This window comes from Psychrobacter piscatorii (genome assembly GCF_001444505.1).
Classification (GTDB): Bacteria; Pseudomonadota; Gammaproteobacteria; order Pseudomonadales; family Moraxellaceae; genus Psychrobacter; species Psychrobacter piscatorii_B.
Genome location: NZ_LNDJ01000013.1, coordinates 1 through 57,671 on the forward strand (window position 1 = coordinate 1; position 57,671 = coordinate 57,671).

55 protein-coding genes, 1 tRNA gene and 1 pseudogene (1 of these 57 running past the window's edge) are annotated in these 57,671 nt (G+C 44.9%); 34 read left to right on the forward strand and 23 right to left on the reverse strand.

What is annotated here, in order from left to right; translation table 11 throughout:
- The first annotated feature begins 142 nt into the window (after positions 1-142).
- Positions 143-1,537 carry a peptidylprolyl isomerase gene (locus AS194_RS01145; protein WP_058023659.1) on the forward strand — a complete coding sequence of 465 codons (1,395 nt, stop codon included), beginning with the start codon at positions 143-145 and terminating at the stop codon, positions 1,535-1,537.
- A 534-nt stretch (positions 1,538-2,071) separates the two neighbouring features.
- Here the strand turns inward: AS194_RS01145 and AS194_RS01150 are convergent.
- The gene (locus AS194_RS01150; RefSeq protein WP_058023660.1) at positions 2,072-3,202 is read right to left on the reverse strand and encodes an endonuclease/exonuclease/phosphatase family protein; all 1,131 of its coding nucleotides are present in this window, start codon (positions 3,200-3,202) and stop codon (positions 2,072-2,074) included.
- Between the two features lie 503 nt (positions 3,203-3,705).
- Between AS194_RS01150 and asd the strand changes: the two genes are divergently transcribed.
- On the forward strand, positions 3,706-4,839 hold the full coding sequence (gene asd / locus AS194_RS01155) for an aspartate-semialdehyde dehydrogenase (RefSeq protein ID WP_058023661.1): 1,134 nt from the start codon (positions 3,706-3,708) through the stop codon (positions 4,837-4,839).
- Between the two features lie 109 nt (positions 4,840-4,948).
- Here asd and AS194_RS13420 read toward each other — a convergent pair.
- Positions 4,949-5,260: pseudogene (locus AS194_RS13420) on the reverse strand (SOUL family heme-binding protein).
- A 99-nt stretch (positions 5,261-5,359) separates the two neighbouring features.
- Here AS194_RS13420 and tgt point away from each other — a divergent pair.
- Positions 5,360-6,511 carry a tRNA guanosine(34) transglycosylase Tgt gene (gene tgt / locus AS194_RS01165; RefSeq protein ID WP_058023663.1) on the forward strand — a complete coding sequence of 384 codons (1,152 nt, stop codon included), beginning with the start codon at positions 5,360-5,362 and terminating at the stop codon, positions 6,509-6,511.
- 124 nt (positions 6,512-6,635) lie between these two features.
- Here tgt and AS194_RS01170 read toward each other — a convergent pair whose 3' ends face one another.
- From AS194_RS01170 to rimO, 12 genes are all read right to left on the reverse strand, one after another.
- Positions 6,636-7,988, reverse strand: a complete 1,353-nt coding sequence (locus AS194_RS01170) for a sodium-dependent transporter (RefSeq protein ID WP_058023664.1) — start codon at positions 7,986-7,988, stop codon at positions 6,636-6,638.
- Positions 7,989-8,321: 333 nt separating this feature from the next.
- Positions 8,322-9,101: an acyl-ACP--UDP-N-acetylglucosamine O-acyltransferase gene (lpxA, locus tag AS194_RS01175; protein WP_058023715.1), complete on the reverse strand. Its 780-nt coding sequence runs from the start codon at positions 9,099-9,101 to the stop codon at positions 8,322-8,324.
- 173 nt (positions 9,102-9,274) lie between these two features.
- Complete coding sequence (fabZ, locus tag AS194_RS01180; RefSeq protein WP_058023665.1) at positions 9,275-9,811, reverse strand: 3-hydroxyacyl-ACP dehydratase FabZ; 537 nt, start codon at positions 9,809-9,811, stop codon at positions 9,275-9,277.
- A 52-nt stretch (positions 9,812-9,863) separates the two neighbouring features.
- Positions 9,864-10,880 carry a UDP-3-O-(3-hydroxymyristoyl)glucosamine N-acyltransferase gene (gene lpxD, locus AS194_RS01185; protein ID WP_058023666.1) on the reverse strand — a complete coding sequence of 339 codons (1,017 nt, stop codon included), beginning with the start codon at positions 10,878-10,880 and terminating at the stop codon, positions 9,864-9,866.
- A 146-nt stretch (positions 10,881-11,026) separates the two neighbouring features.
- Complete coding sequence (gene bamA, locus AS194_RS01190; protein WP_058023667.1) at positions 11,027-13,447, reverse strand: outer membrane protein assembly factor BamA; 2,421 nt, start codon at positions 13,445-13,447, stop codon at positions 11,027-11,029.
- Positions 13,448-13,710: 263 nt separating this feature from the next.
- Positions 13,711-15,087 (reverse strand): RIP metalloprotease RseP, encoded by a 1,377-nt coding sequence (gene rseP, locus AS194_RS01195; protein ID WP_058023668.1) that lies wholly within the window; start codon positions 15,085-15,087, stop codon positions 13,711-13,713.
- Between the two features lie 117 nt (positions 15,088-15,204).
- On the reverse strand, positions 15,205-16,413 hold the full coding sequence (gene ispC / locus AS194_RS01200; RefSeq protein ID WP_058023669.1) for a 1-deoxy-D-xylulose-5-phosphate reductoisomerase: 1,209 nt from the start codon (positions 16,411-16,413) through the stop codon (positions 15,205-15,207).
- A 189-nt stretch (positions 16,414-16,602) separates the two neighbouring features.
- Positions 16,603-17,412 (reverse strand): phosphatidate cytidylyltransferase, encoded by an 810-nt coding sequence (locus tag AS194_RS01205; protein ID WP_058023670.1) that lies wholly within the window; start codon positions 17,410-17,412, stop codon positions 16,603-16,605.
- A 175-nt stretch (positions 17,413-17,587) separates the two neighbouring features.
- On the reverse strand, positions 17,588-18,346 hold the full coding sequence (gene uppS / locus AS194_RS01210) for a polyprenyl diphosphate synthase (protein WP_058023671.1): 759 nt from the start codon (positions 18,344-18,346) through the stop codon (positions 17,588-17,590).
- 280 nt (positions 18,347-18,626) lie between these two features.
- On the reverse strand, positions 18,627-19,181 hold the full coding sequence (frr, locus tag AS194_RS01215) for a ribosome recycling factor (RefSeq protein ID WP_058023672.1): 555 nt from the start codon (positions 19,179-19,181) through the stop codon (positions 18,627-18,629).
- A gap of 128 nt (positions 19,182-19,309) precedes the next feature.
- Positions 19,310-20,035: a UMP kinase gene (gene pyrH / locus AS194_RS01220; protein ID WP_057759121.1), complete on the reverse strand. Its 726-nt coding sequence runs from the start codon at positions 20,033-20,035 to the stop codon at positions 19,310-19,312.
- Between the two features lie 172 nt (positions 20,036-20,207).
- Positions 20,208-21,803, reverse strand: coding sequence for a 30S ribosomal protein S12 methylthiotransferase RimO (rimO, locus tag AS194_RS01225; protein ID WP_058023673.1), 1,596 nt, complete (start codon positions 21,801-21,803; stop codon positions 20,208-20,210).
- A gap of 135 nt (positions 21,804-21,938) precedes the next feature.
- Here rimO and AS194_RS01230 point away from each other — a divergent pair, with 135 nt between their 5' ends.
- From AS194_RS01230 to AS194_RS01245, 4 genes are all read left to right on the forward strand, one after another.
- Complete coding sequence (locus tag AS194_RS01230) at positions 21,939-23,309, forward strand: two-component system sensor histidine kinase NtrB (protein WP_058023674.1); 1,371 nt, start codon at positions 21,939-21,941, stop codon at positions 23,307-23,309.
- An 82-nt stretch (positions 23,310-23,391) separates the two neighbouring features.
- Positions 23,392-25,152 carry a sigma 54-interacting transcriptional regulator gene (locus AS194_RS01235; RefSeq protein WP_058023675.1) on the forward strand — a complete coding sequence of 587 codons (1,761 nt, stop codon included), beginning with the start codon at positions 23,392-23,394 and terminating at the stop codon, positions 25,150-25,152.
- A gap of 219 nt (positions 25,153-25,371) precedes the next feature.
- Positions 25,372-25,456, forward strand: a tRNA-Leu gene (locus AS194_RS01240).
- Positions 25,457-25,664: 208 nt separating this feature from the next.
- Positions 25,665-26,033 (forward strand): hypothetical protein, encoded by a 369-nt coding sequence (locus AS194_RS01245; RefSeq protein WP_058023676.1) that lies wholly within the window; start codon positions 25,665-25,667, stop codon positions 26,031-26,033.
- Between the two features lie 42 nt (positions 26,034-26,075).
- Here AS194_RS01245 and AS194_RS01250 read toward each other — a convergent pair whose 3' ends face one another.
- From AS194_RS01250 to AS194_RS01290, 9 genes are all read right to left on the reverse strand, one after another.
- Complete coding sequence (locus AS194_RS01250) at positions 26,076-27,215, reverse strand: tyrosine-type recombinase/integrase (protein WP_083499558.1); 1,140 nt, start codon at positions 27,213-27,215, stop codon at positions 26,076-26,078.
- A 359-nt stretch (positions 27,216-27,574) separates the two neighbouring features.
- The gene (locus AS194_RS13425; RefSeq protein ID WP_083499559.1) at positions 27,575-27,775 is read right to left on the reverse strand and encodes a TraR/DksA family transcriptional regulator; all 201 of its coding nucleotides are present in this window, start codon (positions 27,773-27,775) and stop codon (positions 27,575-27,577) included.
- 3 nt (positions 27,776-27,778) lie between these two features.
- The gene (locus AS194_RS01260) at positions 27,779-27,997 is read right to left on the reverse strand and encodes a hypothetical protein (RefSeq protein WP_058023679.1); all 219 of its coding nucleotides are present in this window, start codon (positions 27,995-27,997) and stop codon (positions 27,779-27,781) included.
- Positions 27,981-28,193: a hypothetical protein gene (locus AS194_RS01265; RefSeq protein WP_058023680.1), complete on the reverse strand. Its 213-nt coding sequence runs from the start codon at positions 28,191-28,193 to the stop codon at positions 27,981-27,983. The genes AS194_RS01260 and AS194_RS01265 overlap by 17 nt, the downstream gene beginning before the upstream one ends.
- On the reverse strand, positions 28,190-28,717 hold the full coding sequence (locus AS194_RS01270; RefSeq protein WP_058023681.1) for a hypothetical protein: 528 nt from the start codon (positions 28,715-28,717) through the stop codon (positions 28,190-28,192). The genes AS194_RS01265 and AS194_RS01270 overlap by 4 nt, the downstream gene beginning before the upstream one ends.
- Entirely contained in the window at positions 28,717-29,079 is a 363-nt protein-coding gene (locus AS194_RS01275) for a hypothetical protein (RefSeq protein WP_058023682.1), read from the reverse strand. The genes AS194_RS01270 and AS194_RS01275 overlap by 1 nt, the downstream gene beginning before the upstream one ends.
- Positions 29,072-29,953: a hypothetical protein gene (locus tag AS194_RS01280; RefSeq protein ID WP_058023683.1), complete on the reverse strand. Its 882-nt coding sequence runs from the start codon at positions 29,951-29,953 to the stop codon at positions 29,072-29,074. Before AS194_RS01280 ends, AS194_RS01275 begins: the two co-directional genes overlap by 8 nt.
- A complete protein-coding gene (locus AS194_RS01285; RefSeq protein ID WP_058023684.1) occupies positions 29,950-30,174 on the reverse strand; it encodes a hypothetical protein in 225 nt (74 codons plus the stop codon). The genes AS194_RS01280 and AS194_RS01285 overlap by 4 nt, the downstream gene beginning before the upstream one ends.
- A gap of 159 nt (positions 30,175-30,333) precedes the next feature.
- Entirely contained in the window at positions 30,334-31,080 is a 747-nt protein-coding gene (locus AS194_RS01290) for an XRE family transcriptional regulator (protein ID WP_058023685.1), read from the reverse strand.
- Positions 31,081-31,206: 126 nt separating this feature from the next.
- On the opposite strand from AS194_RS01290, the gene AS194_RS01295 reads away from it, so the two are divergent.
- The 27 genes from AS194_RS01295 to AS194_RS01435 form a co-directional block, all read left to right on the forward strand.
- Positions 31,207-31,479 carry a transcriptional regulator gene (locus AS194_RS01295; RefSeq protein WP_058023686.1) on the forward strand — a complete coding sequence of 91 codons (273 nt, stop codon included), beginning with the start codon at positions 31,207-31,209 and terminating at the stop codon, positions 31,477-31,479.
- 41 nt (positions 31,480-31,520) lie between these two features.
- A complete protein-coding gene (locus AS194_RS01300; protein ID WP_058023687.1) occupies positions 31,521-32,018 on the forward strand; it encodes a phage regulatory CII family protein in 498 nt (165 codons plus the stop codon).
- The gene (locus AS194_RS01305; protein ID WP_058023688.1) at positions 32,011-34,026 is read left to right on the forward strand and encodes a primase-helicase family protein; all 2,016 of its coding nucleotides are present in this window, start codon (positions 32,011-32,013) and stop codon (positions 34,024-34,026) included. The genes AS194_RS01300 and AS194_RS01305 overlap by 8 nt, the downstream gene beginning before the upstream one ends.
- A gap of 260 nt (positions 34,027-34,286) precedes the next feature.
- Positions 34,287-34,691: a hypothetical protein gene (locus AS194_RS01315; protein WP_058023690.1), complete on the forward strand. Its 405-nt coding sequence runs from the start codon at positions 34,287-34,289 to the stop codon at positions 34,689-34,691.
- A gap of 116 nt (positions 34,692-34,807) precedes the next feature.
- A complete protein-coding gene (locus AS194_RS01320; protein WP_058023691.1) occupies positions 34,808-35,251 on the forward strand; it encodes an HNH endonuclease in 444 nt (147 codons plus the stop codon).
- Positions 35,252-35,355: 104 nt separating this feature from the next.
- Positions 35,356-35,832 carry a phage terminase small subunit P27 family gene (locus AS194_RS01325; RefSeq protein ID WP_058023692.1) on the forward strand — a complete coding sequence of 159 codons (477 nt, stop codon included), beginning with the start codon at positions 35,356-35,358 and terminating at the stop codon, positions 35,830-35,832.
- A gap of 6 nt (positions 35,833-35,838) precedes the next feature.
- Complete coding sequence (locus AS194_RS01330; RefSeq protein WP_058023693.1) at positions 35,839-37,584, forward strand: terminase large subunit; 1,746 nt, start codon at positions 35,839-35,841, stop codon at positions 37,582-37,584.
- Position 37,585: 1 nt separating this feature from the next.
- Positions 37,586-38,821 (forward strand): phage portal protein, encoded by a 1,236-nt coding sequence (locus AS194_RS01335; protein WP_058023694.1) that lies wholly within the window; start codon positions 37,586-37,588, stop codon positions 38,819-38,821.
- Positions 38,814-39,560: an HK97 family phage prohead protease gene (locus AS194_RS01340; protein WP_083499560.1), complete on the forward strand. Its 747-nt coding sequence runs from the start codon at positions 38,814-38,816 to the stop codon at positions 39,558-39,560. The genes AS194_RS01335 and AS194_RS01340 overlap by 8 nt, the downstream gene beginning before the upstream one ends.
- 78 nt (positions 39,561-39,638) lie before the next feature.
- Complete coding sequence (locus AS194_RS01345) at positions 39,639-40,886, forward strand: phage major capsid protein (protein WP_058023695.1); 1,248 nt, start codon at positions 39,639-39,641, stop codon at positions 40,884-40,886.
- Positions 40,887-40,980: 94 nt separating this feature from the next.
- Positions 40,981-41,289: a head-tail connector protein gene (locus AS194_RS01350; RefSeq protein ID WP_058023696.1), complete on the forward strand. Its 309-nt coding sequence runs from the start codon at positions 40,981-40,983 to the stop codon at positions 41,287-41,289.
- Position 41,290: 1 nt separating this feature from the next.
- The gene (locus AS194_RS01355) at positions 41,291-41,623 is read left to right on the forward strand and encodes a phage head closure protein (protein WP_058023697.1); all 333 of its coding nucleotides are present in this window, start codon (positions 41,291-41,293) and stop codon (positions 41,621-41,623) included.
- Positions 41,616-42,032 carry an HK97-gp10 family putative phage morphogenesis protein gene (locus AS194_RS01360; RefSeq protein ID WP_058023698.1) on the forward strand — a complete coding sequence of 139 codons (417 nt, stop codon included), beginning with the start codon at positions 41,616-41,618 and terminating at the stop codon, positions 42,030-42,032. The genes AS194_RS01355 and AS194_RS01360 overlap by 8 nt, the downstream gene beginning before the upstream one ends.
- 17 nt (positions 42,033-42,049) lie before the next feature.
- Positions 42,050-42,409, forward strand: a complete 360-nt coding sequence (locus tag AS194_RS01365; RefSeq protein ID WP_058023699.1) for a tail completion protein gp17 — start codon at positions 42,050-42,052, stop codon at positions 42,407-42,409.
- 21 nt (positions 42,410-42,430) lie between these two features.
- Positions 42,431-42,853 (forward strand): hypothetical protein, encoded by a 423-nt coding sequence (locus tag AS194_RS01370; protein ID WP_058023700.1) that lies wholly within the window; start codon positions 42,431-42,433, stop codon positions 42,851-42,853.
- Between the two features lie 71 nt (positions 42,854-42,924).
- The gene (locus tag AS194_RS01375) at positions 42,925-43,290 is read left to right on the forward strand and encodes a hypothetical protein (protein WP_058023701.1); all 366 of its coding nucleotides are present in this window, start codon (positions 42,925-42,927) and stop codon (positions 43,288-43,290) included.
- A gap of 47 nt (positions 43,291-43,337) precedes the next feature.
- Complete coding sequence (locus AS194_RS01380) at positions 43,338-43,619, forward strand: hypothetical protein (RefSeq protein ID WP_058023702.1); 282 nt, start codon at positions 43,338-43,340, stop codon at positions 43,617-43,619.
- 44 nt (positions 43,620-43,663) lie between these two features.
- A complete protein-coding gene (locus AS194_RS01385; protein ID WP_058023703.1) occupies positions 43,664-46,954 on the forward strand; it encodes a transglycosylase SLT domain-containing protein in 3,291 nt (1,096 codons plus the stop codon).
- Positions 46,955-47,012: 58 nt separating this feature from the next.
- Positions 47,013-47,408: a hypothetical protein gene (locus AS194_RS01390; RefSeq protein ID WP_058023704.1), complete on the forward strand. Its 396-nt coding sequence runs from the start codon at positions 47,013-47,015 to the stop codon at positions 47,406-47,408.
- A 56-nt stretch (positions 47,409-47,464) separates the two neighbouring features.
- Positions 47,465-47,803, forward strand: a complete 339-nt coding sequence (locus AS194_RS01395; protein WP_083499561.1) for a phage tail protein — start codon at positions 47,465-47,467, stop codon at positions 47,801-47,803.
- Positions 47,804-47,812: 9 nt separating this feature from the next.
- Positions 47,813-48,688 carry a hypothetical protein gene (locus AS194_RS01400; RefSeq protein WP_058023705.1) on the forward strand — a complete coding sequence of 292 codons (876 nt, stop codon included), beginning with the start codon at positions 47,813-47,815 and terminating at the stop codon, positions 48,686-48,688.
- 9 nt (positions 48,689-48,697) lie between these two features.
- A complete protein-coding gene (locus AS194_RS01405; protein ID WP_058023706.1) occupies positions 48,698-49,510 on the forward strand; it encodes a phage minor tail protein L in 813 nt (270 codons plus the stop codon).
- 9 nt (positions 49,511-49,519) lie between these two features.
- Positions 49,520-50,269, forward strand: a complete 750-nt coding sequence (locus AS194_RS01410; RefSeq protein ID WP_058023707.1) for a C40 family peptidase — start codon at positions 49,520-49,522, stop codon at positions 50,267-50,269.
- A gap of 7 nt (positions 50,270-50,276) precedes the next feature.
- Positions 50,277-50,846 carry a tail assembly protein gene (locus tag AS194_RS01415; RefSeq protein WP_058023708.1) on the forward strand — a complete coding sequence of 190 codons (570 nt, stop codon included), beginning with the start codon at positions 50,277-50,279 and terminating at the stop codon, positions 50,844-50,846.
- A complete protein-coding gene (locus tag AS194_RS01420) occupies positions 50,846-56,488 on the forward strand; it encodes a phage tail protein (protein WP_058023709.1) in 5,643 nt (1,880 codons plus the stop codon). The genes AS194_RS01415 and AS194_RS01420 overlap by 1 nt, the downstream gene beginning before the upstream one ends.
- Before the next feature lie 288 nt (positions 56,489-56,776).
- A complete protein-coding gene (locus tag AS194_RS01430; RefSeq protein ID WP_058023711.1) occupies positions 56,777-57,427 on the forward strand; it encodes a hypothetical protein in 651 nt (216 codons plus the stop codon).
- Positions 57,428-57,523: 96 nt separating this feature from the next.
- Positions 57,524-57,671, forward strand: partial view of a hypothetical protein gene (locus AS194_RS01435; protein WP_152978578.1) — the 5' portion only. The gene runs 86 nt beyond the window's last position; 148 of the gene's 234 nt are visible here — the first part of the coding sequence; its start codon is at positions 57,524-57,526; its stop codon lies beyond the right edge, outside the window.

The window sequence follows — 57,671 nt, forward strand, 5'->3', positions numbered from 1 at the left end:
TGAACTAGTTATCTAGGACAGCCCCTTTATAAGATATTATCTATAACCCTACTATAGGCCACGCTGTCAAATATTTGATTATTAAGTATTGGATTGCGTTGACCGACTACCATCCGATGCGATGACATTGATGAGGAGCATCATGAGATTTTTTTCTTTACGTCAAACCAGCCGCGCTGTATTGCTATCTATGAGTGCCAGTCTTGCACTGATATTAAGTGCTCAAGCAGCGCCTGTGAAACCTGCCACAGCACAAGCCTCGACTACTGCTAATCAGAATGCAGTAAGTCGCTTGACACCTGCCAATAGCACCGATGGTATTGTCGCTTTAGTCAATGAAAACGCTATCCTAAAAAGTGAATTGGTCGATGCCATTACACAAACCCAAGCCCGCGCACGAGCAGCAGGAGAACCTATTGCAAACTCAGCGCAACTGCAGTCAGAGGTACTAAACGCGCTTATCTTGCGTGAATTGCAACTATCAATGGTAAAACGTGTCGGCCTATCTCCTGATGAGACCGAGATCAATCAACGCCTTGCTCAAATTGCTCAATCTCAAGGGCTTAATAGCATCTCAGCATTACAGCAACGCTTAGATGCCGCGCGTCCTGGTAGTTATGCCGCATTACGTGCTCAACTGATCGAAGATGCTGCTATTCAAGAGCTGCAGCAGCGTCAAATCAGTCGCCGAGTACGCATTAGCGAGCAAGATATTGATGCATTTTTGGCGTCGCCTGAAGCAAAACGTTTGAACCAAAGTGAATACCAAACTGTGCATGTACGCGTTCCTTATATAGATGACTACAGCCGTCTGTCAGCAGCTCAACGTGAGGAAGCGCTAAAAGTTGCACAGGAGTTGCGTACTCGTTTACTTGAACCAAATGTCAATGTCTCTGAAGCTGTTGCTGCAAGCCAAGGTAGCTATCCTATCCCTATTCAAGGTGGCGATATGGGCTTTCACAAAGCGGCCTCCCTACCGACAGAGCTATCAAGCAAAATTACCAACCTCGATATTGGTGCAGTTAGTGAGCCGTTACTAACGCCTGAAGGTATCGATATCGTTAAGCTGGCTGATAAAAAAGCCAGTGATACCATGCTAATTCCGCAGTGGCACACTCGTCATATCTTAGTAAAAGTCGATGAGTTACAGACAGATGCACTGGCTGAACAGAAAATTAATGATTTGTATGAGCAACTGCGTAATGGCGCTGATTTTGCTGCCTTAGCATCAACCTATTCAGACGATCCAGGATCGGCTGGACGCGGTGGTGATCTTGATTGGGTCAGTGAAGAAGATATGGTGGCTCCATTTGAAGCCACAATGAAAAACACAGCCGTTGGTGACTACTCTGCTCCATTCAAAACTCAATTCGGCTGGCATATCCTAAAAGTTGACGGTAAGCGTCAGCAGGATGTGAGCGAGCAATATCGTCGCAATATGGCACGCCAAGCTTTGTATCAACGCCTAGCGCCTCAAGCACAAGAAGACTGGTTGCAAGAATTGCGTGCAGGTGCTTACATCCAAGTACTCGGTTAAAGACTTACGTTCAACTGCTTGGTCATAAGTTAATACACTGAACGCTAATAATACTAATTAGCTTGCACAGAAAAAGGGTATATGCCAATGCATATACCCTTTTTTTATTTAGAAATTGACTGCCAGTTAATTAGAATAATGGATAGCAAACCGCCTAAGTACAATTAACTTAACAGACGGTTAAACCAATCTATTCAGCTATGTATGGCAGGAATATTACAAACCGATAAAGGATGCACAAAGAAAAGCCCCGAACCTAGGGCGATTGGTTCGGGGCTTCAGTGCTTCATGTTATTGTTATTATCTCTCTTCCATGTTGACTCATCCTAAGTCATAAACAGTAACGTATAAGACAGCGGGCTGACCTGTTCTTTTATTGATACCGTCTCAACACTGCATCCTTGCGTATCCTTGTGTTGATGAATGTATTATAGGACAATCAATTTGGTACGAATAGAAGCTAAAGACCTTATTTGACGTAAGCATATGCTTACGTTATAAGAGTAAACCTTAACCTATACGTCACACTTCTTATCAACTAAAACTGCCTTGCGCTTCTTTGCGTTCATCTGACATTTTCTTGCCTTCTTTTTTACCTTCTTCAATCTTGCTATCTGCTTCTGCTACATCTTCTGCTTCTGCAGTAGGCGCATTGCCTTCTTGCTTGCTCGTTTCTTCTGGCTCATATTGTAAAATCGTCATGACAGGAAAATGATCAGACCCTATAGACGGCATACGTCTGATATCAACTACTGTAAAGCAAGCGCTATGGAAAATATGATCCAATGCCCAACGCAGAAAAGGATATTTGACATGAAAGGTGTTGATAAAATGTCGACCAATACGAGGATCTAGCAGCCCAGAAATACGCTGAAAGCGGCGCGTGGTTTTTGACCATGCCACATCGTTGAGATCACCAGCCAATATCGCGGTTTGCTCATTTTCTTTGATGTGTTTGCCAACCATCAGCAATTCGGCATCACGCGTGGTAGATTTATCAGCCTCAGTTGGACTTGGAGGCATAGGATGCAAGCAGTATAGCCAAATCACTCGACCACCTTGCAAGCGTAACTGCGTATGAATAGAAGGTATGTCATCAATTATTAGGTACTTCACTTCAGGATCTATGAGCTCAAGCTTAGAGTACAGGTGCATACCATATAGATTGTCCAGCGGAACCTTCACCGTATATGGATAATCAGACTCAATTTGTTGTAAGGCTTTCTCCCATTTTTTATCAGTTTCAAGCGTAATTAAAATATCGGGCTGTCTATGCTTGACCAAATCAACCAATTTTTGTGTTTCATCATTGGGTGTTAACACATTTGAGACCATGATTTTTAATTGATGTACTTGCCCTTCTGGTTTGTCCTTTGCTTTTTGAACTTCTTTTTTCCATAGCTTGGTATACGGCAATACCATTCTTAACTGGAACGCTAACGTGATACTAAGCACTATAAATAACAACCATTGTCCCAGTTGCCACTCTGAGAAAAACATGATCATGCCAATCCAAGCAATAATGCCCAGTACCATTATCTGAATGCGTGGGAATTCGACGCCACGTACCCACCAATTATCCAGTGGCACCCAACCCCAGATCGTTACAAATGCGATGAATCCTGCGAGCCATTGTAAGCTGTAATATAATAGTGAGAGATCCATAGTATGTGATAACCGTTTATTGAGATGATAATGGGGCCAATAATGACATGTGCTGTGCCATTCATTCCATGACAATGCACATCATTATCTTAACTGAACTGAGTTTTAAATGAACTGAGTTTTAAATGAACTGAGTTTTAAATGAACTGAGTTCTAACTGAACTGACGTCAAGTATGAATGCTAGAAGCTTACTTTAGCATTTCATGAGATTTTCGCCTATATATGAGTCGTGATTCTGCAACAACTGCCATAAAAATTTACAATACCTGCCCAATCAAAATATTAACTATTTTATCGAGAGCCTTATTCTTTATAGGGAACCAAATATATTTTGCCAATACCTAAGCGCGACTCTAATAATAACGTAAAGTTATAGTACACATAGTTAATAGTGTATGGAAAACGAGTAAATAATAGCCAAAACGCCTTGCTTTTTTGTACCATTCACGGCATTGTTATCGGTTGGTGATGCAACAAATAATTGTAAATAGGACTGAATTTCATGAGTAATTTAACAGTAGGCTTGGTAGGCTGGCGCGGCATGGTAGGATCAGTATTGATTCAACGTATGCAAGAAGAAAATGACTTTAACGGTATTACGCCTGTCTTCTTTTCAACCAGTAATGCTGGTGGTGATGCGCCAAAATTCGACGGTATTAAAACTGGCCAACTAAAAGACGCTCATGATATTGAAGCACTCGCTGCCTGTGATGTGATTATTACTTGCCAAGGTGGTGATTATACGTCAAAAGTTCACCAACCACTACGTGATAGCGGCTGGACTGGCTATTGGGTTGATGCGGCAAGTACGCTACGCATGCGAGACGATAGCATCATCATTCTTGATCCAGTCAATCGCAGCGTCATTGATGACGCCCTAGCCAGTGGCAAAAAAGACTTTATCGGTGGTAACTGTACCGTATCTTTGATGCTGATGGCTATTGGTGAGCTGTTTAATAAAGATTGGGTCGAATGGGTCAGCGCGATGACCTATCAGGCGGCTAGTGGCTCTGGTGCCAATAACATGCGTGAGCTTATCTCAGGTATGGGTGTTTTGCATGACGCTGTACAAGATGAGCTGGCCAACCCTGCTAGCGCCATTCTTGATATTGATAAGAAAATCGCTCAGACACAGCGTTCAGCAGACTTCCCTACACAGTACTTTGGTGTGCCGCTTGCCGGTAGCTTGATTCCTTATATCGATGTACAGTTAGAAAATAAGCAGTCAAAAGAGGAATGGAAAGGCGGCGTTGAGACTAATAAGATTCTTGGTAATGACGAAGCTAGCACGATTCCTATCGATGGTATGTGTGTCCGTGTCGGGGCAATGCGTTGCCATGCGCAAGGTCTAACCATCAAGCTCAAAAAAGATATCCCTCTAGAAGAGATTGAAGCCGCCCTAAAAAATAGCGGCAACGAGTGGTTAGACTTGGTCGAAGACGACAAAGAAGCCACTATGAATCGCTTAACGCCAGTCGCAGTGACTGGTACATTAACAGTTGCATTAGGCCGCTTACGTAAGCTCAAAATGGGCCCTGAGTATTTAGGTGCCTTTACCGTTGGTGATCAGCTACTGTGGGGCGCAGCCGAGCCATTGCGCCGTATGCTGAATATCATTCGTGAGCAAAACAACTAAATCGAATAACCAAAATATCAGATAAAAAAGACAGCAAGTGCTGTCTTTTTTGTGCGGTCAATAACCTAAATGGCTAAGAACAATGACTATATACCCTAGTATCCTTGTATTACTTTTGCTCATACGCAATCATTACCTCGTTACGACGTAAAAATGGCAATGCCCATGGCTCATCGTAACGTGCCAATTCTGGCTCAGCTGTAGGCGTTAAATGTTTGCTTTGCATCCAATTTCGCAGTTCTTATGTCCTTTTATCTACTTTATCACTTCCAGTAAATCCTGAGAATTTGATAATGTCATAATTTTGAGCTCGTACTTCGACGATTTCCACTTCTGGGTTATTTGGTTTTGGTGACGTCTCCATCGTATATTTACTGGGCATCGCGAATTGTACGCGCCACTTTCCGTCATCTTGCTGCATACTGACTGACTATATTGACAGAATGAATATCAATATCCAAAAAATCCCTAACAATGCTATAATTAGCGCCATTTTCATAGCTCATATATCGGTTAACATATGCAATTTGTCTTACATAAAACAGCCAGCGGTGCAACGCGTGCACGCCGCGGCACCGTTCATCTCAATCATGGCGACGTGCAGACGCCTGCCTTTATGCCTGTTGGGACTTATGGTACGGTCAAAGGTATGCTGCCACGTGATATCGAAGCCATTGGTGCTGATATCATTTTAGGCAACACTTTTCACCTCTGGTTACGCCCAGGCACGGAAGTGATTGATAAATTTGGCGGCTTGCATAAGTTCATGCATTGGGACAAGCCTATTTTGACGGATTCAGGCGGCTTCCAAGTATTCAGTCTGGGGGCCATGCGTAAAATTACCGAAGAAGGTGTTAACTTCAAATCGCCTATCGATGGCGCCAAAGTATTTCTTTCTCCTGAAAAATCCATGCAAATCCAGTACAGCTTGAACTCAGACATTGTCATGCAGTTCGATGAATGCACCCCTTATCCAGCGACTCATGATGAAGCAAAGAAATCTCTAGAGCTATCACTACGCTGGGGACAACGCTGCGTTGATGAGCACAATAGACTGGGTAGCACCAACGCATTATTCGGTATCGTACAAGGCAGTATGTATCCCGATTTGCGCCAGCAATCACTCGAAGGTTTGCTAGATATCGGCTTTGATGGTTATGCTATCGGCGGTCTTTCGGTTGGTGAGCCAAAAGAAGAGATGATAGACGTCCTAGACTACCTGCCTGATGATATGCCAGCAGATAAGCCGCGCTATCTAATGGGCGTTGGTAAGCCTGAGGATTTAGTTGAAGGCGTACGCCGCGGTGTGGACATGTTCGATTGTGTGATGCCAACTCGTAACGCGCGTAATGGCCATTACTTTGTGACGGGCGATGCAGACAATGCTGGTGTGGTACGTATCCGTAATAGCCAGTATCGTAACGACGAAGGCCCATTAGATCCTGAATGTGACTGCTACACTTGCCAAAACTTTAGCCGTGCTTATTTGTATCATCTTAATAAATGTAAAGAGATGCTGGGTGCTCAGCTAGCCACCATTCACAACTTACGCTATTACCAACGTTTGATGCAAGGGATCAGAGACGCCATTGAGCAAGATCAGTTTGATGAATTCGTTAGCGAATTTTATAATAAGCGTGGACAAACCATTCCTGAGTTAAACTTGCGTTAATCCATTTTAGTATTTATTGATATTATTAGACATAAAAAGGGCTTAAGATAATTCTTAAGCCCTTTTTATGTGTACTGCTTTTATCACTCAATGATTTACATGTCTAAATCATTGTAAATAACTATTAGCCCATCAGTGAGGTAACAAATACCACGATCACAGCGATTGGCGCGATGAATTTTGCAACAATTTGCCAAAGCTGCCATGTCGCATTAGATAAACCAAGCTCTTGCTGAATACTACGCTGATCCATTTTCCAACCAACAAATACGATAGCCGCAAGACCTGTTAAAGGTAACAGTAACTTACTGGTAATCTTGTCTAGTGCATCAAAGATACCGTTACCCATGATAGTAAATTCAGACCATAGGTTAAACGATAGCAATGCGGCAATGCCTAATAGCCAAATCACAGTACTGGCAACGATAGTCGATACGGTACGGCTCATCGACGTACGCTCTTCTAGCAGCTCAACCGTTGGCTCTAGTAATGAGATAGATGAGGTGACAGCTGCAAAGGTAATAAGCAAAAAGAACAATGCACCAATGATAATACCCGCACTCATGCTACCAAAAGCAATCGGTAAGCTGACGAAGATCAGACCAGGACCTGACGCAGGATCTAGACCGTTACTAAAGATAATTGGGAAAATGGCTAAACCAGCCGCCAAAGCGATAACCGTATCCAAAATAACAACGGTACGTGCAGTTTTTAGCAAGTTCACTTCGCGGCCCAAATACGAACCATAAGCAACCATGATGCCCATACCAATCGATAGCGTGAAGAAGGCATGACCTAATGCTGCAAGCATAACGTCAGCCGTCAGCTTGCTCATGTCTGGCGTGAACAAATAAGCAACTGCCTCACCAAAACCGCCATTCATTATGTTATAACCAACGATAACGAAAAGGATCACACCCAATAGTGGCATCAAAATCTTGGCTGCTTTTTCGATACCACTCGTTACACCAATACCAACGATAACGGCCGTTAAAATCATGAATACGGTGTGCCAAATCGTCAATGTACCGGCTGATGCTAGCATCGCATCAAAGGTCGCAGCCACAGAATCACTATCTTGACCTGTAAAGCTGCCTGACGCCACTTTGGTGATATAGTTAAGTGCCCAACCACCGATCACACTATAGAAGGATAGAATTAAAAAGCCACCCAAAATACCAGTAGCACCAACGATGGTCCAGCTACGAGATTTACCTTCGCTAGCAGCCACATCCGCAAACGTGTTGACTGGGTTTTTTTGTCCACGGCGACCAATGAGCCATTCAGCAACTAATATTGGAAAACCGACTAGCGCGATACAGAATAAATAAGCGATAACGAAAGCTGAACCACCGCTCTCACCCACCATATATGGAAACTTCCATATATTTCCCAAACCTACTGCTGAACCTACTGCTGCTAACACGAAGCCAAAACTTGAGCTCCATTGTGCATGTTCTTGTTTATTGATAGCCATTTTTTGCGTCCTCGTACTTCAAATAACGCTACTGACAATCCTCCTTGATCATCATAAATAGTGACTACTACTATCAAACTATTTAGTGAACACTTCGATGTGAAGTGCCTTCGATGTGAAGTGCCCCGTAACATTAAGAAAGAATTGTTTACAATATCATAAACGCTCAGTTTCTGCTAAGCGACCAAAAAAGTCAAGCACTCATAAATATAAAAAGCCATAACAATTGGTTATGGCTTTTAGCAATATTATCTTTTATTAATAAAATTTAGGCAGATTAAAACTGTAAAAAACGACTATCTAGCCTAGCTTCTATCGTAGCTCAATATGCGTTTAACGTACCACCCCGCGACGACTTTTTTGTAGTGAATCAATCAACAATTGAACTTTTGGCTCTTGAGATAGTAGCTCACCTTGCAGAACCTCTAAAGCTTGCGCTGTCGTCAAACCGGATCTAAAAATAGTACGATACGCTTGGCGTAGGACATCAATGGTTTCTTTCGACCAATCTTTTCGGCGCATGCCTTCGATATTTAGACCATGAGCTTTTGCTGGATTACCAGACACCATCGTAAACGCTGCGACGTCTTTTAAAATCAAACTAGCACCGCCGATTAAGCTGTAATCATCTACTGTACAAAACTGATGAATACCTGAATTGCCACCGATGATTGTATGGCTGCCGATAGTCACATGACCTGCAACACCCACATTATTTGCCAGCACATTATGATCGCCAATCACACAATCATGCGCCACATGAGTATTGACCATCAACAAGTTATGACTACCTATCTTGGTTAGCTCACTATCTTGTGCAGTACCGCGATGTAGGCTACAAGCTTCGCGAATCGTATTGTGATCGCCAATCTCAAGCCAAGTACGCTCACCTGCATACTTTAGATCCTGAGGATCCTCTCCAACACTCGCAAACTGATAAAACTGGTTATACGCACCAATACGAGTCAACCTAGTTACAACGACATGCCTATGCAACACAGTATGTGGTCCAATTGACACTTCATCACCAATGATACAGTAGGGACCAATGATGGCAGTCTCATCAATCTGTGCAGATGGTGAGATGAGTGCTGTAGGGTGAATCTGACTCATGATGTGGGCCCTTGTATCATTTAATGCAAATAAATAGTCAGCCAAATACAGCCAGTTTGGCTTCATGAATGAGGCCAATATCCGCTGCTTTGTTAAATATCAATATAATAGCTCATTATAATTGTGAAGATCGATTCGATATAGCGCTTTATGAATGCTAACTTATTACAAACTTAGGCACTTTTACTGTCTTTGATTTTTTGCTGCTCTTGACGCGCAATCATGATTTGAGCACTCGCAGCGAGTTCGTCTTCGACATGCACCGTACAATCAAACTTATAAATACCATGGCGCTGCATCACTGTCTTGGCACGAATGGTGAGTTGATCACCAGGAATGACTCGGCGCTTAAAACGCACTTTATCCACACCAGCAAACAAATACAGATAGCCATCTTCTGAAGTCAGACCTGCGGTAATGAACCCAAGTATGCCTGAAACCTGTGCCATTGCCTCTACCATCAATACCCCTGGCATGATTGGCTCGTCAGGAAAATGCCCATTAAAAAACTCTTCATTAATGGTCACATTTTTGATACCCGTAATGCACTCTCCTGGTGTACAAGCGACCACTCTATCGACCAACATAAAAGGATAACGATGTGGTAAATAATGCTTAATCGTATGATACGTTAGTGGCAGGGTAAGACCTTGCTCAGCCAAGCTTTTGATGTCTTCATCAGTTGGGATATCTATATGGTCATTGCTCATAATGAGGCTTCCTTGCTATGTTTTGGATGTTTATTGTTTGTATGTGTTCGCATTAATCACGACCAAGCTGACGAAAGCGTACCGCTGCACGGCGCCAATTAGCAGTTGGCATAGCAGCAGTTCCAGAAGAGTAAGAACCAGCAGTTTTTATAGATTTGGTAACCATGGTCATACCTGATAAAACCACATCATCTGTAATTTCGATATGCCCTGTGATACCGACAGCACCGCCAATAATGCAGCGTTTACCTATCGTCGTACTACCGGCAATACCCGTTTGGGAGGCAATGGCAGTACCGTCACCAATACGTACGTTATGAGCAACTTGAACCAAATTATCAATGATAACATGATTGCCAATAACCGTATCATCAATGGCGCCGCGATCGACACAGGTGTGACTACCAATGCGTACATGATCACCAATAATCACACGGCCTAGCTGAGCGATCCGCTCCCAGCCTGAAACACTAGGGTTGTTGGTAGGCGCAAAGCCAAACCCTTCGGCACCAATACTCGCACCCACATGCAATCTTGCGTAGTTACCAATGACACAATCATGGCCAATAACCACTTGCGATTTGATAACACTGTCAGTACCGATCTCAGAATGCGCCTCGATCACTACATGGGCATCAAGTGAGCTACGCGCTCCTATCTGCACATAGTCGCCAATGACACAAAAAGGACCAATATTAACCTCATCACCAATCACAGCGCTATCAGAGATCACAGCACTAGGATGGATTCCAGCAGATAGTGACTGACGGGCAAATAGTTGGCTAGCGCTGGCATAAGCTAGGTATGGGTCAGAGACAACCAACGCCAAGGCCGACTCAGGTACTTGGTCACGATACGCTTGGGTGACCAATACTGCACCTGCTTGGCTACCGGACAAACTAGAGATATAGTGAGGGTCTGCCAAAAAGCTTAGCTGCTTTTGGTCAGCAGTAGTTAAACTTCCAACACTGTTAAATGGGTGACGTAACTGCTCAGCACTAATATCAGCCTTATTGATAATGGGCTGACGCTGCTCAATCCGAGTGATAAGTTGCTCAATCGTTATCATAATGACTATTAATAGACTATTGTTATATATAAAACGGTCGTCAAAATAACAATGTGTTTTGACGACCTACTGGAAACTAATGACATTCTAACTTACTTAGACAAATATTTGAGAACGATTAGATATATTTAGATAATATTGGCGATCTAGAATGTATTACCGATCTGGAATTGGACTTTTTCAGTTTCGTCCCCTTCTTTATCACCAAAAGGTACGGCATAACTGAGTGAAATTGGACCAATTGGTGTATACCAAGTCACACCTGCACCTGCACTAAAGCGGAAATTATTGTCTTGGGTCAATAGTGGTACATCTGTATCCTCACCAGTGCTAGGATTAACGAAGGTACGGTCTTCTTTGTCACTTGTATCGAATACCTGACCACCTTCAGCAAATAGTACTGGACGCACTTGATCTGCCCAATCGCCTTTAAACGGCATTGGTAGAATTAGCTCGGTACCAAAACTAACTAACGCATTACCACCAACCTCTTCTGTACTATACGTCTGATTAGCGGGATCGTTAATAGCATCATAATAAGCTTGTGACTTAGGTCCTAACGTTGAAGACTCATAACCACGTACTGAACCATAACCACCCGCGTAGAAGTTTTCATAGAATGGCAAATCATTACCATAGCCAAGTTTGGTATAACCGCGCGCGATCCAATCTTTATAAAGCGGATAATACACGTTGCCGCGATAAACGAGTTTCTGATAGCTAGAATCGCCAAGGCCAATGGTAGCATCAACAGTGTGGCTCATACCTTTGGTCGGAAACACTGGGCGATCTAGTGTGCTGTAGTCCCAGCCCAATAGTAAGTTGTAAGTCTGATAATCATTTTTAAAGCCAGTACGACCTTCGAAATCTCCAGTGAAGTCTTCAACAGTACCGCCGTCATCGATGATTTCTTGTGCGTTTGATATGCCGAGGAAACGGCCACCACGTACTGTCGTGTTGTCGACATTTAGACCAGCACTGACACGCTTGGTCTCATCCACAGGATAGCTATAATTTAGCGTAGCACCGTAGGCATCAGTGACATAATTACTGACGTTTCTATCATCGTATTTGGTTTCGCGATAGTAAGCACTGATGCCCTGCGAGACGCCATTTTCTGTAAAGTATGGATCGGTATATCCTAAGCTATACGAATCACGTGTCTCTGAACGTGATAGTGCGGCTTTAACGCGGTTACCAGTGCCCATAAAGTTATTTTGGGTCAAATCCAACTGAAAAGTAACACCGCCGCTCTGCGAGTAACCTGCTGCAATCGTTGAACTACCAGAAGGTTGCTCTTCTACGGTATAGTTGACATCTACTTGATCTGGCTGATTGGGTACTGGTTTTACATCAACGTTAACAGCTTTGAAGAAACCGGTACGCATAAGACGTGTACGTGAAAGCTGGATTTTTTCGCTAGAGGCAAGAGAGCCTTCTAACTGACGCATCTCACGGCGCAATACTTCATCTTGAGTTTTTAGATTGCCTGTGAAGTTGATACGGCGAACATAAATAGGACGTGCAGGATCGATATAATAATCCACGTCAACCATTTTGGTGTCGTCATTAATGCGTGGTACGGGTCTAACTTGAGCTAAATAATACCCTTCGTTACCATAGCGTCTTTTGAGCGCAGCTGTGGTGTCATCCAGTTTGGCCTGTGAATATTTTTCATTAGGCGCAAAAGTAACCAACTCTTTTAGTTCGTCGTTATTAAAAGTAGGCTTACCTAAGAAATTGACGTCACCAAACTGATACTGCTCACCTTCACTCAAACTGACTTCGATGAACACACTACGTTTATCTTCACTAATATTGAGTACCGCGTTATCTACTGCGAAACGCACATAACCATCGTTTTGATACAATGCTTTTAAATTGTCTAAACTGGCGGCCAGTTTTTCTTGTGCATATCGATCAGATTTTGATAGCAAGCGTGTCCATGATGATTCTTTTACAGCAAAGACATCTTTGATCTCTTCATCACTAAAGTGTTTGTTACCAATCACATTGATATCAACCACTTTGGCAGGCTTACCTTCGATAAAGCGCACATCAAGCTTGACGCGGTTACCATCAAGTACCGTCTGATCTACTTCAATATTACTGTTGTAGTAACCTTGGCTGATATACTGCTGTTGCAGCTCATTAGCAACGCCTTGCAGGGTCGATTGCTTCAGTACATTACCGACAGACAGTCCAGCATTCCCAAGGCCTTGCTCAAGCCCTTCTTTAGGAATGAGCTTGTTACCTTCAAAATTCACTTCGGCAATGGTTGGACGTTCAATAACATCAAACCTTAGATTGCCACCTTCGACACGGCTTTGAATATCAGCAAAGTTTTCAGTCGCATACAGTGCCTTGATACTGGCCGCTAAGCTACTGTCATTGACCGTATCTCCTACCGTAATAGGTAGAACCGGATAGAGGCTATCAGGGGTTAGGCGTTGTAAGCCATTGAAACCGATGTCAGTCACTACAAATTCTGCAGCCTGTACCGGCATACTCATCATCGCTACAACTAACGGCAACCCAGCCGCGCTCATAAATAAAGGCGTACGCATAAACACTATCCGTCAATAAAAAACTTGCTAAAGTTAAGGTAAAAAGCACATTTTGTCTAGCCCGTTTTGCGCGAAGTTGTCACTCCACACTCGGCTGACTCAGAACACTTTATATAAAAAGCATCACAAAATAAACTAAAAATTACGATTAGTACAGAGGCGATGACACAAAGCATCTTGCGTATGATACCAACAATCCACACATAAGGGTCTTTAAACCATTAGTATATCGCGCTTTACTGCTTGTATTTGTCATTCAACCATCAAAACAGCCGACTGATGTCATTACCAATTGCTAACACCATGAAACCTGCCAGTAAGAGTAAACCGATATTTAACCCCACCATTTGCACCCCTTCAGAGAGCGGTTTACCGCGAATCAGTTCGATAAAATGATAAACGATATGACCACCATCCAATACTGGAATCGGTAACAGGTTCAATACAGCAAGACTCAGGCTAATCAATGCAGCCGTCGATAATACCATCTGCCAACTGATATCAAAGCTTTGCTTGGCGACTTTGGCAATGGTAATCGGACCTGACAAGTTATCCAGACCAATCATACCTGAGAGCATTTTTCCCATCGAGCTTACCGTCATCACGGCTAGCTGCTCAGTCTTCTCGAACGACTTGACCAATGACTCGCCAGGGCCATAAACCACGGTAGTTTTGTAGGCATCAGGAATAACAATCTCAGTCTGATCAACCATGGCGCCAATTTGACCGTAATCATTACCCAAGTTGTCTTTTTTACCTTGCGGCATAATTTGCAATTGCACCGTTTTGTCATCACGCAATACGGTAAAATCAAGTAACACCTCGGGATTATCACGAATAATACGCGTGGCGCTAATCCAATCGTCAATGTTTTGATTATTGATGGCGGTAATACGATCGCCCACCTGTAGACCTTGACGGCTAGCCGCACCATCAGGCGCCAATTCACCGACAATCGGTGCAATCTGTGGCTGCCACGGTAACATACCAAAGCTGGTCAATGCATCTTTACCTTGTGCATCACCCTGCATAAATTGTGTGACTGGTGCTTGATAGGTTTTGATCGACTGATTGGTTTGAGCATCTGACTGTAGTGTAATACTCACATTGTCTGTCTCACCCATCCGTCCTGCAAGGCGATAATTGATACCTTCCCACGTCTGTACATCGTGCCCATCAATCGCAACAATCTTATCACCGACAGGTAACTGCGCCATCGCAGCTGGAGTATCTGGCAGTACTTGCCCAATTTTGGTAGCCAATTGCTCAGACGGCGTCATAAACAACACCCAAAAGAGCGCAATAGCAATGATGAAATTCATGATAGGCCCAGCGGCGACAATCGCAATCTTCTTGAGCGGATGCTGATAATTAAACGCAAGATGCTGTTCATCTTTTGCGACATTGCCTTCACGCTCATCAAGCATTTTGACGTAGCCGCCGAGTGGCAATGCTGAGATACGATAATCGATGCCACTTTTTTTGCTGGTCCAACCAAATAGTTTAGGGCCAAAACCGATAGAGTATGTTAATACTTTGACGCCGCACATCCGTGCCACGATATAGTGCCCCCACTCATGTAAGGCAATGAGTGGACCTAAGACAAATATTGCCGCAAGAAGCGTTAATAAAAACGTCATGATCTTTTCTCAGTATTGTTGCTTAGCATCTTTTATCAACATCAACATCTTCACTGATATCGTTTATTAGTACCATTTTTTAACCAAGAGGCTATTTATGGCTAATGATTGCTACGATTATGCCAATTTTGCCACAAGCTTATCAGTAAGGTGACGCGTTATCTTGTCAATGGCTAATATATCTTCTATGTCAGCCGTTTCGTTTAATGGTGGCAGCTGTATATCGTTTAAGGCACGCTCATTGATATCAGCAATGTCAGTTAAACGAATTTGTCCATCCAAAAACGCCGCCACTGCGATTTCGTTGGCTGCATTTAGTACAATAGTCGCCTGCGTACCTGCTTGCATTGCTTGACGAGCAAGGCGTAGACAGGCAAATTTTTGCAGATCAGGCTCAATGAACTCCAAACAACTAAGTGCATATAAATCTAATGGCTGCGAACCGCTATCAATACGGCTCGGGTAACTGAGCGCATGGGCAATTGGGGTTTTCATATCTGGACTGCCAAGCTGTGCCAAAAAGCTACCATCGCTATATTCTACCATTGAGTGAATGATACTTTGTGGATGAATGACCACATTTATCTTATTTTCAGGCAAATCAAACAAATGACAAGCCTCGATCAACTCAAGCCCTTTATTCATCATTGTGGCTGAGTCGACAGATATCTTCTGGCCCATTGACCAGTTAGGGTGCTTGACTGCCTCTGCGACAGTTGCTTGCTGCATCTGCTCAAAAGACTGCTGCAAAAATGGGCCACCTGAAGCCGTCAACCACAGTTTGCGTACACCATGATTTGGCTGATGAATTTGGGTATTGTCTTGCTGAATAGCGAGTGGTAAGCACTGGAAAATAGCATTGTGCTCAGAGTCGAGGGGTAACAACGTAGCGTTATGCGTTTTGACCGCATTGATCATGACCTGCCCTGCCATCACCAGCGCTTCTTTATTGGCGAGCAAAATACGCTTACCTGCGCGTGCTGCGGCTAAGGTAGAAGGCAGTCCTGCTGCGCCTACGATGGCAGCAACGACAGTATCAGTTTGTGAATCAGTGGCTATATCTACTAGACCTTCCTCGCCCCCTACTACATCACTATCAATCCCTGCTGTTTTAAGCTTTTTGGCAAAATCATCCACAGCGGCTGTTGGCACGCTGACGCGCTTAGGCAAAAACTGCTGACAAAGCGCAAATAGCTTATCTAAACGGTAGTAGCCTGACAATGCGTAAACTTCATAATGTTGCGGTTGCGCCGCTAATATTGCTAACGTGCTATCGCCAATCGAGCCTGTCGCGCCTAGTACGGCGATGCGTTGCGTCATAACCATTAATGCCTATGATATTTAATATTTAGAAAATGAGAAAAGAATAAATGAGGTTTAAAAAATATAAAGGATAATAAGGCTATATAGTAACAAATAAGACCGTTGTAAAAGACTAACCAAAACGGTCACTTCGCTTACCTATCACACCATAAAATCAGCTAAGTGACTTTGTCTTATACCACAATCAAAGTCTTATACCACAATCAAACCTAGCTGCTGTATCGCCCAAAAGCCAAGTGCGAATATCGGAGTTGCAGATAGCAATGAATCAATACGATCAAGTACACCACCATGCCCTGGTAAGATGGTACCAGAGTCTTTGACATCAGCACGGCGCTTGAGCATTGATTCAAAAAGATCACCAAGCACAGAAGCCAGAATCGTTAGTGCCGATAGTGCCACAAAGGCGACTAGCGCTGCGCCCGTCAGTTGTAGCTTAAACACACTGATCGCAACGACTACCAGTAGACCTGTAATCAAACCACCGGCCAATCCTTCCATACTCTTATTGGGTGAGACATTGGGTGCCATTTTTCGGCGGCCAAGCTTGCGACCAACAAAATAAGCACCGCTATCAGCACACCAGACCAATAAAAACACATAAAGTAGCCACCATGCTGATAGCTGCCAGAGGTAAAAAATCGCAGTAATAGAGGCTGTCAAAATAACCACACCCAACAACGCTAGATGTTTTCCGTACCATTTTGTCTGTGTTGGGAATGCACGTACCCAAGACAGTGCCATCAGCCATATGACAAGCGAGGCCGTCCACCAGAATAACCAAGTCACCTTCAACATAAGCGATACGACAGTTATCACTAAAACTAATAGCACAAAGACAATAGGTTGACGCCACTTCGGCATCAACTTCGCCCACTCATGAGCTGCGATAATGACGCCAACGGCTAAAAGCGGTGCGAATAAAATAGGGGTTTGGCTCGCAAACATTGCAATACCAACGATAATAACGAGAACTATTGCCGTTCTAATTCGTTGCCACATACTTATCGAGCCTTATAATAATGAAGAAGGTACAGTCAAAAAAATGCATTATAACAGTTGATAGACCTGTGCCCATTAATAGCATTGACCCTCATTAAAACGGTTTATCATCTCGTAAGCAAGCGGTATTAGCGACCTAGAGAATACTGTCTGAATTTTTATGGCTACTATTGCATCAGCGACTATGCTGCTCTATCCCTACCTGCTCGCTGGTTTTACCAAAACGGCGTTGACGCTGTGCAAACTCAGCCATCATCGAAGCCAGCTCTTCTGGAACAAAATCTGGCCATAAAGTTGGCGTGAAAAACAACTCCGCATAGGCCGCTTGCCATAATAAAAAATTCGATATTCGATAATCACCACCGGTACGAACCAGCATGTCTACTGCTGGAGCGTCTGCCAGTTGTACTTGCTCACCGAGCATTTCTGCACTAATATCTTCAGCCCTCAACTCACCTGCCTGCACTTGTTGTGCCAGCTGTTTTGCTGCATGAGCAATATCCCATTGTCCACCGTAGCTAATCGCAATGACTAATGTCATGGCATCAAAGCTTGCAGTTTCTGCTTCGGCATCCGCCATTAACGCTTGTAATTCTTCACTAAGCTGACTGCAATCACCGATAAAACGTAAGCGAATACAGTATTTTTTCATACGCGGCATTTGCTCATCAATGGTCGATGCCAACAACTGCATTAATAGTGCAACTTCACTAGGTGGTCGCTGCCAATTTTCGCTAGAGAAAGCAAAAACAGTCAGTACTTCAATACCGGTCTCGACACAATATTCTACGATAGGGTCTAAAGCAGTTTTACCAGCTATGTGACCTTGACCTTTACCCAGATTATTGGCTTTGCCATATCTGTTATTACCATCCATGATAATAGCGATATGACGAGGAAGAATGTTAGGAGCCATAACGGCTGAAGTGGACATAGGCAAACTTGCTTATTGTTAAGGTAAAATAATAATAACGTGTGCAGTGGCGATTAAAAGCGCCATGTAAATAATTCACAAATTTATCATAATTTAGCGATCAAAATTTTTATAGCTTACAATATATTTGAGAAATATCAGTAAACTGCACTCACATTAATAAATCATATTATCCATATCATAATAAACAGCCAATAACTACAAGATATTGGCTGCTAAAATGTAGATAATACTCTGAACTAAGTTTTGCCATAAATGATGGATGGCAAAACTGCTCTTATTAAACTTCCATCAAGTCGCTTTCTTTTTTGCTTAGGCGGCTATCGATAGTTTCAATATACTTGTCAGTGATTTTTTGGATGTCATCGTTAGCACGGCGCTCATCATCTTCTGAGATTTCTTTCTCTTTTGCTAGATCTTTGATGTCATTCATCATATCACGGCGAATATTACGGATAGACACACGGCTGCTCTCCGCTTCTCCGCGAGCAAGTTTTTGCATATCGCGGCGGGTGTCTTCGGTCAACGCTGGCATGGGCACACGAATCACATCCGCTGTCATTGGGTTTAAGCCCAAGTCTGCTTCGCGAATGGCTTTGTCTACTGCTTGTACCATCGTACGGTCAAACGGTTGAACCAATAGCGTACGTGAGTCTTCAACGTTCACGCTGGCTACTTGGTTTAGCGGTGTATCAGAACCATAGTAGCTGACCATCACGCCTGACAACATGCCTGGGTGTGCACGTCCAGTACGAACTTTGCTGAAAGTACTCTCAAGCGCTTCCAACGTTTTTTGCATGCGTGCTTCGCCGTCTTGCTTAATCTCTTTAATCATTGTGTGTCCTTATTTGTCGCTATCGACAAATTTTTTATTTGCTATTGGGATATTTGTTATTAGCTACTTTTCATTATTAGCCACTCTCTGAAGTGACCGATCAACGCTACATCAATTCAGGGAATTAATTAATGAAAAACGCGTGTGCCTTCGTTTTCACCCATGATGACATTTAGCAATGCATTAGGTTTGGTCATATCAAACACTTGTAGCGGTACGTTATGCTCGCGGCATAGCGCGATAGCAGTCAAATCCATCACGCCAAGTTTCTGCTCTAACACTTCATCAAAGGTCAGGCCGTCATATTTGACTGCATCATCGTGTAGGCTTGGGTCTTTGTCATAAACGCCGTCGACCTTGGTCGCTTTAAGTATTAAGCCAGCTTCGATTTCGATACCACGCAAACAAGCAGCCGTATCAGTAGTGAAGAATGGGTTGCCTGTTCCGGCAACAAAGATACACACTTCACCATTTTTGAGATAGCGAATCGCATTACGACTGCTATAGCTTTCGGTAACTTCACCAATTGGCAATGCAGACATCAAACGCGTTTTGATATTACGACGCTCAAGCGCATCACGCATCGCCAACCCATTCATGACAGTGGCTAGCATACCCATCTGATCACCCGTCACACGGCCAACCAAACCTTCTTTTTGTAATTGTGCGCCGCGATATAAGTTGCCACCGCCAACCACGATACCAACCTGAACACCTAGTCCACGCAAATGAGCGATAGACAGGCTCATTTTATCGAGCACTTCGGTATCAATACCCATGTCTTTGCTACCAGCCAAGGCTTCACCAGAGAGTTTTAGCAAGATACGGGCGTAACGCGGGTTTTTGTCAGACATGAGGTCACCTTATTATCATGAAATTATAAAGAAAATTATGGGTAAAACACAAATCAAGTTTGCCCGTAACGCTGCACTTAAAGACAAGCATATTAAACAGGCTAAATTGCGCTAATTGTAGCAAAAACTGCCCGCTATTGGGCAATTTTCACTCGTATATCTTGTCGAACACTTAACCTTGATAACTGGCAAATAGATCATATTCGCTGGCATCATCAATCGTCACGTTCAGGAACTGCCCAACTTTGACTTGAGCAGTAATGTCATCAACATAGACATGCCCGTCAATTTCAGGCGCATCAGCATAACTGCGGCAAATAGCGATATTCTCATCACTATCAATCTCATCGACCAATACCATTAAGGTTTTACCGACTTTTTCTTGTAGTTTTTGCGCTGAGATCTCTTGTTGCAGCGCCATCAAGCGCTCGTAGCGAGATTGCTTGACGTCTTCAGGCACATGGTTTGGCAAATCATTGGCGACAGCACCTTCTACTTCTGAATACGTAAATGCCCCCACACGATCAAGTCGCGCTTCTACTAGCCAATCAAGCAAGCACTGAAAATCTTCTTCAGTCTCACCCGGGAAGCCAACCACAAAGGTTGAACGAATCACAATATCAGGGCAGATATCACGCCATGCTTTGATACGAGCCAAGGTGTTTTCGCTGTGCGCAGGACGTTTCATTGCTTTTAGAATACGATGACTGGCGTGCTGAAACGGAATATCGAGATAAGGCAGCAGTTTCTTTTCGCCCATTAGCTCGACGACTTTGTCTACATGCGGATATGGATAGACATAATGCAGGCGTACCCAAATACCCAAATCGTTCAGTGCTTGGCATAAGTCATAGAATTTAGACTTGAGCGGCATGCCATTCCAAAAACTGGTCTTATACTTGAGATCAAGGCCATAGGCTGAAGTGTCTTGAGAGATAATGAGCAGCTCTTTCACACCCGCTTTTTTGAGCGCCAGTGCTTCATTCATCACATTATCGATCGGGCGCGATACCAAATCACCGCGCAAGCTTGGGATAATGCAGAACGTACAACGATGATTACAGCCTTCTGAGATTTTTAGATACGCATAATGACTGGGCGTCAGTTTGACCCCCGCTTCATTGATCAAGTCTATTTTTGGGTCGTAATTGGCATCCAAGCTGCGATTTGGCTTTGGCACGTGCTGTGCAACGGCTGTAATCACTTCATCATAGGCATGCGCGCCTGTCACTGCGAGTACAGCGGGATGCATTTCACGGATTTTGTCCGCTTCTTTGCCTAGGCAACCGGTGACAATTACTTTGCCGTTTTGACTAATTGCTTCGCCGATCGCATCAAGCGACTCTTGCACCGCTGACTCAATAAAGCCGCAGGTGTTGACCACGACCAAGTCCGCACCATCATAGTCGCTTGCGACTTGATAACCATCACGGCTCAGCTCAGTGATAATACGCTCACTATCCACCAAGGCTTTGGGGCAACCTAGTGACACAAACCCAATCTTTGGCGCTGCACTCACTGGCATCGTGGCAGTTGCATTAGCCGTCGAAGCTGAAGTAGCATCGCTGCTTTGAGCAATGCTGCGGTTTTGATTGTGGTTGGCTTTATGATGATAGGGCTGGTCAGTATTTGCTTGACTGATATCTGCCTGACTCTGCTCTTGCGGTATTGATGGCTTTGCAGGATTAAAGATAGTGGCAGTGTCTTTTACGGCTGACGTAGGGGCTGTCGTTGTCGTGTTCACTGACTCGGTAGAAGTTTTGGACATGGCTGACCTTGCTAGAGATAAATTGGCTGAGCGCATTGTACGTTTTTTTTGCAAAAATCACCAGTTTTGCCGCTCTATAGTCTTGATTTATGGTTAAATATTGATTCAAACATCCTATTTTTCTGGGCACTATCCATGACTGCTGATTTTATCACCACCAAAACCACCCCTGATTTAGCATTCGTATCACAGCATCTATTCACCGCTATTTTGTGGGTCAATGATCAGTTATCGATAACCCGTTTAAATGCTCAAGCGGAGCAATTACTGGCTATTAGTAGTGGGAGGTTAATCAACCAGTCTATCTTGACGCTATTGGCACCCGATGAATTAAAACTAAAAGAAAATGCTTCTATCGACAATGTCAGTGATGATAGTGAAAATAAACCTCTGGATGAACCCCTCTATTCTTTGACAGAGCGGTTCAATCAAGCACAAAACTACCAACAGCCTTTCATTGACCATGATCATGTCATCCAGACGCCTTTGAATGGCAACCTACTACTTTCAGTCGATTATAGCGTGACGCCTGTTATCTACGAGCAGCAGTCGTATTTTATTATCGAGATGTGGGGCAAAGACCGCCAAAGTCGTATCTCAGAGGAGCAGCGCCAGCAGCAGCAATATGCGGTTGCTCGTCACATGCTACGGTCGGTCGCGCATGAAATCAAAAACCCACTTGCGGGCATTCGGGGTGCAGCGCAGTTGTTACAGCGACAGTTTATTAAATTCAGTGATGCGAATACGACGGCGGCTAACAGTCACTCTAACGCGCTCAGCATCTCACAGGACACTAGCGCTGGCACAAACGATGATTTGCAAAAAATGAATCAAAAGCTGCGTAACTATACCGATATTATCATCTCAGAAACTGACCGTTTGACACATCTGATTGCTCAACTGCTTGGCTCAAACCAGCTGCCAAACTGGCAAACGCTGAATGTCCATGAACCACTAGAGCATGTTTTGACCTTGGTAGTCAGTCAATACCCACAAGTGACGATACAGAGAGATTATGATTTGTCATTGCCTGAGTTGTGTGCTGACAAAGACCAATTGATTCAGGTATTTTTAAATATTATGAATAATGCCTGTGAGTCTATGACTGAGTTTGAGCAAACGCTACAGCAGAACAAACTCTCTACGTCTAAGGAATTACCATTAACCGATGTGCAGACCGATAGAGAGACTGCTTATCAGCCAACCTTGCACATTCAAACGCGCGTTGCCTTTCAGCATACGATTGTCGGGCAGCAGCACAAGCAAGTGCTACAAATCACTATTACTGACAATGGTTCAGGCATTGATCCGGCACTTATCGGACAAATATTTTTCCCGATGGTGACCAGTCGTGCAGCAGGTACTGGTCTTGGCTTATCTATCGTACAAGATATTATCAGCCATCATCATGGTATGATTGATGTGAGCTCTACAGAGGAGGCGAACGGCAAGCAAACACGCTTTACACTATATCTGCCTTTTACCCAGCCCGTCACTGAATCATAGAACACACGGCGGCATAAAACTGCTAAATTGTAAGACATCCAATCCCAAACCGACAATAACAATTGCTCATTAGGCCCGATACATGACCCAATACAGTGACAACCAAAACCCTAAAAGCGATGCACACTCTCCAATAGTCACCGTCAATAATGCACCCAGCGATCAGCCTGCAACGCTCTGGTTAATCGACGATGATGCAGCGCTGCGTATGGTATTGGCAGATACGTTTGAAGATGCTGGTTTGACCGTTATCAGTTTTACCCAAGCGCAGGCAGCATGGACTCGGCTCAATGATGCACTAAAACAGCAAGCGTCAGCCACACAGCTGCCAGATGTAATATTGACTGATATTCGTATGCCAATGATGGATGGATTATCATTTAGTGACTGGGTACACCAGCACTTTCCGGACATGCCGATTGTCATTATGACAGCGCACTCAGACCTCACCTCTGCGATTAATAGCTATCAGACCGGTGCGTTTGAATACTTGCCAAAGCCCTTTGACCTAGATGATGCTGTTGCCACTATCTATAAAGCGATCAACTACCAGCCAAATATGGCGATAGCCCATTATTCGAACGAATCTGATACCCAAACCACAATTGACGCGCGCGCTGACAGTGATATAACACCTGAAACACCTACCAGTACACACTCTAAACACAGCAAAAATAAAGCTGAGGTGACAACTACCTCTAAAGCTAATAGCAATCCGAGCGGTATCATCGGTCAGTCACAAGCCATGCAAACCGTGTTTCGTGCCATTGGTAGATTGGCGCAGTCCCCTATCTCGGTCTTAATCACCGGAGAGTCAGGAACAGGTAAAGAGTTGGTTGCCAGTGCCTTGCATCAGCACTCACCGCGCAAACAGCAACCATTTATCGCCCTTAATATGGCAGCCATACCACATGATTTGATTGAGTCTGAATTATTTGGTCACGAAAAAGGCGCGTTCACTGGTGCAACGACAACTCGCCAAGGACGTTTTGAGCAGGCTAATGGCGGTACGTTATTTTTGGACGAAATTGGCGACATGCCCTTTAGTACCCAAACACGTCTGTTACGCGTACTGGCCAATGGCGAGTTTTACCGCGTTGGTGGACAGCAGCCGATCCAAGTAGATGTCCGTATCATCGCCGCCACTCATCAAAACCTGGAAGAATTAGTCAAACAAAATCGTTTCCGTGAAGATTTGTTTTATCGTCTCAATGTCATTCGTCTACCGCTGCCACCACTGCGTAAACGCCCCGAAGACATTCCTGCATTAGCGACCTACTTTATGCAGTCGGCAGCTGAGCAAATGAACACAACACCGAAACATTTGCATCCTGCGGCCTTACAGATGATGCAGACCTTTGACTGGCGCGGCAATGTGCGTCAACTTGAGAATGTCTGCCTATGGCTGACAGTGATGGCCACGGGCGACACCGTGATGGCCACAGACTTGCCACCAGAGCTATTAGAGAACACGCCTCTAGACTCAGAGCTAGACCAAGAACACGACTCGTCACCACAAGCAAATGCAGAAAACCCTCAACTGCAAAATAACGATGACTTGAATAATCAAAGCCAAAATAATCAAGTCACTCAAGCTCCTGCCAGTCCAAATTGGCAAAAAGCTCTTGCTATCTGGGCTGAGCAGTCTCTCAATACAGGCGAAACTGATATTCTACAAACGGCCACGCCTGAGTTTGAGCGGGTTTTATTGACAGCAGCACTCAACCATAGTGGTGGCAAAAAGATAGAGGCAGCAAGCTTACTTGGTTGGGGACGCAACACCCTAACCCGCAAATTACAGCAGTTAGACATCTCTGCACCTAGAGTGCCATCCAAGGAGTAATTAAAGCCTGAACGCATCATATTTAAACCCTATTAAAATCAAATATTTATAAAAACACGTAAAAATAAATGCAAAATAACTAAAAATAATCGCAAATAGGGGTTGACCAAAAATTCAAACTCTATATAATAGCCAACCACTGAGACGCACTACCGAATCAGTTAACTGTCTAGATAGCGTTTGAACTTAATCGCTTTTGATGATAGAGTAACGAAAAATGGGGCTGTGGCGGAATTGGTAGACGCACCAGATTTAGGTTCTGGCGCCGCAAGGTGTGAGAGTTCGAGTCTCTCCAGCCCCACCATTTTCGGATAGTGAATAAATTGTCTCAAACCTATACTAAACCTGCCTTCGGGCAGGTTTTTTTATTGCCTAAAATTTGATAAGTAAACAAGATAATCGTCTTTGTCGCATTTTTGGCGCAGTTTCTGCTTTCACTTCACCAACTTACTTGCAACTACATACAAATACCTCGATAATGATTTATATTAAAACTAACAGAGGGACAGATAATGGCTATAGTTGTAGGCCGTTTAATAGCTGAAGATTGTGGTATGGGTGTCAGTACTACAAGTCAAAGCAATTTGCAAATTGGTAGTTTAGAAACTACAAGGTGCGGTATAGGAATGCATATACGCGATGATATAGACAATGCTGATTTAAAGCATTTACTTAATCAAATTAAAGATTTAGAAGCTAACAGTAAAAGCGAGCGTGATTCCACGAAAGAAGCAATTGCTCTTATCAATGCACAGATAGATGCACCTTCTCCTATTAAAGAGTTTTGGGCGTCACTTAGAAACATCGCCGAGGGAGCAGCAGGCTCTATGCTTTATACAACTATTTGTGCATTTGCTGAGCCTTTCGTAAAAACTATGTAACTGCTGTTGGTTCATTCTGTTATATCGATAACCAAATCCAAATCAACCACCATAATCAAGCTTCATCATCTCAGCTTGCATACGCTCTGTATTGATCCACTTCGCATAGATTTTGGTAAACGTGATGATATCATGGCCCATCTGATACGCCGCTGCAGAAACATCGATCATGCTGTTGAGCATTGTCGTTGCATAAGTATGACGGCAATTATAAGCCGGTCGCGCTCTTACACCGATCACTGGTAGCACTTCTTGAAACTTTTCGGACAACTTATCTGGCCGTGTCCATGGCTCATCGGTGTGCAAACTGATAAACAGACGTGACTGGTGGCCAGTGAGCGCCTTGAGTCTATCCAGTACGACCAAAATTTTGTCATTTAGATAGATATTGCGAATCTCATTGGTCTTAGTTGATAGCTGCACTTTGCCGCTGCTTAATGTCTTACTTATTTTTGCCAGTCGATTGGTTATATCTATGTCAGCCCAGTCTATGGCTAGGGACTCACCAGGGCGGCAACCAGTCCAAAACTGCCATACAAAGTATAAATACCAAATCTCTTTATCACCTGTCCAATGGCTTTGCATATAGTTAAGTATGGCCAAACGCTCATTAGGTAAAAAAGGATCTGGCTCATCCTTTTGAGTCTTTTTATTACGTATACGCTTAGTGGGCAACTCTTCAATAATCTCATCAATAAAGGCTAAATCAAACACGCCGCGTAGTGGCGTGAGTGCGTCATTAGCAGTTTTGGTGCTACTAAAGTCATTCTGTGCAATCGCAGCGCGCACCATGGCCGGTGTTATATCTGCAATTGCCATAGACGCAAAAAAAGGCATCCACTTATTTTTGAGGATGCCTTTATATTTACGTCTAGTACCTGTATTACCGCTATCTAAGCTATCAAGATAAAGCTGCGCATAGTCTGCAAAAAGCGGTCTATCATCTGCTGCTGTCTCGTCGGTAATATTACAAGCCAATTCAATATCTGTTACCGTCAGATCCTCCCACTTTCTACGAGCCATTAAACTAGCTCGTAGTTTTCCCGCTTGGGCAATGTTTTTCGGCGTCGCCGTGTACGGGAGGACGAAGTACCTGCGCCCTTCTCCTTTGATTGGGATATTAATTTCGACGCTGTCGTTTCGTACTCTAACGCCTTTTGGATACCCTGCTGGTCCAACCATTCATTCCACCCATTTAGACTAAAGTAAATCTTATTATCAACCCTTTTCCACACCTTGCCTTGTGGCCATTTATCTTTTGCCATGTATAAGCGTTCGTGTGGTAGACCAATAAGTTTACCAAATTGAGGGAGCGTTACCCAGTCTAAAGGAACATTTGATTTGATAATTTCAATAACGTCCATTTTAATCGAACCCCTTTTTTTTAAAAGACCAACTCCAATAAACTATCGACACAAACCAGGTAATGCCGCCGAAGTGGATTAAAAGAATATCGCCATCTGCCCATATTTTTAATAAAACCATACTAGCCATCAACAATACAAAGTACAGAAGTCCAGCAAACAAACCTGTTGTGCTCATCATCGCCCCCTTCTCTCTAATACACTCTGACAATCTACACAGCGTTTTACACCGCCCACTGATTGTCGTTTAGCCGGTATATCTTCGCCACATTCCATGCACTCAGCTAGTGACGGCCCATCAAATTTAGGCGCTCTACTCAAGCAATGAGACATTGTTAAATCAACATAGTCGTTTGCGCGATCTGCATCATCAGCCATAAATTACCCCATTTTCTCAACAGTCGCATTGATAGTCGTGTAGGTTGACCCAGTGCGATATTCAATCTTATTGCCACGGTCAGCCAAGCGACATGCTCGGCCCACCAAATGACGCCCTTCCGCACATGCGCTGACTATTTCCCAACTGCGCATGTTCACGTCTAACCATCTCAAGCCATAATTGTTTGGCGCAAACGTGATTCGTTTAATCTGCTTTGACATTTGCCGCCTCACTCTCTTCAATCTGTTTGCCGACCCAAGCGTGGATCTCTTTTAAGCGTTCCAGTTCAAACTTTTTGACGATGTAATAATCATCACGCTTTGGATCGCGTTGATTTTGACGTTGCAACTTGATAAAAAACTGACCATCTTTGACAAATAGATGCGCTCGACGGCTAAGCGATAATGTTTTACTCATCGTTTCAACTCCCGTAATACCAAGCCTTTAATCGTACCAGCTGCATACAAATGACCATGTTTGCCGTCTATATCTAATACATGATGATTTGTCGTGCCATAGTGTGATTTGACGCATGATAGATATGCATCGTGATGACCCAGCGCCGTGCGCGGCTCTTCATTGGATCTAATAAAGCGCTTGTACACGGTGGTATGACAACTGAGCAATACGCTAAGACTTGGCTTTACGCTATCTTCTTGCCACACCCAAAGCGGTTGCTGAAGACGACGTTTGATAGCAGACGCTGTATAGTGGTGACGGTCTAGCAAGATCACATCTAAGTGCTTGTATTTATCAAGTATGTAGTCGCCTTCAAATTCGACAGCTTCAATACCCCTACGAACATTGATCACTTCGGTACTGATTGCTTGAGCATTCAGGCACATAGCGACACGTTGACACGCAGTTGTCACGCCGATATGTGCTGCGCCATTGATATTGACTAATAAAGGATGTTTTTTTGCTGATTGAGTCAATGACATTACGCCACCTCGCTGTCGTTGGCATCAGTGTTCGCAGCCACGACTGGTACTGGGCGTGGCTCAAAGTTGATGTTGTTGATGATGCCGACATTGAGCGCAGCGTTTAACTTTAGCAATTCAGTCCAAACCAGCGGGTTAATGCGACATATGCGGTTGGTTACTTGTGTCACGATCAAGCTGATGTTGCGATTGATAGCGACCAAATCGGTTTGGTTACGCTCATAGTCATACTTGGCTTGATGCTCTGACCATGTGCTAATAGCGTCAGTTAGCGCTTGACGGCTTACGCTATTGCTCAATTGCGCTTTAGATTGGATAAGCGCAAGCTGTGCAGTGACATTGAAGGATTGAATTTTACGCATAGCAAGCCTCCAACGCCGCACGAAATGCTGGTAGTTCGGCTTCGGTTATTGTCCGCAAAGTTGCAAATGCTTCGCTCTCAGTGTTCCATCCCGCATCTGCCATTGGCCCACCCTCCCTAATGAGCAATAAGTCCGCAACATTAATTTGGTCAGGTCCGCGCATTAAAATCGCGTAAGCACCCAATGGCTCGTAAATCAAAATATCCCATGCTATTAACTTATCCCCGCCAATCGCATAGTCATCCTCACTAAAGCGATCCATGCTATGCATACGCTGGATTAAGACATCAGATAGGTTTTTGATAAAGATAAGCTGCATGTCAGCTTGAGTGATTTGAGGTACTATAGCGCTAAGACAGTTTGAGTTGTGTGAGTAATCGCGTCCCAGTTCATCAATGATGATGTCACTGGCTTCCATGCCTTGTATTTCAGGCACAGTCTCGCTTAGATAATCGACATCGTTGACAGTTTCACGATCAATCTGTATAGGCAAAAAATCACTAGTATCGAATGCGCCATCTATTAGCTCAATCTCATGCTGGTCAAAACAGTTACTTCTCCAAACGCCTTTATGGAAGTAGACGTGTGACGATGGTAAGTTATGTCTAAATGCCCGACCGTCAGAATTTAATGCTGCTGACTTCCACTTCTCATCCTGCCCTTCAAACACCCACTGGCCTAACTGTAAAAGCTCAGACTCAGGTGCATCATTAGCGGCTTCAGCTTGCATAGCAGCAAGCAACCCATCAGCATGACTTTCCTTTTTAGCCAACAGGCCACGCGCTACTTCGTCCAATTTACCTTTTAGCGCTGCTATTTCAGCTTTGGTTTCGTCATCAAAACCGATTTCAAAGCGTGTGATTAGCTTGCTCATGCAGCACCTCCCCAAGACAAAACGACAATCAATAAAACGCAAAAAACCATAAGCAAACGCATAGTTTTATGCGCTTGCTTATGGTTAATCTGTGTGCGAGTGATTATCTGCTCAGCAGCTTGTAGCTGTTGATTGCGCTCGGACAAGATGGTTTGTAGGCGCTCAATTTCTTGTTGAGCGCGAGTCGGTGGGACAGATCCGTTGGTTTGATATTGAGACATGACGTTATACCCGTTTTGTTGATTACGGGTACATAATTACATTTGTAATTCGTTCTGTCAATTACTTTTGTAACTTTTAATAGAAATAAGTATTTTTTATAATTACAATCTACCTATTCTTATCTGATGTTTTTCTGTAAATCTTTGTAGATGGGCAGCTCAATGCTTAGTAAAGGTATGTCTTACTCGTGCCTCTAGCTTAAACTCATAGAATTTATCTTTATCAATGATCTGGTCTGGATATCTACTCTTATCAGTATTGTCAGAAACCAAGGTTACTGTACCGTCTAGGTTTTTGAATGCTCTCTTACATATTGACTCACCGTCAGCATTGAAGACATAAATTTTATTGCTGATGAAATTATCATATTCACTTTCGTTGGTATTGACTAACATGAGTGTGCCATGAGGTATTGTGTAGCCCATGCTGTCACCGCACGCATGCATTAATAGCAACCCTTTGCCGTCAATTGGTAGATCATTCTCCCGCAAAAACTCAACTGTAAATGCAATCATCCCTTTCTGTTCAGGGTGTTCTAGATTGACGTAGCCGCCGCCGCAACTAGCCTTTAAGTCCCTATAAGGTACGTTGACTAGCTTATAATCAGTCTTACCACCAATCACAACGTACTCAGGTTGTTCGACTTGAGCATCCTCAATCTCTTGTATTTTATCGTTATATTTATTACCCGAACCTGACATCAACCATGACAAGTTAACACCCAGAGCTTTCGCTAATGCTTCAGTGTAGCTACTACTTTTACCGTTACGCCGCTCTAAATTACCTATCACTGATGGATCAGCTCCTATCAACTCACCCAATTGAGCTTGAGTAAGCTTTTTTTCTTGTCGCACAAACTTCACACGCTTAGCCAGCGTATCTAATTTCTCTAGTCCCGTTTCCATATATACCTCCTACAATTTAGAACATAGTAATTACAAATGAAATGATGTGCTACTTACAAAAGTAATTGACAATACGACTTACAAATGTAATTATGTCGCTAACTTATAAAGACAAAGGTAATTTTTATGACAGCCATCGATCTTAAACCACCGACACTAATAGCTTTAGAAAAAGCAATCAAACGTGCAGGTGGACAAGCAGAGTTATCAGTAAAAATTGGTCTTGAACGCACATCATCAAATGTAGGTGTCATGGTATCTAGGGATAAAAAGGCATCTGCTAAGTATGTGGCAAAGATTAGTTTGGCAACTGGCGTTCCATGCCACGAACTACGCCCAGATATATTTCCAACTCCAGAACCTGCTAACGATCCAAGTAATCAACAAGAACTAGCATAGCAACACTGCTGAAATAATCACACGACAATAGCGAGATTAATATGTCGAAGAAAAAATATACAGCAGCTGAGCGTGCTGAAAACTGCGTAATAGATCTCGAAGCAGCAGTCTATCAAGCTGCGATGAAGCCACGCGGCACACTTGGCGGTATCTGTGAGACATTTGGTCTGACTTACAACACAGCAGTTTTGCAGGTTAATCCAAAACGCACGTGTCACACACTATCACCCATGCTGATCGAACAAGTCCTTAGTGCGACTCAGTCACCGCTAATCATGGATGCTATCTGCTGCGCACACGGCAATGCGGCGTGGTTTTTGCTGCCCAGTGATGCTGACCAAAGCGATGAAATGACCGATATTGCCTTGCTCGGTCAAAAATTTGCAGACTTGAACAGTACGTCTCTTGATGCTTATGCAGACAAGATCATTGAGCCTGATGAATTTGCTGAAATCCAACGTGACGCTCAGGCTTTGCAGCGTCAGATACAAACGATAGTAGAAAAAGCAAGACGTAACATGGAGAGAAATAATGGCTAAGAAGAAAGCACTCACGCAACAACAGCGGGACGAACTTAGCCAGTTTTGGAACGAATGCCAAGTACTACCATCTGATCATATTTTATATGATCATCATAAATGGGAAGACGGTCGCTTGCGTATGGTTCCAGCCGGTCACACTGTACAAATCGGTCAGCGTAACATTGACCTTGACGGTTATGTTGTCATCCAACTGCACGACTCAACGGGTAATGTCAGTGATTTAGCTCATTTACCTGGTGATGACTATGCATTCGATCCTTTTGCTTCACCAGTCATCTACACCCCTACAGGTTATCCACGTGGGTTTGCTACATTTGGCGATAAGACGCCTAATGCACCTGTGATACTGTGTCGATCGATTGGCGAAGTGTTTGGCATCATGCAAGAAGCCAAGCACCCTGCATTGTATGTCGTTTATTTTGAGCGCAGCAATCTTAAGTATGCAATCGAAGCGTACAAAGGCCGTGCCATCGCTTTACCAGTACATGATGACTTTCGCGAATGGCTGGGCAAGTCCGAGTACAATGCAGACTGGGTTACTGAAATAAATACAACCGTTGACGCACTTGGCGCGCTTGGCTTTACTGATGGCTTTTACACTGAGCTAATCGGCGACCCTATCAATGCATGGCTTAAGAAAAAACAACCCCACGCCCCGCAAAATTTAGTGCAAAACAAACCTAAACATCAGACAAATATTTCAGAGGGTTTTGGTCGTTGGACATTTGATGCGTTGGTTGAGCACGTATACTTGGTCTACGGTACTGATACTGTATGGGACAACCTCAACGAAAAGCGTATGCGTATAGGCCATCTTAGACATGCCGTTGGTAACAATGAGATGTTTAAATTATGGCAAGAAGCCAGCGACCGTAAGACCGTCATGGACTTAGTGTTTGAGCCTTCAGGCAATCTACCGTCCAACACGATCAACTTATTCAAAGGTTTACCTGATCAGCCTTACTATGATGCGAGTCACTGCGAAAAGATACTGGCTCATATTCAGAGACTATGCGGATATAGAGAAGATGAGTATACATGGCTGCTACGTTGGCTTGCTTATCCATTGCAGAATCTAGGCGCAAAGATGGACACGGCTGTGGTTATGTACGGCAATGAAGGCCCTGGTAAGTCCATCTTATTTGAGAAAATTATGACTCGCATATATGGCGAAGGCGATAGCGGTCATCATCGCACGATTGGCCAACAGCAACTTGAGTCTCAATTTAATAGTTGGTTATCTAAAACCTTGTTTGCTCTATGTGAAGAAGTTGTAAGCCGTAGTGAGCGTAACCATTTTAAAGGCCAACTAAAGCATCTTGTAACAGGTAAAAAGTTGTTGATTAATGAGAAGATGCTACCAAGCCATGAAGAGTCAAACCATGCAAACTTTGTATTCCTCTCTAACTCAACAATACCACTTGAGCTAGATCTAGGCGACAGACGATACTTTGTTATAAGAGTTGATGACGTACCGCCACAAGGTTACTTTGATGAACTGTTTGATGAGATTAATAATCATGGTATTGCTGCGTTTTACCATTATCTGATGGCGATAGATATGGGTGAGTTTGACGCTCACAGCAAGCCACCGCTCAACCAAGACAAACAAAAGCTTATTGATGCAAGCTTACCCAGTCCTGTGCTTTTCTACAACGAGTGGGCAGCTGGTGATATCAGAGATGGTGAAACTAATATGCCCTATGGGTGCTGTATTAAATCACAGCTATTCAAAGCATATCGACGTTGGTGCAACGAGCGTAATGAGTTTGCCAAGCGTGACCGTGATTTCAATGCTGAGGTCGATAGGTATATGCATGATGGCCGCAAAGATATCTGCTTCCCTACCCCATCATCTAGGCGCAAAACAACTCGTCTCTGGATAACGAAAGAAGCGCAAATATTATTTGATAAAGGGGCTGACAATGCAGTCGAAGTCGTGCAGAATGAGGCAATCTCATTCAACCAAGCGCTTGGCCGCGCCGTTGATAAGGAAATCCGCTAATGTATCCGACAACACCGACAGCACGTCCGACAGCACGTCCGACAGCAACAAGCCCATACACAGCATACGCTCGACAGATCCGACAGCAACCGACCAATATTATACATGCAGGCGCACGTACACAAATAATATTGATGTCGGACATGTCGGATATGTCGGAAGTAATAGAAAAGCTATATAACTAAAGGGTTTAACTGTCCGACAGGATAACCGACAACAATAAGTAGTTGCTGTCGGATAATAAAATTAGAGGAATGACCATGAGAGAAGAATATTTAAGAGCAGCTGCGGAAGCTTATGCAAGCCTAAATGATATAGAGTCTGACTGTTATCATTATTTAAACGATGGCTTTGATTCAACCATCCAAGCAAGACTGACAGATACCTACTCAACCAAATTGTTGGATAAAGCCGCACCGAAAAAATATATTAATAAGATAGTCTGTACTGCATTAGCTGAGTGTCAGTATCCAATCAACGAAACGATTGGTTATGCTTGGAACGATAGCGAACGCGCAGCATTTTCCTCCATCCCAAAACAAACATGGTCACGACATCAGATGTCTGATTATATTAATTTTATACTAAATGATATAGCCCAAAACGCAGCAGCAGCAAGGGCTAAGATACAATTACAAGTGGTTGGCTATTCAGAGGCTACTTGAATAATGGGACAGATTCGCCTAGTATTTCTCATATTCGAAGTTCCTGCCTAATCAAAAAACAAACATCATAAGAAAGCCCATTGCCCCGCAGCGGGCTTTTTTATTGGACAATCTTTATGCCAATGATGCCAACGACACTTTGTAGCCATTCAGGTTGCAACGCGAGTGCTGGTGCTAACGGCGTTTGCAAGATGCACAAGCCAAAACCTAAGCATCAAAAAGCAAAGCAAATCAAGCAAGCAGAACCTGCCAAGCTCAAACGTATAGATAACAGACCATCATCTGCCCAGCGCGGATACGATACCAGGTGGCGTTCAGCGCGTGAATTATTTTTAGCTGACGAACCATTATGCAGAAATTGCATGTTGCAAAATATCATCAAAGGCGCTGATGTAGTCGATCACATCACACCCCATCGCGGCGACCAGGAACTATTTTGGGATCAGACAAACTGGCAGCCTCTCTGCTACTCATGTCACTCAATCAAAACAACGACAATCGATAATAAATTATCTGATTATGATGTCGCCCAGCTCAAGGCAGGGTGGGGTAAAAAGTAAACACGATTGCCCTCCACGACCACCGCCCCCAAGAGAATCTTCGCATGGTCAAAACTCTGTAGGGGGTATACCCCACCAAACAATAACTATTCTCAGGTGACACTATGTCTCGTCCACGTAAACCGACGCAGCTCAAAGTGTTGCAAGGTAGCCGTGTCCGTAGTGACCGTGAGGCTGCCAGCAATGCTGCACAACCCCAAATAGCCGTACCACCCTGCCCCGACTGGTTAGATGCCAAATCGCGCAAGCAGTGGGACAAAATTGCACCGCAGCTAGTCGCACTCGGATTGCTATCCGTTATCGATGGTGACTTGTTTGGTGCGTATGCCGAGACGTCAGCGCGTTATGGCGATGTATGCGCCAAGCTCGAAGATGTTGATACCTGGATTGGTACAACACCAAACGGGTTCAAAGTACAAACAGCTCTGGTCAGTATCCGCAACACATTACAAAAACAGCTTATATCATTGGGCCGCGAATTTGGTCTATCTCCTGCTGCACGCTCCAGTATCAAAGTCGATGTGACTCAAGGCAGTTTATTTGGCGACGATGAGTTTGGAGAGTTTAATAAACAAGGTTAAAACACTATGTCCGATGCTATTGCCTACGCTAATATCGCGACGCAATACGCAACAGATGTAGTCGATGGCACTATCGATGCGTGCATCTATGTGCGTCAAGCGTGCCAACGCCACCTGACCGATCTCAAACGCGCTGACAATGAATCAGGTTTTGAGTTCGAGTTTAACAGTCAGCTTGCTGCAAAGGCTTGCCGTTTTATAGAGCTACTACCTCACGTCAAAGGCGAACTCGCAAAAAAACGTGAACTAATATTACTTGAACCTTGGCAAATATTCATCGTCGCCAACTTATTTGGCTGGGTAGATTTTGACGGTAAACGCCGCTATCGCTATGCCTATGTTGAAGTACCGCGTAAAAATGCTAAGTCAACATTAGCTGCTGGCATTGGACTTTATCTTTGCTTTGCGGATGGGGAAATGGGGGCTGAAGTTTACTCAGCTGCAACTACTCGCGACCAAGCGCGTATTGTTTTTGAAGTTGCACAAGGCATGGTACGCAAACGCCCTGACATGCAAAAATCAATGGGTATAGAAGTAACGGCCCATGCTGTCAGCTCTATTGGTACTGACTCAGCATTTAAACCGCTTAGTCGTGACTATGGCGGCAACCTTGATGGCAAACATGTACATGGTGCTGTCATTGATGAGCTTCACGCGCACAAATCAAATGATACTTATGAAGTCATGGCTACGGGCATGGGCTCGCGTGAGCAGCCGCTTCTATTCGCTATCACTACAGCCGGTTTTATTTTAGACGGTGTTTGCTACGAGCAACGCACTTTGGTCGCCAAGGTTTTATCTGGGCTTGAATCACATGACCGTTACTTTGGCATTATCTATACGATAGACGATGCTGATGATTGGCGTGACCCTAAGAGTTGGCGCAAAGCAAACCCCAACTACGGTGTTTCGGTTTATAAAGCCGCGCTCGAAGCTGAATATCAACGCGCTGCTGTTAGTCCTGATGCTCAAGCTGACTTTTTAACCAAGCATTTATGCGTTTGGGTTGCTGCTCGCAGCGGTTGGCTCAACATGCAAGACTGGGACGATGCTACCGACAAAACATTGAAACCCGAACAGTTTAAAAACTACCCATGCTTTGGTGGTCTTGATCTGGCATCCAAAGTTGATTTGGCATCGCGCGTTAAATTATTTGTCAAAAAGATAGATGGCGAATCATATTATTACTTGTTTGCAAATTTTTATATCAACCGTGCACAGCTCGACAACCCTAACAATCCCAATCAAAAACGCTTTATTGAATGGGAACGCCAAGGCTGGCTAACTGTTACCGATGGCAATATTACAGACTTTGAGCGCATTGAGCGCGATATTGTTGATGATGCTGCAAATTACGATATGCAAGAAACAGGTTATGACCCTTTTAATGCCACATATTTAGCTATGCGTCTAAATGAGCAAGGTCTCAATATGGTCGAAGTGCCACAGCGCGTCGCTTATTTGAGCGAACCAATGAAACATATTGGTGCGCTGTTACCTGCAAAGCGTGTACTCAACGACGGTAATCCCATATTGCGTTGGTGTATGGGCAACGTCACTGTCAAAAAAGACGCCAATGACAATGTTTTCCCTCGTAAGGAATCAGACGCTAGCAAAATTGACGGCGCTGTTGCTTCAATCATCGCGACCAATCGCGCACAGTACTACGACGAAACAGGCGACTTGCCGAGCCAAGATTTTGAGACACAGCTTGGTGACTACTTAAACGACTTTGTAAGCTTCAGGGGATAACATGGCACTCATACAAACCGTCGCCGCATGGTTTGGTTACGCGCCGCGTGACCCCGTGGACGGCAATCAAAACGCTACTCGTACTGTCACTAAAACAGCAAAACCAGTCACCTTTGATACCGCAATGACCGTCACGGCGGTCTTTGCATCGATCAGATTGCTTGCTGAAACTATTGCTAGTATGCCTATTGATTTATATACCAAAGACAAAGATGGTTATTTAGACACCAAAGCTGATCATGACGTCATGAAACTGCTGAGATATAAACCCAATAAACGTCAAAACCGCATTGAGTTTATGGAACAACTGATGCTCAACTTGGTCAGTGATGGCAATGCATACGTCAGAATTACACGCGTAGGTGATAAGAACTCTCGTATTCTGAGTCTAGATATTATCAACTCATCGAATATGACGGTTATTTTGAAAGATGATGTTCTTACTTACCGCCACCAGGTCACATCAGCTTTCAGCCGTGATTTTAAAGAATCTGATATTTGGCATGTAAAGCTATTTGGCAACGGTATAAAAGGACTCTCACCGCTGCAACACGCTGCCAAAGCCGTCGCTGTGGCAGATGCCTCAGACGATAAAGTAACCTCACTCATGCGCAATGGAGCGAAGCCAACTGGTGCAATAATGACCAAAGGCAATCCCAATGAGGAGCAACGCAACACACTGCGAAAGGAATTAGGTGACTTAGTTAGCGGTGATGAAACTTTTATGCCGGTACTGCCACTCGATATGAAGTTTGAAGCCATTAGTTTAACGCCCAGCGACATTGAATTATTGGCCACACGCAGATTTAGCTTAGAAGAGATTGCGCGTATGTTCGGTGTACCTAGTATTTTAATTAATGACAGCACGCAATCTAGCAACTGGGGCAGCGGCATCTCAGCAATCATTGAAGCGTTTCACAAATTTAACTTGCGGCCCTACCTTGAGCGCCTTGAATTATCAATGCTGACAACACTGATTCCACGTAAAGACTGGGACAACTACCAGTTTGAAATTGATGCGGACGCTATTTTGCGATCAAGTCGCAAAGAACGTGTCGAGATGTATAACACTGAGATCACATCTGGACAGCGAACGCCCAACGAGGTACGCCGCGCTGAAGGATGGAAGCCACAAGAAGGTGGCGACGAACTCTATATGCAGCTGGGCTTTGCGCCTCTTAATGTTGTCGCTAAACAATCTTCACTAGACCAATCAAAGGATACCAGCAATGAATAAACACTCACTGCAAACGCTGCACTGTCGCGATGGTCGCAGTGAGCTACTGCACTCTGTCAGTACACGCCGCATTCCAGTCATCGATACTAAAATACGCTTTGCCGAACCTGATAAAGACGGCGCTGCTACTTATACATTTGAAGGCTATGCGGTTAAGTGGGATAGCATCAACTTGCATGGCGAGAAATTCGCCCGTGGTGCGTTCGCCGATATGATTAGCGCGTTCAACAATCGCGAAAAAACCGTGCATATGTATTACAACCACGGTTGGCGCAACATGTTTGACACCAACGCCGCTATGCGTGTTGGTCGATGGGTAGAGTTTGAAGAGGATGATATCGGCTTACGTGTCAAAGGCGAACTCACTCAAGGTTTACCGCTGGCCACTGCTGTTGCTGCAATGATGCGTCACCTCACGGTTGATGGCTTATCCATTTGTTTTTATAACCCAACTGAAATGGATTATGAAGAGCAAGACGGTCATATTCTGATCAAACGCGCAGATTTATTTGAAATCAGTGTCGTTGATGAGCCAAGTGACCGCAGTGCTCGCATCAACCGCCAAGCAGAAACCATTAACAACTTAGCTGATGAACGCGATGCCTGCGATATGCTGACCAAGCTAGGGCTTGATCAAGCCGATGCGCGCCACTTTATATCCAAACTCGACAGTATCATGGGCACCAGCGCTGGTGATATTACTGAAGTTAAAGATCCTTTTGCGTTTTTAGACAAATAAACCATCTCTTTTAACACCAATCAAACCCTAAACAATGCTACCAATCGGTAGCTATTTTTTTGCCTAAAGGAAAATATTATGCGTGATTTTAAAACTGCTGCAATCGCTGGTGCTATGTCTGGCATGGGTGTTATGACCCGTGACGCTGGTGGCACGTCTAAAGATGAATATGAAAAGCTCGCTGGTCAGCTTAAAGCCCGCTTGGCCACACTCGACAATCTTATCGAAGAGAAGCAAAAGCTACTTTCTGAAAACAAAGATGACAAAGAAACTCGCGATGCTATTACTGAGCTACAAAAAAGTGCTGAGAGCGTCACCGAGCTATCAGCCCGCTTTGAAGAGTTTGAACAAAAGATGGTACGCGGCGTACAAGACGGTGACCTTGATGCCAATAGCATCGGCGGCCTACTCTCTCGCAATGAAGGCTTATCGCAAGAGATCAAAGCAATCAAGCAGTCTCGCGGTAAAGTGCAAATTGATGGCGTCTCAACCCGTAACACAGTAATGCTAGGTAGTATCAATACCGCAGGTGATATCAACGATTCAAAAATGGTCGGAGCTACTGAAAACCCGCTGACCATCGTTAATATGATTAATTGGATACCAACTACTGTACCTCTTATCCCTTATGTCCGCGAAAGCGCTGTTGATTTTATGGCAGATATCGTCGCTGAGGGCGAACTAAAGCCTGAATCAACGCTTGAGTTTGGTCCTGATTCATTAGAAATTGATGTTATCGCGCACTGGATACGTGTCAGTAACCAGGTGCTAGCCGACGCTCCTGCACTGGCTGCGTATATCGAAGGTCGTATGTCTTACGGCTTGCGCTTAAAACTTGAATACTTGGTCATCAACGGTGATACCAAAAGCTTTAAAGGCTTGATGAAAGCTGGTAATAGCTTGACTATTGTCGCCAATGACAACGCTATCGACACTATCAGTACTGCTAAAGCAAAAGCCTACGCTAACTTTTTGCCACCTGAGACCGTCATTCTAAATCCGCAAGACTGGGCAGCCATCGAGCAGGTTAAGGGCGACGACGGTCATTATATCTTTGGTTCGCCAGGCTCTGCGGTACAGCCGATCCTATGGGGGCTCAAAGTTATGCAGTCACCAGCTATGCCAGTCGGAAAATTTTGGTCAGGAAATATCACAATGGCAACTGAAGGCTATATTCGCCAAGACGCCACCGTTGAATTATCTACTGAGGATGGCGACAACTTCCGCAAAAACTTGGTAACTATCCGCGCTGAGATGCGTGCTGCTTTTGGTGTTGTCATGCCTGATGCCGCTGTGACAGGCGACCTAGTTAACGTCGGACCATAAGGTTAGATAATTATTATTTGAAACGCTTCTCCTAGCTGCTGGTAGCACGTCTGCCAGCGGTATTTTTTACCCTAACTCAATATAGGCATCATCTATGATCACTGCATCTATCACGCTTGAACAAGCCAAATCGCACCTGCGTGTCACACATGAGATAGATGATACGTATATTGCGGGGCTTATCCCTACATCATTTCAATTGATTGCAGATGAGCTAGATCGTGAGCTAACAGACGATATCTGCTTAACACCATCTGGCCAATTGTCAGAATCATTAAGACACGCGGCTCTACTTGTCATCGGTGATTTGTACCAAAACCGTGAAGCGCAGCAAACTGAGCAGCTGCATATGAACCACGCGCTCGACAGGCTGCTGAATAAATATCGCAAGATGGGAGTATGACATGGTAAAGATCAGTCGAGGCAAACTAAATACACCCATCGGCATATTAAGAGCGACTACGACTCAAGATGACTACGGCGCTGTAATATCCACCTTCGCTCAAGTCTCTCAAACATTTTGCGAGTGGCTACCCTTATCTGCAAATGCTGTTATTCAGGCACACACAGAGGGTATGACGATCACTGCCAAATTACATGTGGATTTGCAGACAGATATTAACCAGACAGACCAAATAAAAAATCTTAATGATGGCCAGATTTACGAGCTAATCACGGTAATGCCCGTCCCTACTGACAACAAGAAAATCATTATATGTAAGGTATCTCATGTCTAACGATTTAATGAACGTTGAGTTTGAAGTACGTGGGTTAAACGAGTTAGACGATGCTTTGGCAGAATTAACTCTGTCCGCGCAGAAAAAAACGCTCGAAGGCGCTTTGATGAAAGCCGCGCTGCCCATCATGAAGGACGCAAAAAAACGCGCACCCAAAGATGAAGGCGATCTTAAAAAAGCGATTGGACGGCAACGTATTAAAAAAGCCGATATGCCATCGGTTGCTGTGCTTGTCAAAAAGAGCCGTAAAAACCCTTACCCATTCTATTGGTACTTTAAAGAGCACGGAACTAGCAAAATGGTAGCAACTCCTTACTTACGACCAGCATTTGAACAGAATGTTGAGCTTGCTATACAGCTATTTAGCGAAGAGCTAGCCAAACGCATCGATAAACTGACTCAAGACTAATGATATGAGCGATAAACATGGACGCATCCAAACTCATCAGATCAGTGCTAAACCCTTTGGTCGACGGCCGCGTTTACCCATTAAAAGTTCCAGAAGCCGCCGCCGAGACAGTAAAGGGCAAGCCTTACATTGTTTATACACCAATAACTTCTATCGATGTTACTACCAACGAGGGGCACACTGGACACGAGCGTGTGCCTATCCAAATCGACGTGTACGCACCTACTTATGGTGAAGCCGACGACACTATGAAGCTCGCACTAAAGAAAATAAGCGATGAGATAGAAGGCGCGGCTTTTGGTGGCCGTGGCCCATTCCCTGACCCCGACCTGTACCGACAGACTGCTGATATCCGCATCTGGGGCACTATTTTTTAATCAATCACAAGGACCACCGTTATGGCTAAAGAAAACATCGTTGATAGTTTTTACCGATTAAACATGGATTTGACAGGTGATGGCACCGCATTTACCAAAATTCCACTTTTGCTAGAATGCGCACCTCCAACATCTGAGAAAACCAGCGATACAATCACCGCGACAGATGATCAAGAAGAAGTTACTGTCGTTGTAGACTTTAAGAAAAACTCACAGATTGACTTTGAAATCGTCTATGACCCTACTGACCCCACTCACCAAAAGCTTGATGAAATGTGGGAAGACAACAGTTATGCAGCTTTTGAGTACGAGTTTGTCAAGCTTAACCGTACAAAGAACTTTACTGCACAACTTATGAAGTGGGAAGAGGTTACTAATAAAGAGCAAAAATTGCGTATGAAAGGCTCATTAACCGTCTCAAATATCACCACTACTACTGTATAAACATCGATAAATGAAGCTGACAGCGCTGTTGGCTTCACTCTCATCAACTATTGAAAACTTAGGATAATAAAATGTCAAAAAAACTAACTGCTGCCCTTATCACTGCCAGCGTCGCTGAACTACCATCTGGCTATATTACTATGCCCCATCCTCATTTGGATGGTGATATCAATGTCAAAATCCATACCGTCGCTGAACGTGAAGAGTTTGAAAAGAAAGCATACTACTCTGACAGCGAACTTAAGCAATACCCACAGCGCGCCGTTACGTTTGCTTATGCTGTCGTAGATGATAAAGGTGAACGCTTATTTACTGACGAACAGATTCCAGAAATTAGCAAATGGCCAGCTTATATTACGGTACCAGTGCATTTGAAATACAATGAACTCAACAATATTGGTCCCGAAAAAATTGAGGCCGCTACAAAAAACTCTTAAGCCGTCCCAACCGGCGCTTCTTATTTAAACTTGCTTTGCAGCTTGGCATGACAGTAGCTGAGCTATCAGCCAAGCTATCAAACGATGAGCTGGTTGAATGGATGGCTTATTATAGCTTTGACCCGTGGGGTGGCTATCGTAGTGACGTACAGACAGCAAGGCTCGAAGCAGTCGCTGCCGGTTATAAAGGTAGTCTGTCTGAGATACTTGCTTTCAATCCTGACCCCCTGCCACCGGATGAAATAGAACGTCGAGAACGGGCGGCACAAATCGCCAAATTAGAGCGACAAACCGCTCAGATGGCAGCAATGTTTGATCTTGCTGAATAATTGCCCTATCAGAAATGATGGGGCTTTTTTAATGGAGATATAAAATGGCAGTCTTATCCCGTCTTGAAATCATTTTGGCTGCCAACTCTGCCAGTTTTAATCAATCTATCGCCGATGTCCGATCGCAAACTAAAATCGCATTCAGTGATATGCGTGAATACGCGAATAAAATGGGCCCTGCTGTTAGTGCCTCCATTGGTGCCGCAGCCGCAGCGACCACTGCTCTTGTCGTAGAGCAAGTCACACTGGCAAATGAATTACAACATACTGCCAATGTCGCCAATTCATCTATCAAAGAAATTCAGCGCTATACTGTCGGCGCTAAAAAAATGGGTATCGAACAAGATGCACTAGGCGCAATATTTCAAGACACGTCAGACAAGATAGGTGACTTTTTATCAAGTGGCGGCGGCGGTATGGCCGACTTTTTTGAAAACATCGCACCGCAAATCGGTGTCACTGCTGAGCAATTCAGAGAACTATCAGGACCACAAGCACTACAGCTATACTATGACAACCTAGAACGCGCCAATCTCAGTCAAAATGAGATGACTTTTTATATGGAAGCGATGGCTAGTGACGCAACAACCTTAATACCACTACTAGCCGATGGCGGCGCAGGGTTTGACGTTTGGGCAGATGCTGCTGCAAACGCCGGTGCTGTTATGGATGCAGAAACTATAAGGGCGACTAAAGAGTTACAAGCAACAGTTGATCTATTAGAGCTGTCTGTAGATGGCGCTAAAACCCAGTTTGTTGCTGGTTTTATTCCTGTATTGTCAGATGCGGCTGGTGAGCTAGTCGGTACTGCCGATGCTGCTGATGCCGCACGTATTGCAGGACATAATTTTGGTCAGATGCTAAAGTCTGTCTCAAAAATTGGTGTAGGTGCTGTCACTGTATTTGAAACTATTGGCACAGCAATTGGCGGCTTTGCTGCTGGTGTAGCGCAGTTAGGCAATGGCGTTGACTGGGATAGCCCGTTCGCATTTTTTCAGATGGGCCAAAACTTCTTAGAAAACAATCGATCTGCTGCCCAAATCTTTGCAGAGATTCCAGGTGATATATCAAACATCTGGCTAAAATCTGCTGATCAATTAAACCGTATAGATAAGTTAGGTACCGGTACAGCAAGTCAGACAATTAGCTCAGTTGTGCAGTTAAACGAGCGACAGGCTAATCTAAATCGCACACTTGGCATCACAGGTCAGCAGTATCAAGCCCAACAAGAAGCCGCTGAAGCCGCTGCCAAGTCTGCTGAGAAAGCCGCGAATTCAACTGTGAAAAGTATTCAGGCTCAAGCAGTAAATAGCAAAGTGTTGGCCCAAGCAAAACAGTTTAGTTATGGCAACTTAGAGCAACAATACGGCCTACCAACTGGATTGTTATCAGCTGTGAGTATGCAAGAATCACGTGGTAATGCCAATGCTCGTAGCCCAGTTGGTGCATCTGGCGCATTCCAGTTTATGCCAGGCACTGCTGACCGCTTTGGCATAAGAGGTCAAGAGTCAAACGTTGGCAAATCTGCTGAAGCAGCTGCTAAATATCTTAGCTTCTTGATGAATAAGTTCGGCTCTGTTGATCTTGCACTCGCAGGTTACAATGCTGGCGAAGGAAATGTCGCTAAGTATGGCAATAAAATCCCACCATTCAAAGAGACTCAAAACTACGTCAAGAAAGTGAATGCATATCTTGCATTCATGAAAGGTGGCTTGGACGGTAGCGTTAATATAGCTGGAAACATCTCAGCACAAACCTCATTGATGGAACGACAAGCTGCTGAACAATTACGCATCCTTGAGCAGCAAGCTCAACAACGTGAAGCTATTCGCTTAGAGTATGCCAATCAAGCGACGCGCATTGAGATGCAACTTGCTGACAAAATCGAAAAGATTAATTCCAGTGGCTTTAATGAAGATGAACGCATCGCTTTTGTTAAAGACGCTGAGCAACGCGCCGCCATCGACATCGCAAATTACGAAGACACACAGGCTAAAAAGTTAGCTTCTTTTGGTGACTTTGCGAGGTCTGAACGCGAAATCATTGCTCAAAATGCAATGTATCGAGCAACTGAAGTTATCCGTGATACTGAGTTGACAGAGGATGCCCGTAATCAAGCTTTAGCTTTAATCAAACAAAAGGCCCAATACGAACTTAATCAGCTTGAATTAACTCATGATCGCGAGATGCAGTACGCTCAGCAAGCTGAGCAAACTGATGTAGACCGTATCCGTAATCAGTATGCGCTTGAACGCCGCGAAATCCAATTAACAATCAATATGGATGAGCAGTTGCGCAAAGCTAAAATTGATGCACTCAACCAAGCTGAGCAACTGGCACTTGATGAACGTCGCTATGCGTTTGAGCGCGAACTGCGAGACTTAACCAGTATTGGCCAATCAGACTTGGCTGCTTTACGAGCTGATTATGCTGACCAGCGCCGAGAACTCGACCAACGCACGGACATCGATGACGGCCAAAAATCATCATTACGTAACGCAATGGCCGGCGCTCAGATATATGACACCAATCAGCTGCAAACTGCTGCCAGAGATCCATTTGACGCCCAGCAAGCAGATATGAACGGTACAGGCGCAAATTATGCAATCGCTCAACAGTATCAAGCACGCCTTGATATTATCCAAGATGCCGTCAAAGCTGAAGTACTGGCCGTTGAGCAAGCTGAGCAAGCCAAATATGCCGCGCGTCTTGAGTTTGAGACAGCATCAACCCAACTCACGCTATCAAGTGCTGAGCAAACCGCTGCCAGTCTCGCAGGCTCATTCAAAACCATGCTTGGTGAGCAAAATATCGCTTACAAGATTATGTTTGGCGCACAGCAATCGTTTGTGATGGCATCTGCCGGTTTGAATATGTATGAAGCATGGGGCGATGCAATGGCTGAGGGTGCTACGCTCTCTCAAAAAATAGCAGGCGCTGCGACCATCGCTGCTGAGTTTGGACGCATTATTAGCGCAGCATCGTCGATGACATTGGAGTTACCGGGTTATCAAACAGGTGGTTACACTGGGAACGCACCGGAAGACCAAATTGTTGGGTTCGTCCATGGCCGAGAACAGGTTATGGATGCACCCACTACTCGTAAATATCGTCCAGAGCTTGAGGCGATGAGCAATGGCACTTATGAGCGCCAATCTAGCGCTCCAAATGTCAACGTCAACGTAGCTGTCACAATGGATGGCAACTCATCTGTTGAATCAAACAGCGCATACGGTAAGCAAGTCGGACAAGGAATAGCAGCTGTCGTTGTCAGTGAAGTTCGCAAAATGATGCGACCAAATGGCGAGATAGACCGTCGCTATGCAAAAAGGTAATGTTAGACGCCCGCAACAAAAGTCGGTATTATAATATTTTGCCTATATTGAGGATATTATGAAATTACTGATTGGCGCTAGTATTACTATCGCTTTACTAAGCGGCTGCTCAACTAAAGTCGCTACATCAACTAGCACTGTGAGCCCGACTTTGTATGGCACAGCAACTGCTAATAGCGCCTTGATCACAGTCACTCGCGACAGCGGCATCGTGGGCGCGGCTTGCGCTGCTAAACTATCTATCGACAATAAAGTTGTAGCAAAACTTAAACCTTCTGACTCGGTGAAGCTAAATGTACCAAGCGGTCGTCATATTTTGTCATTTGATACGCGTGGCGGGTTATGCCCTTCAGTAAGTGACGCTGTAGAAGTCACCCTAAACAAAGGTGACGATAAAAGATATCGCATACGTGCGGACACTAACGGCAACTTTCAGCTACTACCTACACTCTAATTTCAACCAATCAACCAAAAGCCCACTACCCAGTGGGCTTTTTTGTGGGCAAACCTATGATAAAAACATTCCCGTGGCAGATGGATATGGGCGCAACTGCTGACAAACAGTATCGCGTGAACAAAACACAGTTTGGCGATGGCTATGCGCAGCTGTCATCTATTGGTATTAATAACACGACTAAGAACTGGTCAGGCACTAAGACGGGCGCGCTTGATACCGTTATCAAACCCATCGAAGCGTTTATCGATGAACATGCAGGCGTCAAGCCTTTCTTATGGACCGACCCACACGGCAACACCAAACAATACACCTGCGCTGGGGTATCGATACCGCAGCGCAAGGGCGACTACTGGCAAATCACGCTCAACTTTGAGCAGTTTATGAGTGTTTAGGAGATAACCATGGCAGTACAGATACCAGACCCAGGCACCGGCAACGCTCAAACGGGTGATAACGAGTATGTTTTTCGTAAGAAAGTAAAAGATAACTTTAGTGACCAAACCAATGCGGCTAGTCGATTGCTGGGCGCAGCAGCAGGTCAAGTACCGTTAGCTGAGCATACATATAAAGCGGCGTTCTCGGCTGACATGACGTTAATAAATACAGAGGGCTACGACACGTCCTCACTCCCAATAGGTTCTAGGGTGGTTGTGTCAGGCACTGCGATAGACGGCAATCTACCCTACAATGGCGCGTGGCATATAGATACCATCAGCTCAATACGCGGTGGTTCAGTGCAATTTGCTTATGCCTACCCATCTGCGCTCGGCATGTGCTATCGGGTAAAAGACAGATCCACTGGAGTTTATGCTGCATGGCAGTCTGTTAGCACAAGCGAATTAACATATAAGACAACAACCGCATCAGGGGCTAACGTAGTCGTAGCATCTAACGGCGTATTACAGCGCTCAACATCATCTGAGCGTTACAAAGATATTTTTGCGCCGCTTGAGCTTGACGATGCACGATATGAAGATGCAATGGCGTTAAAGCCTATTGTATATCGCTCAACGGCTGAGGCAGACAATCCTGCTTATCACTATTACTCGTTCAGCGCGGAAGAACTGGGCGCGTATGACCCTGCGTTTACGCTGTGGCGTGAGACAGAAATGGTCACGGATGCAGACGGCAACGTAACAGAGCAGCCGCTTGCTGAGCGCCAAGCTGAGGGTATCAATATTAACGCGCTGCTTGCAATGAGTCATGCTATCGCTATTAAGCAAGATAAAATTATCAAAGCATTAGAAGCCCGCATCGAAATATTAGAAGCGAAATAAGGATCTGTCATGCTCTCATCCGACCTACAAAAACTCAGCGTCACGGGTCTTGTCACACTCTATGAGCTAGATGCCACAAAACTTGGCGCAGGTGTCATGCGGTGGCATGGGCATATGTCACATGAGGACTGGGAGTTTATCTACCGCTATACAGATAAATCACGCTATACCGATATGACGCGGCACACTGACCCAACCGGCACAAAAGACATCATCCGCCGCGATATTATCTGGGCGGGTCGAGAATATAAGCCAGTCGCCATTCAAACCGATGGCTTAGAGATACGAGGTGATGGCAGTCCATCTACGCCCACATTGGTTATTGCTAATAATATTGATGGTATTAATGGTGCCGTCACTGCCATGTGTGCGTTTTACAGTGACTTTGTCGGTGCGGAATTGCGCGTCATCCGTGTATTGGCCAAACATCTTGATGCGGCAAACTTTACCGTGGGCAATCCATCGGCGGACAGCCAGCAATACACTGACCAGTACTGGACCATCAACCAGAAAACGCATGAATCCCTGAGTGAGCAAGACAGCTCAGTGGCGTTTGAGTTATCAACGCCGCTCACCGCCCAGCGCAAGATGATACCCAGTCGCACCATTACCAAATATTGTGATTGGGCGGTCAAAGGTAAGTATCGCGGTGAATCCTGCGGTTATACCGGCACGGCGATGTTTACAGAAGACGGCACACCAACAGACAATCCTGCACTGGATAAATGCGGTGGCTGCTTAAGCGATTGTAAGCTGCGTTTTGGTGAGTTCGAACCACTGCCATTTGGCGGCTTTCCATCCGCATCCATGCTTGGCCGCTAAGGGGTCGATATGTATATTTTAAAAGCCACAGGCGCCGCGATACTCAATCACGCGGCTGCTTGCTATCCGCGTGAGTCTTGCGGCGTTATTGTCAATCGCGCGTATATCGAGTGCGAAAATATTGCTGACAGTGACAATGAGTTTGTCATCAGTCCGCGTGACATTGTCCGCGCTGAAAAGCTGGGCAAAATTGAAGCGATTGTCCACAGCCACCCTGATGGCAGTACCAAGCCCAGCACCTTTGATAAGCTGCAAATGCCACTCCATGAATTGCCCTGGGTGATTGTCAGTTATCCTGAAATTGACATCAAAGTCCATAAATCCAAACCGTACACCGTCCCGCTGATTAACCGCGAATACATTCACGGTGTACTCGACTGCTTTAGTATCGTGCGTGATTACTATGCCCGTGAGCTGGATATTGAGATAGATAACTTTGAGCGGACTGACCGATGGTGGGAAGACGCTGCCAACGCAGACCTTTACGTGAATAACTTTGCCTCACAAGGCTTTGTCCAAGTCGATAATTTGCAGCGTCATGATGTGATTCTATGCCGCGTGCAACCAACCGCCCATGTCAATCATGCGCTTATCTATCTTGGTGATGATGGTCAATTGACTTCAGAGCAATCAGAGGTAGTTATTGGCGATCACCTGGTCTTACATCATCCCTACCGCCGCCGCTCCCGCCGTGAGATTTACGGCAATATTTGGCAAGAGCGCAGCGCTATTATTGTGCGGCATCAATCATTTATGTGAGGTAATCATGCTAAGACGTATCGAGCTACACGGCATCTTAGCCGAGAAATTTGGCAAATCCTTTGACTTTGATGTCGAATCGACACGCGAGGCATGCGAAGCACTGAGCTACCAAGTCGATGGCTTTCGACAATTTATGATGACCGCCCATGAAAGCGGTCTTTTTTTTGCCGTATTTTATGACGATAACGAGCAAAGCATTAGCGCTGATGAAGTGGAGATGAAAACGGGTGCAAAAGTCATCCGTATCGTACCGAAAATCACTGGTGCAGGCGGTGATGCAATGGGCTGGATTCAAGTCATTGCGGGCGCTGCGTTGGTGGGCGTAGGGTTTCTTGTTCCTGGCATGCAGCCTTTAATTGGCGCAGGTGCCGGACTTATGCTTGGGGGCGCTGCCGCTTTACTTATGCCTCGTCCTACAATCACCCCGCAAGACCCGGACGGCAATAAGCCCAGCTATGCGTTTGGTGGGCCCGTCACTACCGTCGCTGAAGGCAATCCTGTCGCCGTTGGATATGGCCGCTGCCACTGGGGCGGTGCTGTTATTAGTATGATGATCGTCAATGAGGATACCTAATGTCATTATCAGTAATCAAAGGCGCCAAAGCTGGACAAGAAAAACCGCATCAGCCGTCTATTGCCAAAGACGATGTCGCCTCTATTAGTAAAGTTAAGATTTTATATGCGTTATCGGAAGGTGAAGTCAAAGGCTTGGTAAGCGGCGCGGCCAGTATCATGCTGGACGGCACGCCACTACTGGATGCTGACGGCAATCCAAACTTTGAAAACGTCGAATGGGAAATCCGCAACGGCACGGTTGATCAAACGCACATTGCAGGGCTGCCAAGTCTCAGTAGTGAGATTGGTATTGGTACGATACTTCGCAGCGGTACGCCGTGGATTCGCACCATTACCAATACCCAGTTATCTAGCGCCAACGTCAATGTATCTTGGTCACGCCTCAGCGACACGACTGATAAAAATGACATCATTGGCACCAAAGTCGACTATGCAATTGACGTGCAAACCGATGGCAACGGCTATGTAACGGTACTCGATACCAGCATCAAAGCCAAAACCTCGGGGCGCTATCAGCGCACGCACAATATCAAACTGCCTGAAGCACAGCAAGGCTGGCAAATTCGTGTGCGTAAAATCACCGCTGACGGCGATAATGAGCGCAAGTTTAATCAGATGCAGATTGATAGCATCGCTGAGATTATCGATGCAAAGCTACGTTACCCACATACCGCATTACTATACTTATCCTTTGACGCCCGTACTTTTAGCAATATCCCCAAAATGACGGTTGATATGTATGGCCGTTATCTTAAAGTGCCCGTCAATTATGACCCTGTTAGCCGTACCAGCACGGGCATTTGGACGGGTGAATTTAAAACGGACTATACCAACAACCCTGCGTGGGTGTATTACGACTTAATCACTAATGATCGTTATGGCCTTGGCGACCGCTTAAAGCCGTTTATGATTAATAAATGGGCCATTGCTCATATCGCGCGTATCTGTGATGAGCCAGTCGATGACGGCAAAGGCGGCACTGAGCCGCGCTTCACTTGTAATTTGTATTTGCAAGTCGCTGAGCAAGCATACCAAGTCTTGCAGCATATCGCCGCCATCTTTCGCGGCATGTCGTTTTGGGACGGCGCACAAATCGTCCTCGACGCCGATACGCCGCGTGACCCTGATTATGTGATTACCCGTGCAAACGTCGTTGATGGCGCATTCGTCAAAAGCGGTACCGCCATCGATGACCGTCATACGCTTGTGCAAGTTGCATGGTCAAACCCCGATAACAATTACGAGACCGATTATGTGACCGTCCGCAACGAGCGTGCGATTGCAAAATATGGCATCAATCCGCTTGATATGCCAGTTGTTGGCTGTACCAGCGAAGGCCAAGCGTACCGAGCAGGACTAGCGGCATTACTCTCTGAGCAAAACCGTACGCAAACCGTCAGCTTTGCCATGGGATTGGACGGCTCACTGCCAAGCGTTGGCAGCCGCGTCGATATTGCCGATATGATGTTTACGGGTGCCAATAATGGCGGACGCATATCAGCGGTTAATGCCAATTACACGGTTATCACTGTGGACCGTGATGATATACCGGCAAAAGCTGGCGATAGATTAAGCGTCAACTTAGAGTCTGGTCGCGCCCAAACTCGCGAAATCTTAAGCGTATCAGGACGCAACATCACCGTAAAAGCAGCATTTGACCCCGTTGCTGCAGAAAACGTCTGGGCCGTTGATAGCGATGAGCTGCCAACCATGCCGTTTATCGTCTTATCGATTACTGAAAATGAGGACCGCACTCAATACACGTATACCGCATTGCAGTATGATGCGGGCCTATATGCACAGATTGATAATGGCACCATCATTGAGCAGCGCCCACCAGTGCCACCAATGAATCCGTATATCATTCAAGCACCCGATAGTGTCACCGTGTCATCGCGTAACCGTGTGGTACAAGCGCAAAACGTCACCACATTCGTTATCGTGTGGAGCCAAGTTAAAGATGCGGTCGCATACGACGTTGAATGGCGCAAAGATGATGGCGACTGGATTAAGCTGCCACGCACGGGAAATATCTCAGCTGAAATAGACGGCGTTTACAGTGGTAATTATCTGGCGCGTGTCCGTGCTGTATCAGCATTTGATGCCATCTCAAAACCAACCACATCAATGCTTACCGCCATCACGGGCAAAGCAGGCAAACCACCAAAACTGCTATCAATTAAAGCAACTGGCTTGCTCTTTGGTATGCGCATTGATTGGATGTTTGCACCAGGCAGCGGGGACACTGCTTATACCGAGATACAAGTCGCGTCTGCACCTGATGTCAATGTTGCCCCGCTTGGCCAATTTGCTTTTAATACCGACACGCATACGGTAAATGGTCTGCAAGGTGGTTTAACCCAGCATTATCGCGGCCGTATCGTCGATAAATTGGGCAATACCAGCGATTGGACATCTTGGATTAGCGGTACGACCGATGATAGTGCTGACAAAGTGCTTGATTTGGTACAAGGCAAAATCAATGGCAGCTCGTTAGACGTTGCCTTGACAACCAAAATTGATAAAATTGCAGTGAATGAGTCTGCAATAAGTGCAGAGACGCAAGCGCGCATTGACGCGATTTTAGATTCTAATAGCAAAATCAATACTGAGCGTGATGCACGCATTGCAGGTTTATTAGCCGCTAGCAATGCAATAAGTGCGGAGACGCAAGCGCGTATCGCTGATATTTTAGCCAGTAATAATAAAATTAGCGCAGAGCGTGATGCGCGTGTCGCTGCCATACAGCAGTCCGCTACCGAGCAGCAACAGCAATTACAAGATGCTGCTGATGCACTCGCCAATGACATCAATACCGTCGCCGTGGCACAGTCTGCAACTGATAGTCAGCTTGCGACCGTTAAAGAGCGTCAGCAAACCCTCATCAATGAAAATGGGGTGCAAGCAGAACAGCTCAATTATTTGTCATCAGAGATGAGCTTTGGTTATACGGACGCCTCCAAGTACACGGATAAATCACGTGCGACGGTGTGGAGCTTCGCCAAAACCATTGCTCATGCTGATTATGTAAATGCCGAGTCTATCCGCGCCTTGTCCGCTGATTATCAAAACGCATCCGCCAGCTTTAATGAGCGCATCAGTTTGAATGTCACGGCAAACCAAGCGGTTGCGCAGCAAGTATCTACACTGTCCGCGCAAATGGTTGGTGGTTATACCGGCAATGATGTGACGCAAATCACCTCAGGGTTATTACATCAAGAGCGACAAGCAACCGCGTCGCGCTTTGAGGGCTTAGCTCAGCAAATCAGCTTAATATCCGCCGGGGTTGGTGAACAGTTTGACCCCTATCAGATCTGGCATTTTGACAGCAGCAGTGATGGCTGGACCGCAGGCACTTATGCGAGCGGCTGGTTAAATGTTCGTACAGAAACCATCAGCAGCCCTGCATTTGAGTTAAACGGCAACGGCTATCATCATGTCAAACTGCGCATACAGAAAAAGCAATCTCCGACATGGGGCGGTCTTATCACTTGGTCGGGCGGCAGCTTGGTCATTGATGAACCTGCTTTTGATATAAATAACATTGCCACGCTCGATATTGATGTGCCGTGGTCAGGTACGATCAACGGCTTTGGCTTAAAACTTGCGTCAAGCGCAGACAACCTAAACTACTATTCGATTGACTGGATAGCGGTTGGGCGTCCGTCACCTGGCGCATCGAGTGCCGCGCTTTTAAGAGAGGAGCAAACCCGCGCAAACCAAGTGATGGCGCTCACCCAAGCAAACACTGCCCTCGATAGCAAGCTGAATACCAAAGTATCGCAGTTATCGTCTGCTATTACTGAAAACATGCAAACGCTCACGACAGAACAGCAATCGCAAGCGGATCGCATCACCTCACTGGATAGCAAATTTAGCAACGATATTGGTAATCTGTCGTCTAATATTACCGATATTAATAGCACGCTGACCAACGAGCTTGGTGCGCAAGCTGAACAAATCAACACCATGGTTGCTGATTATAAGCCGCGCTATACCGATGCATCACGCTATACCGATGCGGCGCGCTCAACGCAGTGGACGTATGCAAAAACGGTGGCGCGCGATAATTATGCAACCAATGAGCGTATCACCGTATTGCAATCCGATGTTGCAGATAGCAATGCGATTGTCACTCAAAGTCTAAACACACTAGCGACTAAGGATGAGGCGTTAGCAAGCAGTATTGATACTTTGAATGCTACTACAGGGCAAAACACGGCTGCTATTGCAAGTGAGGCGACGACAAGATCAAACGCTATTAGTGCATTATCAGGACGTGTCGATACGACGGTCGCTAAAACAAATGATAATGCCGCCGCTATCATTGCCGAACAAACCGCTCGCACCAATGCGGACTCTGCACTATCTACCCGCATTGACACCGTAACAGCTGAATCTGGGGCTAATAAAACAGCAATACAGTCAGAAGTTACAGCGCGTACAACGGCTGATACAGCACTGGGTCAGCGCATTGATACGGTAATCACCAAGACTGACTCAAATACAGCCGCTATCGCAAGTGAGTCAACCACTCGCACCAATGCAGATTCTGCGTTATCTACTCGCATTGACACTCTTGTCAGCAAGTCAGCTAACAATGCGGCTGCAATTAACACGGAGGTAACTGCTCGCACCAATGCGGATAGTGCACTGTCTACTCGTATTGATACGGTATCATCTAAGACAGACGCAAACACTGCAAGTATCACTACAGTAAACAATACGCTGACCAATGAGCTTGGCTCACAAGCTGAGCAAATTAATACCGTGCAATCCTCAACAGCCACAGCACAATCTAAAGCTGACAAAGCGGAAACAGATGCAGCGACCGCTCAAACGGCAGCTAACAATGCGGCAACCTTGGCAGGCAATAAAGGCGAAGTGATCTACCAGTGGCAAACGCCTGCCGCCGCCCGCCAACTACCCCAGAATCTTTGGATTGACACAACAGGAGGTAAAAATACACCAAAGCGCTGGGACGGTAACGCTTGGATTGTTGTGACCGACAAAGCCGCCACCGACGCTCAAGCAGCCGCTAATGCCGCGCAAGCAACCGCGACCGAAGCATTAGGTAAGGCGAACACTGCGACGACCAACATCGCCACCATTAAAACGGATTTGAGCGCTGTTACAACAGAAAGCGGTGCAACGGCAACCGCGGTGCAAACCCTTCAATCATCAGTTGGCACCAACACATCGTCCATTCAAACATCTAACCAAGTCATCGACGGGCTGCGCGCTCAATCAACGACTGTGCTTGATGTAAATGGCTACGTGGTTGGCACTGGTACTTATAACGACGGCAAGACTGGTACATTTGCTGTTAGAGCGGATGAGTTCTATATCGGCTCACCGAATGGCAGCAAAGAACTGGGGTTTGTGCATTATGAAACCGCGCAAGAGATTAATGGTGTCATTATCCCGATAGGCACGTATCTAAGAAATGCTTATATCGCAAATGGTGCAATTACACTGGCTAAGATTGATACAGCAACCATCACATCGTTATCAGCATTATCTGCAACTATCGGGCACTTCAAGTCAGCAGAAAGTGGGGCTCGGCTTGAGATTAAAGATAGCTTACTTAGTGTTTATGATGACAATAATGTCTTGCGCGTTCGACTGGGGCTTTGGTAAGGAGTATCTATGAGTCAAGGTTTACAAATTTGGGATACTGATGGCTTTATGGTATTGGACACTTCGTCTCAAACAGTGAAAATATTGGGCGTTTTTAAAGTATCTAGCGACCCGGTTACGTTTAGCGACCCATTGTTGGCTACTGAAACGCCATTTTACATAGTATCTCCTGAATATAGGCATACAGGAGACACTACTAACTTAAACGTAGAGTTCAATGGTAGTACATGTACTGTGACTAACTCAAGTACATACAATAATAGAACTATCTACGTGGGAGTGTATTAGATGGCAACGGGGTTTGAAGTAATTGATGACCAGGGGCGCAAGCAGGTGCTTGATACGCACCCGCTTTTGAGTTTTAGTCACAAACTTTTTTCCAACAGCAGCAATGTAGGTGATTTATATCCTGACCCAAGACCTATCTACGCATGGCGTCCTGACAACAATCAGATAATGACCCAGAATTACTTCAAAGGCCGTAGAGTAGTTTTGGAAGATGGTGAGACCTATACTACAAACCGCATGCAAGGCTTCGGTACTATGCATGCTTTTACAAGCTCTGAACCTGTTTCTGATGAAAACTACGGTCTAGAAGTTTACGATGCGTCAGGCACTATAGTGTTCAACAGCAGCCAGAAACCTCTGAAGATATTGGACATTATCAACATACCTGACGTTAGACAGTCTAGAACGACAGTTTCAGGCAGGGTCACCCATTGGCGAAAGTCATACGGCAGTAAGACCGCAGCCATTGTACTAGTGCGGCAACCTCTATGGGCAAGCGGCTCAGACTTTAAGACTTCAGGAGTCGCGCTTCGAGACTCATTCATTGCACTGGAAGAGACAGTGGAGCACAGAGATGGCGAGTTGGCTGATAGATGGATAGGTAACACTTTCGCGTTATACGCACTGGTGATTGATGTGACTAACTTTTAATAAAAGGGGACTAATATGAAATATCTTTACGTAGTATTCGCACTACTAGTATCTAGCCTTTCTCATGCAGAGGTAGGACTATTCACAGAACATACCATGACCGAGGTTCTCGACGCTCATGTCGACACGGTACAAAAGGGTTATGAAAATAACATCCATAGATTATCACCTTACAATGGTATCGTTGGTGTAAAACTAAAAAACAAGAAGTACGAAGTTTCAAGTGGCTATAGCTATAGAAGAG

Excerpts from the sequence above, each read along its gene's own strand:
- AS194_RS01145 (WP_058023659.1), top strand. The coding sequence starts at position 143 with ATGAGATTTTTTTCTTTACGTCAAACCAGCCGCGCTGTATTGCTATCT.
- AS194_RS01150 (WP_058023660.1), bottom strand. The coding sequence starts at position 3,202 with ATGGATCTCTCACTATTATATTACAGCTTACAATGGCTCGCAGGATTC.
- asd (WP_058023661.1), top strand. The coding sequence starts at position 3,706 with ATGAGTAATTTAACAGTAGGCTTGGTAGGCTGGCGCGGCATGGTAGGA.
- tgt (WP_058023663.1), top strand. The coding sequence starts at position 5,360 with ATGCAATTTGTCTTACATAAAACAGCCAGCGGTGCAACGCGTGCACGC.
- AS194_RS01170 (WP_058023664.1), bottom strand. The coding sequence starts at position 7,988 with ATGGCTATCAATAAACAAGAACATGCACAATGGAGCTCAAGTTTTGGC.
- lpxA (WP_058023715.1), bottom strand. The coding sequence starts at position 9,101 with ATGAGTCAGATTCACCCTACAGCACTCATCTCACCATCTGCACAGATT.
- fabZ (WP_058023665.1), bottom strand. The coding sequence starts at position 9,811 with ATGAGCAATGACCATATAGATATCCCAACTGATGAAGACATCAAAAGC.
- lpxD (WP_058023666.1), bottom strand. The coding sequence starts at position 10,880 with ATGATAACGATTGAGCAACTTATCACTCGGATTGAGCAGCGTCAGCCC.
- bamA (WP_058023667.1), bottom strand. The coding sequence starts at position 13,447 with ATGCGTACGCCTTTATTTATGAGCGCGGCTGGGTTGCCGTTAGTTGTA.
- rseP (WP_058023668.1), bottom strand. The coding sequence starts at position 15,087 with ATGACGTTTTTATTAACGCTTCTTGCGGCAATATTTGTCTTAGGTCCA.
- ispC (WP_058023669.1), bottom strand. The coding sequence starts at position 16,413 with ATGGTTATGACGCAACGCATCGCCGTACTAGGCGCGACAGGCTCGATT.
- AS194_RS01205 (WP_058023670.1), bottom strand. The coding sequence starts at position 17,412 with ATGTGGCAACGAATTAGAACGGCAATAGTTCTCGTTATTATCGTTGGT.
- uppS (WP_058023671.1), bottom strand. The coding sequence starts at position 18,346 with ATGTCCACTTCAGCCGTTATGGCTCCTAACATTCTTCCTCGTCATATC.
- frr (WP_058023672.1), bottom strand. The coding sequence starts at position 19,181 with ATGATTAAAGAGATTAAGCAAGACGGCGAAGCACGCATGCAAAAAACG.
- pyrH (WP_057759121.1), bottom strand. The coding sequence starts at position 20,035 with ATGTCTGACAAAAACCCGCGTTACGCCCGTATCTTGCTAAAACTCTCT.
- rimO (WP_058023673.1), bottom strand. The coding sequence starts at position 21,803 with ATGTCCAAAACTTCTACCGAGTCAGTGAACACGACAACGACAGCCCCT.
- AS194_RS01230 (WP_058023674.1), top strand. The coding sequence starts at position 21,939 with ATGACTGCTGATTTTATCACCACCAAAACCACCCCTGATTTAGCATTC.
- AS194_RS01235 (WP_058023675.1), top strand. The coding sequence starts at position 23,392 with ATGACCCAATACAGTGACAACCAAAACCCTAAAAGCGATGCACACTCT.
- AS194_RS01245 (WP_058023676.1), top strand. The coding sequence starts at position 25,665 with ATGGCTATAGTTGTAGGCCGTTTAATAGCTGAAGATTGTGGTATGGGT.
- AS194_RS01250 (WP_083499558.1), bottom strand. The coding sequence starts at position 27,215 with ATGGTTGGACCAGCAGGGTATCCAAAAGGCGTTAGAGTACGAAACGAC.
- AS194_RS13425 (WP_083499559.1), bottom strand. The coding sequence starts at position 27,775 with ATGGCTGATGATGCAGATCGCGCAAACGACTATGTTGATTTAACAATG.
- AS194_RS01260 (WP_058023679.1), bottom strand. The coding sequence starts at position 27,997 with ATGTCAAAGCAGATTAAACGAATCACGTTTGCGCCAAACAATTATGGC.
- AS194_RS01265 (WP_058023680.1), bottom strand. The coding sequence starts at position 28,193 with ATGAGTAAAACATTATCGCTTAGCCGTCGAGCGCATCTATTTGTCAAA.
- AS194_RS01270 (WP_058023681.1), bottom strand. The coding sequence starts at position 28,717 with ATGTCATTGACTCAATCAGCAAAAAAACATCCTTTATTAGTCAATATC.
- AS194_RS01275 (WP_058023682.1), bottom strand. The coding sequence starts at position 29,079 with ATGCGTAAAATTCAATCCTTCAATGTCACTGCACAGCTTGCGCTTATC.
- AS194_RS01280 (WP_058023683.1), bottom strand. The coding sequence starts at position 29,953 with ATGAGCAAGCTAATCACACGCTTTGAAATCGGTTTTGATGACGAAACC.
- AS194_RS01285 (WP_058023684.1), bottom strand. The coding sequence starts at position 30,174 with ATGTCTCAATATCAAACCAACGGATCTGTCCCACCGACTCGCGCTCAA.
- AS194_RS01290 (WP_058023685.1), bottom strand. The coding sequence starts at position 31,080 with ATGGAAACGGGACTAGAGAAATTAGATACGCTGGCTAAGCGTGTGAAG.
- AS194_RS01295 (WP_058023686.1), top strand. The coding sequence starts at position 31,207 with ATGACAGCCATCGATCTTAAACCACCGACACTAATAGCTTTAGAAAAA.
- AS194_RS01300 (WP_058023687.1), top strand. The coding sequence starts at position 31,521 with ATGTCGAAGAAAAAATATACAGCAGCTGAGCGTGCTGAAAACTGCGTA.
- AS194_RS01305 (WP_058023688.1), top strand. The coding sequence starts at position 32,011 with ATGGCTAAGAAGAAAGCACTCACGCAACAACAGCGGGACGAACTTAGC.
- AS194_RS01315 (WP_058023690.1), top strand. The coding sequence starts at position 34,287 with ATGAGAGAAGAATATTTAAGAGCAGCTGCGGAAGCTTATGCAAGCCTA.
- AS194_RS01320 (WP_058023691.1), top strand. The coding sequence starts at position 34,808 with ATGCCAATGATGCCAACGACACTTTGTAGCCATTCAGGTTGCAACGCG.
- AS194_RS01325 (WP_058023692.1), top strand. The coding sequence starts at position 35,356 with ATGTCTCGTCCACGTAAACCGACGCAGCTCAAAGTGTTGCAAGGTAGC.
- AS194_RS01330 (WP_058023693.1), top strand. The coding sequence starts at position 35,839 with ATGTCCGATGCTATTGCCTACGCTAATATCGCGACGCAATACGCAACA.
- AS194_RS01335 (WP_058023694.1), top strand. The coding sequence starts at position 37,586 with ATGGCACTCATACAAACCGTCGCCGCATGGTTTGGTTACGCGCCGCGT.
- AS194_RS01340 (WP_083499560.1), top strand. The coding sequence starts at position 38,814 with ATGAATAAACACTCACTGCAAACGCTGCACTGTCGCGATGGTCGCAGT.
- AS194_RS01345 (WP_058023695.1), top strand. The coding sequence starts at position 39,639 with ATGCGTGATTTTAAAACTGCTGCAATCGCTGGTGCTATGTCTGGCATG.
- AS194_RS01350 (WP_058023696.1), top strand. The coding sequence starts at position 40,981 with ATGATCACTGCATCTATCACGCTTGAACAAGCCAAATCGCACCTGCGT.
- AS194_RS01355 (WP_058023697.1), top strand. The coding sequence starts at position 41,291 with ATGGTAAAGATCAGTCGAGGCAAACTAAATACACCCATCGGCATATTA.
- AS194_RS01360 (WP_058023698.1), top strand. The coding sequence starts at position 41,616 with ATGTCTAACGATTTAATGAACGTTGAGTTTGAAGTACGTGGGTTAAAC.
- AS194_RS01365 (WP_058023699.1), top strand. The coding sequence starts at position 42,050 with ATGGACGCATCCAAACTCATCAGATCAGTGCTAAACCCTTTGGTCGAC.
- AS194_RS01370 (WP_058023700.1), top strand. The coding sequence starts at position 42,431 with ATGGCTAAAGAAAACATCGTTGATAGTTTTTACCGATTAAACATGGAT.
- AS194_RS01375 (WP_058023701.1), top strand. The coding sequence starts at position 42,925 with ATGTCAAAAAAACTAACTGCTGCCCTTATCACTGCCAGCGTCGCTGAA.
- AS194_RS01380 (WP_058023702.1), top strand. The coding sequence starts at position 43,338 with ATGACAGTAGCTGAGCTATCAGCCAAGCTATCAAACGATGAGCTGGTT.
- AS194_RS01385 (WP_058023703.1), top strand. The coding sequence starts at position 43,664 with ATGGCAGTCTTATCCCGTCTTGAAATCATTTTGGCTGCCAACTCTGCC.
- AS194_RS01390 (WP_058023704.1), top strand. The coding sequence starts at position 47,013 with ATGAAATTACTGATTGGCGCTAGTATTACTATCGCTTTACTAAGCGGC.
- AS194_RS01395 (WP_083499561.1), top strand. The coding sequence starts at position 47,465 with ATGATAAAAACATTCCCGTGGCAGATGGATATGGGCGCAACTGCTGAC.
- AS194_RS01400 (WP_058023705.1), top strand. The coding sequence starts at position 47,813 with ATGGCAGTACAGATACCAGACCCAGGCACCGGCAACGCTCAAACGGGT.
- AS194_RS01405 (WP_058023706.1), top strand. The coding sequence starts at position 48,698 with ATGCTCTCATCCGACCTACAAAAACTCAGCGTCACGGGTCTTGTCACA.
- AS194_RS01410 (WP_058023707.1), top strand. The coding sequence starts at position 49,520 with ATGTATATTTTAAAAGCCACAGGCGCCGCGATACTCAATCACGCGGCT.
- AS194_RS01415 (WP_058023708.1), top strand. The coding sequence starts at position 50,277 with ATGCTAAGACGTATCGAGCTACACGGCATCTTAGCCGAGAAATTTGGC.
- AS194_RS01420 (WP_058023709.1), top strand. The coding sequence starts at position 50,846 with ATGTCATTATCAGTAATCAAAGGCGCCAAAGCTGGACAAGAAAAACCG.
- AS194_RS01430 (WP_058023711.1), top strand. The coding sequence starts at position 56,777 with ATGGCAACGGGGTTTGAAGTAATTGATGACCAGGGGCGCAAGCAGGTG.